Origin of the sequence: Epibacterium ulvae, assembly GCF_900102795.1 — a bacterium.
Lineage (GTDB): Bacteria > Pseudomonadota > Alphaproteobacteria > Rhodobacterales > Rhodobacteraceae > Epibacterium > Epibacterium ulvae.
On record NZ_FMWG01000007.1, the window covers coordinates 1 to 57,671 of the forward strand.

Here is a 57,671-nt window from a genome sequence, read left to right on the forward strand (position 1 = left end):
TGGCCTTAAACTCTGGATGATGTTGCTTCCGTTTCGACATCTTCGATCTCCTTCGTTGTGAAGATCAGCAGACAACAAATCGTAGCTTACGTCAGTGTCCGGTTTTCCCGGGGTAGCTCAATCTGGCAATGCCAAGGGGGTGCGGTTCAAAACAAAATCCGCACGGGAAATCCGGGCCGAAACCGTTCTGCTACACGATGGGATCATTCCGAATGTGAACCACGGAAGTGCGGCGGGGCTTGCGCTTAAAAGGGATACTGCTCAGGATAGCTGGTACCCGCAATCCAACGACGCCATTCAAGTTGCCGGCGATGCCAGAGGCATTCTCGGCGCTAAGGCGGCCCACCTTAACGGAATCGCGGCAGCACACCGTATCATGGGACAAAACGTGCCGTTGGACGTGATGGGCAAACTGGAAAAAGAACGCAAATTTCGCACCTTTATCGACCAGATTTACCCTCCCTTCGGCAATGGTGCGCCTGCCGATGAGGAAATGATCATTTGCCGCTGTGAATCCGTTCGCAAAGCTCAAATCCAAACTGCTGTCGAAAACATTGGCACGGACCCGAACCGCTTGAAAACCAGCTTACGTTGTGGCATGGGACCTTGTCAGGGGCGCATGTGCGCACTTTCTGTTGAACGTATCATCAGCGAAAATTTCAGGTGCCGATGTTTCTGATGTCGGTCTGCACCGCATCCGCAATCCGATCGTTCCTGTGACCATGGGGCATCTAGCCCAAACGAAAACTGACCCAGATAGCTAACTCTTAGGAAAGACCTCTATGCGCATTGCAATCTTAGGCACCGGCGGCATTGCCCTAGGCTATGCCGCTCTTCTTGATAAAGTGGGCCATTCGACCGTTCTTTACTCCTTATCGGGCAAAAGCGCCTCATTGCTTAATAATCAAATGATCGACGTAAGTGGCGCATTTGAACACCAGTTTCAGGCGCGATGCGTGGCAGATATTTCAGAGGCACTGAATGACGCTGAGGCCATCATTGTTGCCACCACAGCAAATCACCATGCGGCTATGTTTGACCAAGTCGTGCCACATATCTGTGTCAGCCAACACATATTGATTAGCGCAGAGCTGTCCCTAAGTGCTGATCATCTTGAGAAACAACTGGCCAAAGCCAACAAGATTATTCCGGTGACAGCGCTGTCCAGCACGATCCTAACGGGTCGGCGCATTGGCAACGAAGCGGTAAAAATTGGTCTGATGCGTAAGGTCAGCAAGGCCGCCACAACGTCGGCTGCGGCGCAGGACGCAGAAATTGCCTTTTGGCAAAGCATATTTGGCGAGATCATTCAGTCGGCGCCATCCCGCCTTTGGCTTGCCTTTTCAAATCTCAATCCAACAGTTCACGTTGGCAATGCCATGCTCAATTTCACCCGGATTGAAAAGGGCGAGGATTGGGGCAACTTTGACGGCATGACAGCAGGTGTCGGAGCTCTGACCGAAGCACTAGATCAGGAACGGTGCAAAGTTGCGGCGGCGTATGACGTGTCAGTAACTCCCTTGCTTGACCAATACCAAGCCAACTTTGACTTTAAAGTGGGGACTGGCTTAGCCGAAATGGCAAAAGAGCTCCACATCCGACGCGGTGGTCTACCCAAGGGTCCAAGGGACCCAAGCACGCGATACATCACGGAAGATATCCCGTTTGGGACTTGCTTTATCGAGACCTACGCCAAAAAAAGAGGAATCTCTACGCCACTTCATAGCGCTGCGATAGATATTGTTTCAGCGATCTACGGGCGTGACTTCCGAACTGAAAATAAATTCGGCAATGATCCTTAGCTCAGGTTTGCCTGGATCAGGATATGCTGCTGACTAAGGACATGTTGCACGCAGGAGCACTGCGGACTTGGCTACGAGAGCAAACACCAAGCGAAGACAGAACAGACGACACAGCGCGGCCAGCCTTGCTTGTGGCCTGTCAAATGCTTGATACTATAAAACCCGTCTGGAATTATTTGGATGGGTTGCCCCTTGATCATTACTGGCAAGGCCAATAGCTTCCTCAATAATTTAAGCAATATCTAGATTGTCTCCTGCAAGATCGCAGGCAAAATGCCCCCCTTTCGCAGTGTGTCTACTTCCTGCCAGGTCTCAACAGCAACACGACAATTAATCATACGTTTCGGTCCATCTGCAGCGTGCAGGATCACCTCTGTTTCCAACAAAGGTGTGAGAGCCTCATTGGCGATGCTTACCTCAAGACGATCTGCGGCAGTCACGCCCGCATCTTTGGGGACAAAGTCATCAATGATCTGAAGCGGCAGAACTCCCATCCCTATCAGATTGGTACGGTGAATACGCTCAAACCCGTTTGCGATGATCGCGCGCGCGCCCAAAAGTGCGACCCCTTTTGCGGCCCAATCACGACTGGACCCCATGCCATAGCGTTCACCTGCAAGGATCACGACAGGCTGCCTGCGCTCTGCAAGAATTTGAGAGGCCGCATAGACAGAATGAACCGATCCATCCTCCAGCACAGTCTCTGGCGGAGCCAAGCCTTGGGACAGATAGTTGGTCGCCAAACGGTTGGTAAAGAGACCACGAACCATAACCTCCCAATTGCCGCGATAGGCGGCATAGACGTTCAAGTCTTTCGGGTCGCCTTCGCGTTCAATCAACCAATGGCCCGCTTCGCTGTTTGGATCGATCCAACCCGCAGGTGAGATGTGGTCCGTGGTCATATCATCGCCCAACACCAGAAGCGGTGCGGCCTGATAATGTCCAAGACGAGAGGTTTCTTGCAAAGATGCGAATTTAGGACGACGCAGATAACGCGAACTAGCGCTCCAGGGGAATTGAGCGGCTTTTGGTGCTTTGATTTCGTCCCACTGTTTGCTACGCCACGCTTCAGAAAAAGCCTGCGGTACGTCGGTGGGCTTAAAGCCTTTGGTCAGTGCCGCGTTAATCTCTGCCTCGTCGGGCCATATATCTGTCAGATAGACATCCTTGCCATCCGTTGATTGGCCAATCGGGTCACTTAGAATGTCGCCCTGAATGGTGCCCTTCAGCGCATAGGACACGACCAAAGGAGGCGAGGCCAGATAGCCCAAATCAAGTTTTGGATGTACACGACCCGGGAAGTTGCGGTTACCAGATAAGATCGCTGGGATAGCTTTCTTTTCACGTAGAGCGTGTTCGATCACTTCAGGTAACGGTCCTGGATTGCCGATACAGGTCGTGCAACCAAAGCCCACAATGGAAAAACCAACGGAATCCAAATCTTCCATCAGTTCAGCGCGTTCCAGATATGCCCGTGCCGAGGGGGATCCCGGTGCCAGCGACGTCTTAACCCAATGCGGTGGACGCAGACCAAAAGCGCGCGCCTTGCGCGCCAACAGACCGGCAGAGACCAAAAGGCGTGGATCAGATGTGTTCGTACAACTGGTGATCGCAGCAACCCCAATGGCCCCATCAGGCGCTTCGCCTACATCGCGATCAAGACCCACAGGTAGGTCTTTCAGCTCCCGGCCAATCGCCTTTTCAATACTGGCACGCGCATCCTTTGGCGCGCAGCAATCCTGCGGGCGGCGAGGGCCAGCGATATTGGTGCCGATGCTATCCAGATCAATCACAATGCTGCGGTCAAATCGAGGACGCTCTGCCGGATCAAACCAAAGTCCCATCGCTTTGAACACAGGTTCGATACTGCCGGTCAGCGCGTCAGGGCGATCCGTGCGGCGCAAATAGCTGACTACCTCTTCGTCTGCCGGGAAAAACCCGGTTGAGGCACCATATTCTGGAGCCATGTTCGCGATGACTGAGCGCGCATCTGCTGAAAGGGTGGAGACTCCTGCCCCGAAGAATTCGACAAAATTACCGGCTACGCCAATCTCACGCAGCTTTTGCGTAATCACCAAGGCCAAATCGGTTGGTGTAACCCCAGCTTTCAAAGCCCCAGTCAGCTCCACCCCAACCACTTCGGGCACGGCCAGAGAAACAGTTCGGCCAAACATCACGCTTTCCGCTTCCAAGCCGCCGATGCCCCAGGCCAAAACTCCGATCCCGTTGATCATAGGCGTGTGGCTGTCTGTGCCAAGCAACATATCAGGATGCGCAAATCCATTCTCGCCCATCACCAACAAAGTCGCCAGCTGTTCAAGGTTGATCGTGTGCATGATCCCGGTGCCCGGAGGATTCACCGTCACCCCGTCCATGTTCACCGACGCCCATTTCATAAAGGCATAGCGTTCGCGGTTCCGGGTGATCTCATTGCGACGGTTGATGACGCTCGCATCGCTTTGCGCATAGACATCAACGGCCAAAGAATGGTCGACGGATACCTCGACAGGCAAAGTCGGTGTCAGGCTGCTTGGATCACCACCCGCTTCCGTAACCGCATCGCGCAGGCCCGCAATATCGGCCAGCGCAGGTGTACAGGTCGTGTCATGCATCAAAATCCGATTTGGCCGAAAAGACAGCTCCGCTTGCGACGGCTTTCCTGCCAGCCACCCATCCAGCGCAACGTGCAGATCCCCAAGGCTCGCGCCTGCCCGCACATGGTTTTCAGCCAATAGCCGCAACACATGTGGCAGGCGTGGCAAGCGATCTCCGAGGATTCGTAGTAAATCTACGCTTTGCACAGATTGGCTTGGAGTCTGGATGGATTTCTGAGGAAACATTAAGGCCTCCTAGTCAGGGATTTTAGAATGAGCGGCGCGGTGCACAAGGCGCCAAGAACACGAGCGATATGATGAAAGCCTATGATTGCAACCTCTTGCCCGATGGAGATGGCAATCAAAGACATCTCGGCAAGCCCACCGGGAGAATAAGCCAATGCCAGCGTGATGGGATCAGCATCAAAGAAACCAGCGCCCACAAGCGCCGAACCAAAGGCAAAACAAATTTGCACCATGACGACGCAAGCAGCCGCCAGCACCACCTGCATCAAAAGCTTGGTAGAGACCCCAGCAAAGCGACTGCCAACATTAATGCCGATAAATATCTGCACCACGTTTGACAGCTGCGTCGACACTACAAAATCGGTCACCCCGGTGACATGCAACACGCAGCAGACAAGCATCGGCACAAGCACAATACGGGCAGGAATGAACTTCAACTTCTGAGACAGCAGCCCCGCCGCAATACAGACCACAAACCAGAAGGCGTCATCCCATTCCGTGCAAGGAAGAGCCGGACCACTGCCCCGGACGATTTCGTTTTCAGCGACGAAATCGATCAAGATTGGGATAAGCAGGATCGCCAACGCAATGCGTACCGCATGTACGATCGCCACGCGCCATTGCTCTCCGCCTGTGGTTCCACTCAGCAGGATCATTTCAGCAATGCCACCGGGAACCGAACACAACGCGGATTCAGATTTCCCGAAGGAAAAGGCACGGCGCAGGAGCTGGTAGTTCACAAAACCACCAAGCAGCATCACTGCCACCATAAAGACAAAAGACGGCCACCAAACCTTTAACGATTGCAGCACACCAAGGGTCACGGATGCACCCAGCATGGTGCCAACTGAAGCCCTAACAAAGGACATGATCCCGCGCGATTGATGCACCGGAATTTTGAGGAACGTCATGGCGACGACGCTCAGCATAGAGCCGATGAGCCAGCCGAGGGGGATGCCAGTTAATGAAACGAGCCACCCTCCAGGCACAGCAATAACAATTGTCGCGACTGGCGTGATATTCACCTTTAGCCGGTTCAAACCAGATTAGCTGGGCTGTAGAGAACCCCATCTGCGTCCGCATAAACATAATGGCCAGATTCAAAGCGAACCCCACCGAATTTAATGTCGATCCCGGCTTGGCCCGAATTTGTTTTGTCTGACCTCACAGGCGATGTGCCTAGTGCAAAAACGGCAATGTCCATTTCATTGACTTCGACGCTGTCGCGGATGGCTCCATTGATGATCAAACCGGCCCAACCGCTGTCAATCGCCCAGCCAGCCATTTTGTCACCAAGGATGGCAGTGCGTGTTGAGCCTCCACCATCCACAACAAGAATACGCCCTTCGCCGGGAGACTGAAGCAACTCACGCATTTGGGTGTTTTCTTCAAAACACTTCACCGTCTCGATCATTCCGCCGATGAAAGTTTTTTTCCCAAATTTTCGGAAGGGTAGATGCACAAATTCCAGCTGTGTCGCGTGATTATCAATAAGGTCTGCGGTTTTCATGATGCTCTCAAATCGTTCCAAACGTAGTCTGCAGTTCGGCCACTTCTTCTTCGCTCAAAAGTTTGGTCTTTTGCCCACGCAGCGCCACCAACAGCTTGGCTGTTTCTTCCAGCTCTTCGGCGGCGCAAACGGCCGAGAACAGGTCTTTTCCGCTTACGACAGGGCCGTGATTGCCAAGCAAAACAGCCCCGTATTGGCCGTTCAGGTCTCGGATCAACTCACCGGACTTTGGATCGCCCGGCTTTACGTATGGCACCAGTTTCACGGCACCTACGCGCATCACCACATAGGGCGTCAGCGGCGGTATGCAGTCATCTGCATTGACGTCCGTAAGGCAGGACAATGCGGTAGCCCATGTAGAATGCAAATGCACAACGGCACCGGCCTGTGGGCGCGTTTCATAAAAGGCCTGATGCAAGAACACTTCTTTGGTGGGGCGGTCTCCGGCCACGTGATTGCCCTCAAGATCGATCTTGGCGATCCTCTCTGGCACCAGATCGCCAAGCGTCACATTAGTCGGTGTCATGAGAATACCGTCTTCAAGGCGTACCGAGACGTTACCCGCAGTGCCAACAGAAAACCCACGGTTAAACAGAGACTTACATAGCCGCGCCATATCCTCGCGCACATTGAGTTCTGCCGGTTTCATCAATTGTCCCCCATGATCGACAAAGCTCTTCTAAAGAAATCAGGCGCTCCGAAATTCCCAGATTTCAATGCAAGTAAGACAGGATCACCGTCCCCTAGTTTAAGAATGGGCACGCCTGGGTCGATCTCCGGGCCAATCTGCATCGTCGGATTACCAAGCTCGTCTGCAACCGCTTGCGCCACCGCGCCAGAGGTTTCCCCACCTGCAACAACGATTTTACGATAGCCCTGCTGAATGAGCTTGCGTGCGGTATCGGCAAAGAGTGCGTCCAGAGTCGCGGCTACTTTCTCGCGACCAAACATATTTTGAATTTCTTTGACATCCTCTGGCGTGCCGGAAGAATAGATGAGCGGCTGCTTGCCTTGATGCTCGATTATGAAGCTGACCAATGTGTCCGCAGTGATGTGACCTGAAATAACTTTGGGCACGTCAATCGCATAGGCAGGCTGGCTACTTTGATGCAAGTCCACTTGACCGCGAGTCGCGCCAGAACAGGACCCAGCCAAAATGGCGTCGGGACCACCCTGTTGTTCAAATGTGGTCTCACCGCCGCGTGCCAATCGTTTACGAATAAAGTTACGGGGCAGGCCAAGCGCGATGCCAGAACCACCGGTGATCAAAGGCGCATCTTCTAGCGCTTCGCCAATAGTTAGAAGGTCATCGTCAGATATCGCATCAACGACAGTGAACATATTGCCAGCCTTGGCATCCTCGGCCAAAGCCGCGGCAACGCTGGAAGCCCCATCTGTTACGACCGCCTGCGCCACATGTCCCACGCCCCATTTTGTTTGCAGAGCCAAAAAGCGGCGGATGTCTGGATCGGTCATCGGTGTTAGCGGGTGATTTTGCATGCCACTTTCGTTCAGTAACGTGTCAAAAACAAAGAGATGGCCTTGGTAAACGGTTCGACCAACGGTTGGAAATGCCGGGCAAACAACAACACCGCGCGCATTCATCGCCAAGGCGAGCGCCTGGCCAACAGGGCCAATGTTGCCTTCGGTTGTTGAGTCAAAAGTCGAACAGTATTTGAAGATGATCTGCCGACACCCTTGTTCCAGTAGCCATTCAAGGGCGGCAAGGCTTTCCGCCACAGCCTCATCTATAGGTGCCGTGCGACTTTTCAGAGAAATCACACCCGCTTCAACATGCTCCGCAGCTGGCCCGTATGGGATACCCGGGAACTGCGCAGTGGCCAAACCACCTTCAGGCGCAACGCCCTTCGCCAGGGTGTTTGCAATATCGCTAGCCCCTGTGAAATCATCGGCAATAACACCAATCAGCATTTAATTGCTTCCTTATTTTGACTTTCCGCTCAACGCGGCTTGTAGTTTATGGATCGCGGCTTCTGGGCTTGTGAGCACCGGCACATCGGTCACCGCACGCACGGCGCTTGCAGCGCGCGCCATCGAGAAATGTGCCAGCAAGATCGCGTCAGCCTTGCCGACCGTCTTCGCGGCCTCTGCAATCAAGCGGTCATGGGTTTCCGCGTCTCCCGCTTTCAAAGCATTCAATGCGCCTTCCGCATAAACAGAGCGGATTCTCGCGGAGGATTTCCGGGCGGCTGCTTCTTTGACAAACTCGTCCTCCATGCCTTTGCATGCCGGTGCGAAAGTATAGATCATTGCGATGTCGTCACCTTCAAAAAATGCCGCTTCGAACATGGCTTCGTTTGGCTTCAGAATCGGAATGTCTGATGTAGCGGCGGCTTCTTCGATGCCGCTGCCAAATGCGGAGCAGGTGTAAAGTATACCATCTGGGTTCATCTTTTCCGCGTAACGTGCAAGTCGCACAATGCGGGCATTTAATTCATCAAGCGTTGCGACTCCGCTGGCGCGGTCAGCGGACAGGCCTTCTTCCAAAATTGTGATGATGTCCGCATCAGGCCAAAGTTCCTTGGTCGCTGTCTCGATTGGCTCGACCGCTACACGGGTCGCGTGGATCAAAGCGATTCGTGGTTTTAACGGCATTGGAATTCTTTCAAAAAAGGCGGGTGACGCCGACTGACCAGTGCCACCCTGAAAGGTCGATCAAAGGATGCCGACCTAGGGAAATATCAAGCGGACGCGACGGCTTCAGCGACAAAGGTGCCAAAGTCGTCACAATTCACAGTCCCACCCAGGTCACGAGTGCGCTTTGCTGGATCGTCAATCACCGCATCAACTGCTGCTGCAATCGCGTGACCTGCATCTTGCAATTTCTGAATGCCGCGTTGCTCTCCGAGCCATGTCAGCATCATTGCTGCAGACAGTATCAACGAGGTCGGGTTTGCAACGTTCAGACCTTGGATGTCAGGTGCGGAACCGTGTTGTGCTTGAGCACAGCACAGGCCAGTTTCTGCGTTCGCGTTGATGGAACCCGCAAGACCCAGAGAGCCAGACAGCTCAGACGCAAGGTCAGACAGGATGTCGCCGTAGAAGTTCGTCGCAACAACAACGTCGTATGCCTCAGGCTTACGCACTAACAGCGCCGCGAAAGCGTCAACAATGAGCTCTTCGGTCTGAACTTCTGGGAAGTCTTTCGCGACTTCTCTGAAACATTCCAAGAACAGACCATCGGTCATCAAAAACGAGTTTGCTTTGTGGATCGCCGCGATTTTCTTTTTACGCTGCATGGCCAGCTTGAAGCCTTCGCGGCAAATACGCAATGAGCCTTCGCGAGTGATTTTACGAACGGATAGCGCCATATTTGGGTCGGGCATCATTTCGCCAACACCTTGGTACATGTTGCGGTCTGGATAGAAGCCCTCTGTGGCTTCACGCATGATCACCAGGTCCATGTCAGGTGCTTTGTTCGGGATAAAATCGCGTGTGCGCGCTGGCCGAACGTTTGCATAGAGGTCAAGACCGATGCGGAACCCAGCGGATACATTGCGGCCACCTTCAACCAAGGGTGGGTAATCCATATGAGATTGTGTACCCAGGATCACGCCATCAAATTCAGTGCGTGCACGGTCCAAAACTTCTTCTCGCAGGGTGATGCCGTACTTCTCGAGACTTTTGAAGCCGGACTCTTCTTCGTGGAAGGTTAAACCCAAGTCAAATTTATGGTTTGCAGCTTCAACCACCCTGAGCGTTTCAGCCATAATCTCTGGGCCAATGCCGTCACACGGCAACGTCATAATACGCATTTGTATCTCCTAAGTTTGTCACGCCAGTGACAGGTCTTTAAGTGGCCAGCCCACCCGAGCGGGCCGGTATTTTGGGGAAGAGATCAGTCGCCGACAAATTCTTCGGTGTCGCGCATGGATTCCATGCGTTTTTTCATGCGGCGACCCATCAGCATTGGCAGAACAAAGCCAGCAATCGCGATCATCCAAAGCACGATGGCCAGAGGGCTACCGACAAGGATGAACCAGTCACCATCTGAGATTGTCATCGCACGACGCAGGTTCACTTCCATCTGGTTGCCCAGCAGGATGCCAAGAATGACCGGTACAAGGGATACATCCAGCTTACGCAGAAGCCAGCCCGCGATACCAAAGCCAACCATCAACATCACATCGAAGGCAGAGCCTGTGATACTGTAGATACCCACAAAGGAAATCATCGCAACGATCGGCATCAGGATCCGTGTTGGCACCATCAAAACGCGAGTGAAGATACCAACCAGAGGGATATTCATTGCCAGCAAGATGAAGTTCGCAAGGAACAGCGCCGCAATCAGGCCCCAAACAATGTCTGGGTTTTTGGTGAACAGCAGCGGACCCGGTGTGATGTTCAGCTGTAGAAGAACAGCCAGAAGAACCGCGGTTGTCCCAGAGCCTGGAACACCCAGCGCGAGCATTGGAACCAGCGCACCACCAGATGCTGCGTTGTTACCCGCTTCTGGGGCTGCGACGCCACGCGGGTCGCCCTTTCCGAAGGAACTGCCGTCGCGGTCAACTGCTTGTTTTTCCAGCGAGTATGCAAGGAAGGAACCCAAAGAAGCCCCCGCGCCCGGCAGAACGCCAGAGAAAAAGCCAAGCCCCGTACCACGTGCCATTGACGGGATACATTTCTTGATCATGCCGAAGTCAGGCATAATACGGCCAACTTTTGCGGCCTTGGGCGCAACTCCCTGATTGCTGCGGTGATGCTCAAGGAAGATGAACACTTCGCTCAAAGCAAACAGGCCAACAATTGCGATCAGGAAGTCGATACCGTCATACAAGTGTACGTGGTCGAATGTGAAACGCTGCGAGCCAGTCTGGCTGTCGCTGCCGATCATGGCGATGCCCAGACCCAGCGCTGCCGCAAATGCAGATTTGGCTTGGTTGGTAGATGAGATGCCCCCAAGAGTTGCGAAAGCAACGGTGAAGAGTACGAAGTATTCCGCAGGACCAAACAGCAGTGCGATTTTCACAAGCTGTGGTGCCAGGAGAACCAGACCACATGTCGCAACAAATGCACCGACGAAAGATGCTACGCCTGAAAGCGAGAGGGCTTCCCCCGCCTTGCCTTGCTGTGCCATCGGGTAGCCATCAAGACAGGTCATCATCGCGGGTTCATCGCCCGGAATATTGAGAAGGATCGAAGAGATCCGACCACCGTACATCGCGCCGTAGTAAACGCTGACGAGCAGGATCAAGGACCCAGTTGGGTCAAGACCCAGTGAGAACGCGATCGGGATAAGGATCGCAACGCCGTTTGCTGGGCCAAGACCTGGAAGCGCCCCCATCAGGGTCCCCAGGAAACAGCCAACAACTGCGAGAAATAGGTTTGTCGGCGTCAGAGCAACCGCGAAACCGTCACCTAGAAGTGAGAAAATTTCCATTGTTTGTGTCCTTAGAAGCCCAACGGGCCTTCAGCCAATGCGAGGCCAAGAATTAGGTGGAAAACAACGTAGATACCGACAGATGTCCCAACGCCCGACACCAGAGACCAAAGAGGTGCTGTGCCCAAGCGCCATGTTAGATAGGCGGTTGCGAAGGTCGTGGAAAAAACAAACCCAAACTCTGGCAGCGCTAGACAATAGGCAAACATGACTACCGCTGCGAATACTATCTCTGCAAAGGCGTGTACATGAGGCCAATCTGGCTCGTCATCTGGACGGATGATGAAGTATATGGAACAAAGAGCAACTATGCTGCCTACGATGTATGGAAAGGCACGCGGCCCGACCACATCAACCATGAAGCTGTCTTCGATTGTAGATGCGGCCCAAATATAGAAGATGGCCAAAGCCAATCCAAAGCCGCCAAAAACGCGGTCACTCATTTCTTCTTCCCTTATGTGGAAATGTGGGCTGACCTGATTTTCGCAGACCAGCCCATCAAACAGTCAGCCGTGGCTTACTTGATGATACCGATCTCGCGGGACAGCTTCTCAACGTCAGCAATGCTGCCCGCTACGAAATTGTACATGTCATCACCAAAGTTATTGAACGGAGCGATCGCAGCCGCTTCCAACTCTGCCTGGAATTCTGGATTTTCCGTCAGGGTTTTGATTGCGTTGGACCAGAACTCTTTCGCTTCATCAGATGAACCTGCGGGCATATAGAGACCGCGCCAGTTTGCGCCCACGACGTCATAGCCAAGCTCTTTTGCAGTTGGGATATCAGGGTAATTCTTCAAACGCTCAGGTGCCATGATACCAACGATGCGAATATCACCGGATTCTAGGAAGCCCAGCATTTCGGAGAAGTCACCAGACAGCGCTTCGGTTGCGCCGGACAAAAGACCAGTCATCGCTTCCCCGCCACCGTCAAAGGAGACGTATTTCAGCTGGGTGACATCTTCCATACCTGCTTCTCTTGCAACCAGCATCGGTTTGATGTGGTCGAAGGAACCAACGGACGAACCACCCGCGATACCAACAGAACGCGGATCTTTCAGTATGTCATCCATCATATCTGCGAGTGTTTGGTAAGGAGAGTCCGCGCGCACGGCGATCGCGCCGTATTCCGCACCAAAAGTTGCCAGGAAGTGGACGTCATCTTGGGTTGCGTTCTCATAAATGCCCTGAGCGATACGAGCGCTGGTGGACATAGACGCTGCAACGATCAGGTTGTTGTCGTCGTCACGCTCTTTCGTGACGTGTGCGAAGGCAACACCGCCGCCACCACCAGACATGTTGGTGACCTGCATGGAATCTTCGATGATACCAAGGTCAAACAGATACTTCGCTGTCGTTCGGCAAATAAAATCCCAGCCACCACCAGGGTTGGATGGTGCGATACATTGCGGGCTTTCTGCCTTGAAGTCAGCAAAGGCGCTTGTAGCGCCCATCATCATGGTCGCGGAAACACCAGCGATTACGATCTTTCTAAACAAAATGTTTTTCCTCCCAGTTTTGCTAGACGAATCTTTGCCATGGCAAATTTGCATATTGGAACTCAAAAAGCCAATATTAAATTGCATGTTAATATCCAAAAAACCAATTTTGAACAACTGATGCATGAGATATTCTCAATGAAATCAATGATATTGGTAGCTACTTTATACCCGAAAATAAAAGTGGCCATGAATAATTTGGACATTACTACCAACATAACCAAAACAATTCTTCAGTTGAATTTTGGCTCTTGGATCGGCATAAAACCAATATAGACTTAAGCCAAATTGACGACGAAAGCTGAGGTAATAGACTTGCGAACCACTGATCTGAGCAACAAGATTGCGCTCCGCATCGCTCAAGAAATACTGAGTGGGGCGCTCAAAGCAGGATCACATATCGGGACCCAGACGATTGCGAACAACTATCAGGTTTCCCGTACGCCAGTGAGGGACGCTTTGATCGCTTTAGAGCAGGCCAAGGTTTTGGAACGAATTCCCAACCGTGGTTATTTTGTACCTGAGCAGATTGACCGCTCCTTAATCCAAGAATTCGCTGAAGATCAGGGCACAGACGCAAGTGTTTATCAGCAATTTGCCGAGGATTGGTTGACAGATGTTCTACCCGAAATCGTCACAGAACAAAGTTTGCGACAGAAATACAGCCTAACCAAATCCGGTACGCAGGAACTCCTCAGCCGTGCAACACGCGAAGGCTGGGCTGAACCCAAGGATGGTTATGGCTGGAAACTTCTGCCAGTTGCAAAGACTGCTGAAGCCTTCGACGAGATTTACCAATTCCGCATGGCGATCGAACCAGCTGCAATGCTGGAGCCCAGTTTCGAAGTTAACCGCAAAGTACTCGACGAGTTGAAGCGAACTCAGGCAGGCATGTTGGAAAAGGATATTTCGGAAACTCCAGGTGAAGTTTTGTTACTGAATGGATCGGATTTCCACGAAGAACTCATTCGGTTGTCCGGAAATCCGTTTTTTTTGATGGCGTTGCAGCGTGTAAACCGAATGCGCCGATTGATGGAATATCGAGCAGAGATCAACCGCGAACGCATTGTTGAACAATGCAGTGAACACCTCGAGATTATCAATCTTCTTGAACGCGGAGAAATTGTGGATGCATCCTACCTTATGCGCCGTCATCTGAGCGGAGCACTGAAACGGAAATCGCCCATTGCTTGGAATTGGTCTGCTCAGAATAAAGAAGAAAATCAGATTGATAGAAAAAATTAGAAGATCAAGCTTTCCTCAAGTTTCCAAATCCATTTTTGGCGAAGGCCTAGAAAGGCAACACTGCGCACATGCCTTTGCAGGATAAAGAAGGAAGACCTGGAGTTCTCTTCTGGCAAGCTGCTGACATATCGTTGTAGGCCCTGCCAATGGCAGCTTTGAACCGGATTCTCGTTGAGCGCAGCAGAAACAAGTGCGTTGCTTAGTGGGATACTTACCCATCCCACATTTCATCTGTGAATGTTTTAATGTCGAAGTCAGGATCATTTGTACCGAGTTTATCTACCCTCTCCCGAATGTGCTCTACACGGGCAAGTACGGATGTGAACTCAGTTTGTTCCACCTCCGCGCACTCTCTGTTGGCAGTATCACGACCCGCTACTGTCCCAGCTCGTTCTACGCACTCAGCCACTTCAGAGCACCACATCTGTTACACCGTCCTTACAATAACCTGCCCGGCAAAACGCTCTCGGTTCCAATTGATCTGATACGACCACCAAAGGTCGAAAATCTTCAGAAAAAAATCTTGCTTCATTTGGGCATGGGAGCGCTCGAAATGGACCACAGTCCGTGAGCATGGCAACGCACTCCAGAAAGATGTCGATGATTTTCCTGCCGCCGGATTTGCACCTCGCGCGATCTTGGACATCCTAGTCGGTCTTACGCGGCAAGTGCTGTAAAATGACACCAACCATTAGATAGAAACGCCGCAATGTTGAGCTAAAACAGGTTGCAATCGCAGTATCAACAAGCTTCAGTTCGGTGCCCATAACCAGCCGACGCGCCTGTTGGGCTCGCATTCTGCGGTAAAACCGACCAGATGACATGCCACAGCTTTCGACAAATCGGCGCTCTAGTTTGCGCGCAGAAACCTTTACAAAATCCGCGGTTTCAAGGACCGACGGCGGTTCCGCGATATTGTCTTCCATAGACTCAATGGCGCAAGCCACCAGACAAAGCAGCGCATTGGATATTTGCCCAGCCCCTCTGGGTTCTTTTTCTTACCCATGTCGAACAGTTTTGACCTGAAGCTGCGCACTCAATTCCGCGATCTGCAGTTGTGACAGGTGTTCTGTCAGCAGGTTCAGCATCAACTCAACCGCGTAAACAGCCCCAGATGAGGTCACCGAATTCGCGGACTGCTCCATGTAATGTGGTCTTAAGTATGGGAAATGCCCACGTTCAGACAGCACAGAAACATCCGATAGATCAGAGACTACCAGAAGGGGGCTGAGCAATTAGAATACCGGTCTTCACGCGCACCTGTTGTGCGCGTGAAGACCTAGGGAGATTAGGTAAAACAATCAATCATAGACTTGATTGCAACCATGCCCGGATCGTCCATACCTTTGGTTTTGTCCCCAAAAATACGTGCGCGACCAATTTTACAGGGCTGATCAAAGAACTCTATCAATGCGCCATCTGCAGCCTCAGCCGCTGCGGCCAGCGCATCTTGTGCAGACGTTTTTCCAGTGGTCGCTGCTATGACAGCCGTGAGCGAGTCCAGCATCGTTTTGTCACCAATGCTCGCGCCGCCCCGTGCAATCATCGCGTCCAGCGCGGCCTGCAAAAGGTCGGGTAAACGGTCCCATTCAATTTCCGTTTGGCCTTTGGTTTGTTTTGCAACTGCCATCAACGAAATACCCATCAGCGTGCCAAAAGACGAACCTGAAACCTTTGTCATGGCCTTAGCACAATCCATACATGCCATGCCAAAATCATCCGGCAGATCGTCAGAAACAGCAGCAATGTTTTTGAAACCATTCACCATGGTCACACCAAGATCTCCATCGCCCAAACGACCATCCAGCTCGTTCAGATGTGCACCCATTGGATCCACCTGGTCTGTGATTTTATTGATACCGATACGTAGAGTGTCTGTTGTAAGCGCCACGGTTACTTCCCCCAGAATGGATTTTTGGCTGGAGCGGCCAGCAGCTGCTCCAGTTCATCGTCAAGTTTCATAAGCGAGATCGAGGCACCCGCCATTTCCATCGACGTGGCATAATTTCCAACCAGTGGCTGGACGATTTCGATGCCTTTGTCTGAGAGAATACGGTTCACAGCCCGAAATAGGATATAAAGCTCCTCGGCAGGCGTTGCGCCTAGACCGTTGACCAGAACGGACACCCGGTCGCCTTTTAACAGGTCCAACTCGTCGGTCAGCTTGTGTAACAGCTCAGCTGCCAATTCATCAGCCGGCTTGTTCTTGCCGCGCCAAACGCCGGGCTCGCCGTGAATGCCCATACCAATTTCGATCTCATCGTCGGCAATTTCAAAAGTGACTTTGCCAGCCTGTGGCACAATGCAAGATCCCAGCGCCACACCCATCGTGCGCGTATTCTGGCGCGCGCGATCTGCGCATGCGTAAACTTCGTCCAACGATTTACCAGCCTGTGCAGCGGCACCCGCTACTTTGACCACATAGACCAAACCCGCAACGCCGCGACGCTTCTCGATCTCGTCAACACCTGCGCTGGCAACGTCATCATTGACGATGATCTGCTGGGTAGTGATGTCTTCCATGTCTGCGAATTCGCAAGCCATGGCAAAGTTCATCTTGTCGCCACCATAGTTGCCCACAACGCATAGCACGCCTTTCCCGGCGTCTGCAGATTTGATGGCTTCTAACATCGGGTTCATGTCGGGCGAAGCAAACACATCGCCAACTGCACAGGCGTCGAGCAAACCGTCGCCGACGTAACCCGCGAAAATCGGCAAGTGGCCGAACCCACCGCCCGATACAACACCAACGCGATCAACGCTGGCCGTTGGCTTGCGCAACAGTCGGCGGGTTTCACCATCGATACGGAAAACGTCTGGATGTGCTGCCTCTAGGCCTTCGAGAGTTTCGTCAACGTAGTTGACGGCATCATTCATGATTTTCTTCATCGCAGTTCCTCTTCAGGCTTTGCATCATCTAAGTCGGCTGACCCAGCTCAACAGTCTGCCTTTGCTTTTTGGTTACACCGTAATAGTTTCATATTTCAAAACTAAAGTATCATATTATGGATAATTTAGTTTTTTTTACATGTCAATCGGGCGAATCCGCCTTCTTGATGCAACGTTGGAAATGAAGTAGGTCAGGGAAATGCAAAGCTCGATTGTCACTAAGTTATTGACCCTCCTCACCATTGTAAGTGAGACGCGCAAACCGCTAACTTTTTCGGAGTTGGTGACGAAAAGTGGACTAAACAAAAGCACCATCCATCGGCTTTTGAACATTAGCACCGAAGAGCGTCTGATCACATTTGATGAACACCGGAAGGTCTATTTTGTAGGCCCCAAGATCTTTGATCTCGTACGGAACGCTTACAGTGGCTATGATATTCAGGCTGTTGCACTGGATGAGATGATGCGATTGCATGCTTTATTCGACGGCAATGTCACGATTGGGCTGCCCAATGGAATGGAAGTTCTCTATCTGAGAGTTCTGGAATCTCGCCGATCTATGGGTCCCGTTCAACGCCCCGGTATGCGTGAACCCGTGCATTGCTCAGCATCTGGCAAAGCTCTCATGGCTTTCCTTCCTGACAAGATGATTGCATCCAAACTCGACGGTTACGACTTTGAAAAGTTCACCGATAGGACCATTGCAGATACACGCTCCTTCCTGACCGCACTGGAAGAGGTGCGCGAGCTTGGATATGCGCGCAATGACCGTGAAGAATATGAACATTTCATGGGAATATCAGCTCCGATATTCAATTACATGAGTGAACCAATTGCAGTGATAAACATCTGGACTGTCGACTCCTTACACTCGCTTGATGAACTGACATCGTGGTCAGGCGAACTGCGGGCCTCTGCGGAACGTGTCACCAGCCTGATAGGTGGGACCGCGCCAGATATTGCGATCCTGCGCGGTCATTAAGTGGCTTAATCGGCATCCTGTGGAGGCAGGTTGTCGACGGCTACAATGACAAAATGCTTTTTGATGTAATTATCAACTGTCCATTCCGTTTCCAAACCAGCACTCATAACAAACGCATCACCGGCGGCTACGTCATAAGACTTCCCATCGCCAGTTTTGATCGTCGCACTGCCCTTTAGAATGTGGCAAAACTCAACAATTCCATCCATCACAGCGGTAAACTTGCCAGCTGTGCTGTCCCACACGCCCGATCGAATGGCTTGTTGATGTCCGTCATACATCATCCAGGAAAACTGTTTTGGATTGCCTTCCAAAATGTCATCATGAAGGTCTTTTTCAACGGCTTCTGGGTTCTGATCTACAAATTTGATGAAACTCATGTGTCTGTCCTTTTTGAGCATAGAAAAAGACGTGCTGGTACAGGGGAGTGAAACCAGCACGCTGCCGCCATAGTTCTTTGGTGGCGACCAGTTACGGGAGAACACAAAAAATGTTCTCTCCGCGGGGATCAAAAGCCGTCAATTAGAGTGTCCAACTTATCCCGGAATGACATGGCAGGCGCTCCAAGTGGCAAAAGCTTTTTGGTGCCCCAGTGCAGCGGGATGGGGCTGACGGGCGTGACCGGAAATGGCAGGGTATTGTTTTGCGCGCCCATCGCTTTTCTGGCCAGCGCACGTCCCATCACGGATGTCATGGCAATACCACGCCCGCTAAACCCAACCGCCGCCAACACTCCTGGTGCGGGTTCATGAAGATGCGGCATCATTTCGGTTGTTACAGCGATGCGACCGGCCCAAGCGGTTTCGATCTTTGACTGCCGCAACCGCGGGAAGACCCGATGCAAACCATTGCGAAGACGCCCCAGGCCGCCAAGTGCGGCGGCTTGATCGGTGCTGCCAACACATCCAAAAATCAGCCGACGATCCCGGTCGTAACGCGCAAAGTAAATCGCCCGGCGAGTATCTGCGATTGTAACAGCATTTGGCAAAACCTGCTGTTGCAATTCAGCTGACAGCGGTTCGGTTGCAAGCGCAATACTGACCATTGGGAAGAAGGTTTGCTGCAGTCCAGGCCACAGACCATTGGTATACGCATTTGTCGTTAAGATGACTTGCTTGGCCACCACGCGGCCCTTCGCCGTCTTCAAATGCCATTGGCCACCCACGCGGTTCATTGCTGTAACCTTGCTGCTTTCAAACAGCTGCGCCCCCAAGCGTTCAGCCGCGCGGGCATAGCCGTATGTCAGCGAAAGTGGCTGCACATGGCCACCTTTCTGATGGAACAGAGAGAACCCATATTCTGGGGATCCACATCTTTCCTGAGTCTGTTCTTTACCCAGAAATTCGATCGGCGCTCCTGCTTTATTCCAGGCTTCTCCCAAAGAAATCAGACGCTTTTTCGCAGATTTACAATGGGCGGCCTGAACCCAGCCGTTTTGTTCAGCGTCGCAGTCGACATCGTATTTCCCAATGTCGTAGAACAACGCATCGGCAGACCCCAATGTTGTTTCAATCAACCTATTCGCCTGTTGCTTGCCAAATTTCTTGACCAGCTCTTCAGGCGTTGCACGCCAAATTGGGTTACATTGGCCGCCACTGCGACCCGACGCGCCCCAACCAATTTCCATCGTGTCCAGCACGGCAACAGTGGCACCTTCTTCAGCAAGTCCAATCGCTGTGCGGCACCCCGTCAGACCACCCCCGACGATCGCAAAGTCAACTTCGATATCTTCGGACAGAACCGAAGCCTTCGGTCGTTCAGCGGCAGTTCTGCGCCAATGGACTTCGTCAGTGCTTTGGGGGTTGAAGCTGTTGATTATCATTCTGTGCTCATATGGTTTCGCAACATCTCAATGTGCTCTTTGGTTGCAATTTGGATCGCCGAAACTGACGCCGACCCGCCAGGCACCCACCCTGTGGGTGCAATTGATCTCTGGCGGGTCTAGGAGGGAGCGCGCCAGAGATAAGGGCTTAGCTCTTGCCTTTCCAAGGCACGAGGTGACGTTCAGCCCAGCGCATCATCATGTCGATGCCAAACCCGATCACGCCAATCAGGACGATGCCCATGATGACGATATCAGTGTTCTGGAACTTCGATGCCGTCATGATCATCATGCCTGCCCCTTGCTCAGCAGCGACAAGTTCAGCTGCGACAACGGTGCCCCAGCACACCCCCATCGCGACACGCGCACCGGTGAAGATTTCGGGCAACGAGTTGGGAATGATGACATGGCGCATGATTTGCCACTTTCTAGCGCCCAATGAATAGGCCGCATGCACTTTACTGATGTTGACGCCAGACACACCCGACCGCGCGGCAATAGCCATGATCCACAGGGCTGCGAGGAACAGCAGGATGATTTTACCAGCCTCACCGATGCCCGCCCAAATGATGACGAGAGGGATCAATGCAAGTGGAGGAACAGGACGCATAAATTCGACAATGGGATCGAACCAACCCCGGAACCAGTTGCTAAGCCCCATGGCATACCCAAGAGGAATGCCAACCACCGCGCCAAGGATAAAGCCAAAAACAACGCGATACAGCGAGAAGCCGAGGTGTTCCCAAATTGTGAAGTTCCGGAAACCTTCTTTGAAGATCTTGACCGTACGGTTCCACACAGTCTCGGGTGCAGGCAGGTAAAGCGACTCCATCTGAAGACCACGTGAGGGTTCAAAGTTTGGAGTGCCTTTGTCAGACAAAGTAACAGAACCGAAATCGAAATCGACAGTCTTGCCTGGGCCGGTAGGCTGACCGTTGATGGCAATAATTTTGGTGCCCTCTTTACGGCTTGTCTCATCATTTTTGTCCCAAGGGATCAGCACGGTTCGCCACTGCGCCACAACAGCTGCGTCGTTTTTGGCGAACCCATCACCCGCAGGAACTTCAGGTTTTTCGACCGTCGCCTCACGGGGGTGAACCACAACGCGCACCAACGCATCATCCGTCGCACCATCAGCCGTTTGCGCTGTGTAGGTGAACTCAGCCGTTCCTTCGAAAGCAGCGGGGGCGTGAAGGGGTTTTGGGACCAGTACAGACCCCGTAAAGATACCCCAGATCAGGAAAATCGTGGCGATAGAAATAACACCGGCAATCCGGTTAGGACGCACCGCGCTTTCATCTCCGAAGGTGACAGTTTTAAGCGAGGTATAGTCGCGGATACCTGCGCCTTGCAGTTTCGTCACCAAGTAGAAAGAGACAACAAAAACAGCGACGTAAATTAGGAATGGAGTCATTTTGAACCCTCCGAACGTCCCATGATTTCTTCTTCCATGTCCCAGATCATGCTAAGAATTTCTTCGCGCTTCACACCAAAGTCGGGGTGTTTCTTGACCTCACGCAGGTCGGCCTCAACGCCAAGATCTGCAAAGGGCAGGCGATATTCGGTGTGAATACGTCCCGGCCGTGGTGCCATTACCAGCAGGCGCTCCCCCAGCAACAGGGCTTCTTCAACTGAGTGGGTGATCAGAATGATGGTCTTGCCGGTCTCTTTCCAAAGCTTCAAAACCAGCGACTGCATCTTTTCGCGTGTCAATGCATCTAGCGCGCCAAGCGGTTCGTCCATCAGGATCACATCCGGGTGGTTTGCAAGACAGCGGGCCAGAGCCACACGCTGCTGCATGCCACCGGACAATTCGTAGATCGCTTTTTCCTTGAAATCTTGCAGACCTACGATTTCGAGAAGATGATCAACTTCATCTTTGTATTCCGCTTCACGCTGGCCCTGCATACGCGGGCCAAAACTGACGTTGTCGCGCACAGACATCCATTCAAACAGCGCTCCTTTTTGGAAAACCATTCCCCGGTCTGCGCTGGGCCCGTGAACAGCTTTACCATTCAAAATGATACCGCCGCCACTTGGTGCCAGAAAGCCTGCAACGATATTTAGAAGTGTCGTTTTACCGCATCCAGAAGGACCCAGCACACTTAGCAATTCCCCAGATTTGAGGTCCAAAGAGACATCCTGCAACGCTTGGACTGCACCACCGTTGGGTAGATCAAAGCTCATGGATAAATTTTGGATCGAAAGTCCAGTCATTCCCCACCTATCATATTTTTTTGAAAAGAAGCCATGCCGTCGCGAGGCAGGCAAAAGTGGCGCGAGGCAGAGTCCTCGCGCCGGTCGGGTTTACATGTCCTGAACGGCCTTCAAAGGACCTGTGTTGACCGCGCTGTTGTAGTTATCCAAAGAAGTGTCCATCGATCCGGCTTCCACGAACACTTCGGCAACACCCTTCATAAAGGTTTGCACGTTGCCACCCAGCCATTTCTCAGACAGCTGCTCTTCAACCGAAGGCATTTTCATGGTCGCAATAGCAGATTTTGCTGCATCCAAATCCAGGCCCGCTTCCTGTGCGATAACCTGCAGCAGTTCATCACTACCGTCAGCGTACCATTGTTTGTTTGCTTCTGCGGTAACCGCAAGGAATTTCGCAACGATGTCGCCATTTTCAGCGATGAATGACGCTGGCGCGGAGGTCACATCAAACACCAGAATGCCCAGCTCTTCTTTCTCATCACCGGTCAGTAGAACGTTGCCATAATCTTTCATGCGCGTAAGGCCGCCACCGTACCCGCATGCAAAGTCTACAGCGCCTTGGCTCAGTGCGGCAGCGCCTTCTGGAGGAGCCATGTCTACGACTTGCAGTGAATCAACTGAAATGCCGAAATGGCTCATTTGGCGCAAGAAACCATAGTGCGCGGCAGTCCCCAGTGGAACGGCAACTTTCTTACCAGCCAATTCGCCAGCGGAGTCTTTGTCAATTTCCAACTCGGAAGAAACAACACAGTTATCATTGTCAGAGTAGCTCACCGCGACGTCGACGACTTGCAGGTCTTGACCGCCCGACGCTGCAACTACGAAAGGAGGCAGGCCTTGCGAAACAGCGATCTGAACGTCGCCTGACGCCATCGCGGCGCTCATCGCGGTGCCAGTTTCGAAAGCAACCCAGTTCACTTTCATACCCAGTGCTTCATCGTAAGCACCTGACGCTTTGGCCGCCATCATTGGCATAGGCCATTCCAGAAAATACGCGACGGTCAGCTCTTCTGCCATCGCGGCTGTTCCGTATACGGCTGCAATCGCTGCGGCCAAAATTGTTGTTGATGTCTTTTTCATCATTTTGCTTTCCCTGTTACATTTGTTTCATATTATAAAACTTTTATTTTGCAATACGAGAATAACGGGAGAAATTGATCTTCGTCAATCATAAAAACAATGCACAATGATCCACTCAGCTCGGACCACCTATTGCAACAAGGTGCACCCCATAAACCGCTGGAGTGAAATACCTTTTCCCAACCACTCAGTGGAGCTCGAAGAAATGACGCGAAAAATGGAATCATCCTTAAGGTGAAGTGTTTTCAAAAATAACACCCATTAGGTGATCCTTACTGTCTTCAAATCAGCGATTCTGGAGGCAAGATTCACCCTCAATTTCCGCGACCCCGACCAACGTCATCCATAGAGGTATTTCAGATGCACGTTGCACACATCTCTTTCGTTCAATTAATTCAATCACTTAAGTTAAAAACAACATCGCACTGGCTAAGTATTGACCATACCAAATTTGTTTCTCATAATTGAACTTTAGTTTCATATTGCAAAACTTAAACCAGAATACAAACTCCCCCACCGGCCCAAAGGAGACAACTGGAACGATGAAATCTTCGGAAACCAATATTGAACAAGTGCCGGCGGGCCAGTCAAAAGCTTGGAACTTTCATCCAAAGCTGCCGATCGACATGTCACCGATCTTTGACTTACCGCCAAAACCAAAGGCGTCTCTTAAATGGCTGCTTGGCACATGGCTCAAGTTTTCACCGCCTGTGAACCACCTGATTTTTGCGCTGATCACAGTCTATTTCTTCATGCCAAGCCCCGAAGGAATGCAGCATTTCTCGGCAGATTGGATGCTCAAAATCACAGCAATCCTTTTCGGCTCAATCATCCTGCTCGGGACAGCGCTCCATCTATACCTATATGTACTTGCGGGACAAAAAATGCGGCTCAAATTTGATGTGCGCCCAATGGAACGCAGTTCAAGATTTACGTTTGGGCATCAGGTTTGGGACAACGTGTTCTGGTCTTTGGCCTCTGGAGCGGTGTCACTGACCCTCTGGACGATCCTATACTTCTACTTGGCATCCAATGGATGGACACCGGCACTTGATACCTTTGGCTCATCTCCAGTCTGGTTCATTCTCTTCTTCTTTGTTCTGCGCTTTTGGCAGTCATTTCACTTTTACTGGATCCACCGCCTTGTTCATATTCCGTGGCTGTTTAAGACCGTACATCACCTGCACCATCGCAATGTAAACGTTGGTCCCTGGTCCGGTTTGGCCATGCACCCCGTCGAAAGCTTCTTCTACTTCTCCTCGATCTTGATCCATTTCGTGCTGCCCACGCACCCATTGCATGTGTTTTTCCACATGTTCTCCCTCAGCCTTGGCGCTCTGATCTCCCATGCGGGTTTCGACAAGCTGCTGATCAGAGATAAGGAAACGCTGAACGCGGGCTCGTTCCACCATCAGCTGCATCACCGGTATTTTGAATGCAACTACGGGTCAGAAGAGATCCCGTTGGACCGTTGGTTCGGCAGTTTTCACGATGGCACTGAAGACGCCACACTAAGAATCCGCGCACGCAAAAAGCTCCTTTTTGCTCCTAAATGACCCCAAACAAAGAAGACGTGACATGAAACATATCTATACATACGGCGGCAAATTCGCCCAACGCCACCTAACGGTTGGCTGCCTGATCCGCGCCAAAGCCCAAGGCAACAAGCTGACCCAAGTCACGGCCTTTGATGCAGGCGAAGCCGCGGCAGCGGCTGAACAAGGCATCGATACGCTCACCATCGATACCGCAACGATCGAAGAGATTCGAGCCGCGACCCCACATATCTTCATCACCGCAGCGCAGTCCATGCGTCAGTACGTGACCGAAGACGAAGCACTGGGCGGTGCCATTGACACGATGGCCAAAGGCGCGGACGCCATCTACTCTCCCCGTGGCCTGTCCACAATCGAACGCATCGCCCGCGAAGGGATCAGCGTTCAGGGCCACACTGGCCTATTCCCTGCCCGCGCAACGCAGTTTGGCGGTCTGCGCACAGTCGGTAAGACTGCAGAAGAAGCGCTTAGCCTACTTGAAGATTTCCGCCGTCTAGAAGAGGCCGGTGCCTATTCTTGCGAAGTTGAATGCGTAGCAGAAGAAGCATTGGCTGAAATCAAAAAACACTCCAACCTTGTGACCGTCACAATTGGAGCTGGGTCCTCTGGCGACATTATCTTGTCTTACATGTCTGACCTATGCGGCGACAACGACCACCCGCCTCGCCACGCCAAAGCCTTTGGCGACGTGGGTTCCATTCGTAAGAAGCTGGTAGCAGAGCGCGCCAAAGCACTGGCGGGCTATCAGGCCGCTGTTAAAGACGGCTCATTCCCCGACAGAGCGACCTCTATTTCAATGTCGCCTATTGAATTGGAAAAGTTGAGAGAGGGTCTCGACAAACGCACTCCGGTTCATCAGTAGAAAGCGGACCAATGGCACTGATCAACGTTAAAGTCGAAAAAGTCATTGAAGAGGCGGAGGGCGTAAAAGCCTTCCTCCTTGCCAAATCTGGTTTTTTCAACCTCCCCCACTACACAGCCGGGTCTCATATTGATGTCCATTGTGGCAAAGGCATCATTCGCCAGTACTCACTGTGTGGCATGCCTGACGACCGCAAACACTATATGATTGCAGTCAAACGCGAAGACACCTCACGGGGCGGCTCCGAACAAATGCACGACGAGATCGTTATCGGCCAAGCTCTTGAAATCGGTAGCCCGCGCAACAACTTCCCGCTGGATGAGGCTGCATCGCATGTCACGCTGCTTGCAGGTGGAATTGGCATCACCCCGATTATTGCGATGGCGGACCGGCTACACACACTCAGCATTCCGTTCGAACTGCACTATTTTTCCAGATCGGATCAACACGCAGCCTTTCGGGACCGGATGCAATCAGGTGGCTATGCATCAAGCGTCAAGTTTCACTTTGGACTAGATGTTCCGCAGACAACTGAATGCCTCCGCTCGATCTTCAAACAGCGCCCAACTGAGGGGCAGACCTACATTTGCGGACCCGGGCCGTTTATGGATTCCGCTGAAAAGATTGCAGGTCAAAACTGGCCGACGGACTCCATCCATTTGGAACGGTTTTCAGCAAACCCAGCGTTGGCTAGCGGCACGACCAAACCCTTCACCTTAGAACTGGCACAATCCGGTTTGACCTTTGAGATTGGAGCAAATGAAACCATCCTGAACGTGTTGGAAGAGAACGACTTCGAAGCACCGTTTTCTTGTGAACAGGGTGTTTGCGGCACGTGTGTCACAGACGTGATCGCTGGTACTCCTGAGCATCGCGACAGTTTCTTGAACGAGAAAGATCGCGCATCCGGTAAACGAATGTGCATCTGCGTTTCCAGAGCGGCTGGTAGAAAAATAACACTGGATTTGTAACGCCACCCTCAGCCCACGCAATTTACCACCTGAGCAAACGCTACTCTACTAAAACTCAGGTGACGTCGGGATGACGTCTCCTGTGCTATTTGGCTCTTCCCTTTCATGATACTCTTTAAAATCCATGAGACTGCTACGGCAAGACACCTATCAAGACCTTCCACCAACGCTACATGTTGCCAAGCGTAAAATAATCATGCCCTACGGGCCACCGGACCGTAAAACGCCCGCTCTCAGCAGCGAAAAGCTAGGGTGTCCATCAGATCAGGTCTGGATTTTTACAAGTAATACACGACGTTTAGTCCAATTCCTGATGTCAGACACTTGAGAGCGTCTGCGCTACGATATCGAACACCCGCCGATTCACGGCCCATTGTTCGATGTTCACCTCAGATGTAGCGGATATCATTTGAATGCTCACTGGCCTGCCATCAATGCGCCCACGCAGACTTAAAACTGTATGGGCCCGTTCCTGCCAGCGTGCCTCAAATTGCACCACTTCAAAATCTCCCTGAGTTCCCTGCCCCACAGTAGAAGACGTCATGAACATCGCCCCCTGCGCGGAGAGTTTATCAAGCACAATTGCCTCCAAGGCAGTTGCATGTGTTTCACGATCCCCCCCCAGAACCGCAATCAATGTCCCAAGGTTGGACTTATGGTTATGTTGAATAAAATGAAGCGCTGCCCCATCTCGGGGCGCATCAATCCCCTCCACGGCGGTCCAACTTACAGGCAATAAAAACGAAGCAGAGACCCTAGCTCCCTGCAGGCTTTGTCTGGTCATCTCTTCAGCGAAGTATCGACCGGAGGGCGAAAGCAGGGAAAAGCGACTGCATGCCAAGAGACCAATTTCTTGCAGCATAGGATCTTTTGGATCAGAATCTGGCCGCGCAGACCCGTCAACCAAAAATAAGTGGTTCCCATCTTTGATTGTCAGCATGCGATGAAGACGGCCATCATGGCTGAGAGCCACGGCATCTCCCATCAAGCCATAAGCCGTTGGAAGTTCACGCAAATCTACAAGGGACCATCCTTGGCTTGACGCAAAGGCACGCAACCAATCTGCGCCATTCAAAACGCGTTCCAAATACGCACCATAAACAACGACCTTGGCATCCAAATCACTTCCGACAGCGCCTTTATGACCAGGTGTAAAGCGCGCTATCGGCACCACTGGCCTTTCAACGCTTGGAATGATGTCTTCCCCTGCAGTGTCTACGCCCCACAGTTTTGGAAGTGCAATCCGAAAGGCCCCCGCTGGAAAAATTCCGTCTTGAACCCTTGCTTCCATAAACGCTTTTTCAATCTCTGCTTTAGACGAGACCGGGTTCGTAAGAAGTTTAATATTAGGATCAATCATCTGTCGCTTTATCCATTAAAGTAAACTTGGCCGATCTCGAGTATCAAACTTTGGCCCTATACTGAGATCAAAATTACCTTCCAACCCGATTAACACGGCAGCATCTGCGCCGACACCAACATGTAGCCGGTTGTTTTCATGATCAAAATAAGCATGCCCTCCCCCTCCCGCGGAAATCGCACCAACTGATACCGTGCTTTTCGCCTTCACCGAAACACTAAGATCTGTAAAGGGAACTGGGAAATTTAGTTCTGCTTTTATACCACCCGTTGCCGCAGACGCCCCGACATATCCACCCAACGCAAGACCTGTACGTTTACCGTCTGATCCCAAGAGTGCCTCACTTTTTAGATCCGCAGCGGCCAAATCATAAGCCGCCCCAACCTCTAAAATCGGATTGTTCGCGTCTTTACCCACGAATAAGCTGCCTTCTTGCTTGGCCACCCGTGCTTCCGCATCAACACGCATGCCGACACCCTGATCAATGCTCAGATGACCTTCGACAGTTGCATTGACCAAGTTAAGCTCATGCGCACCACCAAAGACGCCCTTGTCGTCAATATGACCTTGATGCTCTTGACGCAGTACACCAGTCTCAAGTTCGCCCTCAGCAGATAGATTTCCGACTGTCGCAGTGGCCTCGGTATATAAACGACTTACTGAATTTACATTACTCTCTGCGTCAGAAACTGACCGACTTTGGCCAATTGCCCCATATTGTTGAGCATCACCTTCGGCGCGCGGCAAGGAAGCCGGGCTTGTAAGTGCCTCTTGGGTCTCATGAGATCGTGGGAAAGGTGTGGCCTGTATATTTCTGTTGAGAGCTTCTCCAAAAACTTGACTTTGTGCGACAAGATCTAGAGCAGGAGAATTTGGAGAGTGGCCCGGCACACTCGAAGGTCTCACTCTAGCTGGCTGCTCAGAGTTTTGAGGTTGGGGTCTGGTTTCAATAGAAGAAGCCCCCTGCGAGACAGGGTCGAAGCTACCAGGTACCTTCATTATCGGCACGTCCTAAAATGTATGGAATCGTCAGCCATTATACCTTTGGCCTCAAGTGATCAAAAAAAGCCGTTTCAAAATATGAGCTTACATCCCACCGCCCCTTTCACACACAGCAACCATGCGGGCTCATGACGACAAAAGTTCAAAAAGCACCTTCGATGCCTCAAATGCCCGCAGACCGTCTACGTCGCCTTCCTGTATATTTGCAGTGTGCATCTCGGGTGGACCATGTTCTAAAATAGCCACTTTTTCCGCCTCGGAGAGATGTGGAATAATATCTGCAACGTTCTGAACATCAACTAAAACGGGTTCAGAGAATCTTTGCCGGATTTGGTTGGCAGTGTCCAAGGAAGCCAACATTTGCGCCTGCGCAAGTTTTGAAGCTGACGGCTTCGTCTCTCCGCCACCAATCCCACCTTCATTCGCAATCAAAACAGGGTTGTTATAAGTCTTTTGTCGATCAGCGGTCACACCTTCTGCAGAGAACCCAACGAACTTGCGGGCTGGATCAATACGCGATTGAATCAAAGCCTCAGGAGAACCAGACAACAAGGCCTGCGTTGTGCCATTACGCGCGAAACTGATGTTGAGTGTCGAAGCTTTTTTCATCGATATATCAATCGTATGTTCGGATCCCTCTGGCGTCGGGTTTCGTGCAATCTCTTTGGCCTCTTCCATACGTGTCTTGCTTTCCAGATCACTTAAGTGAGGCAAGTCAAGCATTGCGGCTTCAGTTGGTTGAACAGACCCCATACCCCCATCTGCAAAAGTGCTGTCACCCGCCCCAACTTCGGCGTCAAAATGGATCGGCTTCATCAATCCAAGCATTGCAATTGAACTGCGAGCTGCAAAAGCCAACGGCATGTCCGGTGTCGTGGATCGAGAGAATATAACACCTTCCTGATTGTCCATATCAAAACCAGTCAGACTCAGCTCTTTGAATGTTTCTGGCATCATATGGTGCAAAATAGACTGATCTTTAAACGTCACCATTTGACCGGTCCGGGCACCAGACATAGAGCCTTCCATTAGAGTGTTTATTCGTTCTTTAATCTCGTCCAACGGTATTTTGCTACCAACAGAGGCTTGCTCCATCTTGGCTTCCTGCTCATCAGGAGTGAGTTTATCAAGCGCGCCTTGAAGACGCTGCGTCGTAAAGCTATCCAAAATCTTTACGACTTGTTCGGCACCCCCCCCCGCAGAAATCACATGCTTTGCAGCGAACCGCGCAACACTATCTACCGCTGTAAGTGCCGACTTAGACTTTGAAAAGAAATGCGCCTGTGGGTAGTTTGCAGCGGTATCGGGATCATCCAGCAGGCCTCCCTGTACGGCATCCACAATATTGTTCATTTCTTCAGCAGAAGCGTCATAAGCAATCGCGATCGCAGCCAAGGACCCTGCCGATGTGCCCGCAATCATTTTCAATCCATCCAGCTGGGACAGGGATTTCAATTCATTGATCACTTCCGGCAATATCAAACCTTTTGCACCACCCCCACTGATTGCAATCGTTTCAACATCACGCGGTGCCAGTATTACGCTTAATGTGCCATCAGGCTTCGCAAGAAACTGCGGGATCTGGCCGCTCTTAGGGCGCGCATGGGAGAGCACTGCGAGATCTTTTTTCACCGTGTCATAAACCGACTTCAAATCAATTGCCTGATCAAAGGCACGAACCACCATTTTAGCAGATCGCGGCAGCTTAACCTTGGCTGCTTGTACATTGTCTTCAGCCTCGTCGGGGTTGCTTTGCTCAAGCACTCCTTGTGCGACTTGTTGGAAATACGAACGACTGCCCTCTCCATAAACCGCGACCATATCATCGACGCGCGTTTCTAGAGCCTGCTGAAGATGTTTTTCTCCAAAGTCAAAACCTGGTAGTTTTGAATTTAGTTTCGACACGACACTGGCTGCGGCGTTGCGCCACAGACTTTTGCTACTTACCGATGCGTCATTTGGCACTGCAGGAGCAGCCCTTGTGCTTTGTCGCACGGGTGCAGTATCTAAATTATTTTGAACATTCGAAAGGCGGGGGACACCCAATCCTAAATTAATTTTATCTGTAACCATGCGTCTATGATCTAATAAAATTCACTCATCTGGAAACTACAAAATATTATGACCCACATTTTCAATGTTTCAAAAAATACGTCCCCATAGGAACGTCACCGGCTCTGTTGCACAAATCGGGTGAAGGTAGATTTTCTCCTTTTTCATAGGGATTTACCCTCCAAGCTCTGTGACGGGCATGCCAAGAGCAGTTAAGCACTGCGATGCGGACCTAGAGCGCAGCAACTTAGCGACCGAAGTCTCGAGCCATGACACCTTTCCAGTTAAGTGTCGCTAGCCGTAACAAGCTTTCGACGAATCCGGTCGCTTGTCCAAAAATACCTTCATCGTCAGGCAAAACTGGATCGCGGCGTCGCTGAACTCAGGCTGACGCCCTCGTTTGTCAGTCGGAGTCCCCTACCAAAGCATCTTAGGATCAAACCAGATCGACAGCGAACCGCGCCGCTTCAGTGCCATTTTGTACAAAAGCCAGTTCTTCACCTTAGACCTCGTGGGGGGCCAACTGCTCATTTACCGTTTCTACCCCACTGGTTTCAAACAGTGAATCCATCACCCGGTTTGTTCACCTAAGCCCATCTCAATGTCGTCAGCTAGCAATCGGTGCTCCTCGTAACATGGGGTCAAAGCACGTGGGGCTATGTTTCCGCGCGTAAAGTATTTATGGTAACCAAGTCGCCGCCACGTAGCGCAGCGGTACCCGGAATATCTACAGGGAACGACCCATGACAGGCACCAAAATCAAAAACATGGAAGAATTTGCCTCTGTCAGTGGCATTTCGCGGCCAACTCTGTCCAAGTTTTTTAACGATCCCAGTAGCGTGCGCGCTTCGACACGGAAGCGGATTGAGGCAGCGTTAGATCGATATGACTACCAGCCTAATCTCTATGCAGTAAACCAAAACAGGCGTCTAACTAAGAACATCGGTGTCGTTGTCCCCTATTTGGCAGACCCGTTCTTTGCGAAGATCGCACGAACCATTGAAGAACATATCATTGAGACAGGTTTCCGTCCGGTTCTCCTCGGATCACATGGTAGCCCGGCCATGGAAATCGCTAACCTGGAAAACCTGCGCAGCATTAAGCCCGCTGGCGTCTTACTGGCCCCCCTTGGACGAGCGTCAGATCATGCGAAAATAAAGGCATTTTGCCGAGAAGTGCCCACAGTGCTGTTTGACGCCAATATCGACGAGATTGGAGAAGCTTTTGTTGGCTCAAATAACGAGCAAAGTATTAGCTTGATTGTGGATTACTTGTGTCGAACGGGCGAACCGCCCAGTTTTTTCGAGATGAAGTCCCCAACGAACCCAAATGCGTTTAAGCGCCGGAGCGCCTATATCTCTGCCATGGAAAAACTAGGACATAATCCTAACTTGATCCAAGCAGAGGGCGAAGGCTGGGAATTTGAAGAAATCGGATTTCGCGCAGGTACGCGGGTTGTGCGCGACCGGAACCTCCCGACAAACACCATTCTATGCAGCAATGACCGGCTGGCTATAGGGCTGTTATCCGCTGCTTTCGAGGCAGGGCTGCACGTTGGAATTGGTGAGGGCCGCGAACTTAGAGTTGCAGGTCATGATGACCATCCGTTCTCGCGGTACACCTGCCCAACCCTGACAACGGTTTCGCAAGATTACGAGGCGATCGCCAAGAAAAGTGCAGCGGTCTTACTAGAGCGAATTACGTCCGAAGAGAGCGCCGATTCGCAGGGCGAAACACTGTTTGACGGACGTTTGATTATGAGATCGTCAGCGTAAAGGTTTGAGATTTCTTTCTAAATTATAATTTTTACGCGCGTAAAAATTTAATTTGACGCAAGTTGTCATCGGGCATTAACCTTATGGCAAGCATCTATTTAGGGAGGACGAGGATGTTTAAGAAAGGCGCGCTTCGTGTAGCCACCGCTATTTCGCTCTTAGGAGCGGGTGGTGTATCTGCCGAAACACTGACCATCGCGATCGTGAACAACGGTCATATGATCAACATGCAGAAAGTCGCTGAGGCCTATACCGCCGAGACTGGTGTTGAGTTGAACTGGGTTTCTCTGGAAGAAGGCGTTCTGCGTGAGCAGGTCACCTCAGATACCGCTACAGGCGGTGGACAATATGACGTTATTAACATCGGCATGCAGGAAGCCCCCATCTGGGGTGCTGCCGGTTGGATTGAACCACTGAACTTCTCGGCAAGCTACGACGTCGATGATATTCTACCAGCCATGCGCAATGGTCTCTCACACGAAGGTCAGCTCTATGCTGCGCCTTTCTATGGTGAATCCTCGATGGTCATGTACCGCAAGGACCTGACCGACGCCGCAGGCGTTTCTATTGCTGACAACGACAGCTGGGACAATGTTAAAGCAGCCGCCGCAGCAATTCACGACCCTGACAACGGTGTCTACGGTGCCTGCCTGCGTGGCAAGCCGGGCTGGGGCGACAATATGGCGTTCATTACCACAGTGGTGAACTCTTTCGGCGGTGCGTGGTTTGACGCGGAAGGCCGCCCGCAACTGGATAGCCCTGAGTGGAATGCGGCGATCAACTTCTATGTCGATCTGCTGGGCAGCTATGGACCTCCCGGTTCTGAAGGCAACTCCTTCAATGAAATCCTTGCGCTCTACAACGAGGGCAAATGCGGCATGTGGATTGACGCAACCATCGCAGCCTCCTTCCTGGAGGTGGATGGCGTAGCCTATGCACAGTCTCCGAACGCCGGTAATCCGGTGGGCGCAAACTGGCTCTGGGCTTGGGCAATGGCGATCCCAGCGGGTTCTCCAAATGCCGAGGCTGCTGGCGCTTTCATCGAGTGGGCAACCTCTAAAGACTATGTGAAGGCTGTGGGTAACCATCCTGACTTTGGTTGGGGGTCTGTACCGACCGGTCAACGTGTATCCACATATGCAATCCCTGAATTCCAGGCGGCTGCCGAGTTTGCAGCAGCCGAGCTAGCAGCAATTGACAGCGCAGCACCTGAAGCAACGGACCTGAAGCCTTACGTTGGCGTTCAGTTTGCGGCAATCCCTGAGTTCCCAGAGGTCGGCTCTGCGGTTGCGCAGGAAATGGCCGCTGCACTGTCTGGTGCAAAATCTGTCGAAGACGCGCTGGCAGCTTCGCAGAAAGCCGCAGACTCGATCATGAAAGAAGCGGGATACTACGACTAAGACAAATGAGGGTCCGACAGGTGCTTTGAACGTGCCGGACCCTCCCTAAGACGTACCACAGGGTTTGCTAGATCGCCTTGGTACCGCCTAACATCCAAGCAATTGCAACCCAAACATCAGATGTGAAACGATAAAACCGTTTTGCTGAGAGGATAGGACCATGTCTGACAGAAAGCTTCCCCGCCTTCTTCAAACACCTGCGGTACTCCTGCTTTTAGTGTGGATGCTCATCCCACTCGGAATGACGCTCTACTTTTCTTTTATTCGTTATGTGCTGAACAGTCTGCGTCGTCCGGAATGGACGACACCAAACCTTAGCAACTGGCGCGGTTTCGGAAACTATGAATTTGTTTTGAAATCCAAAGACTTCCTGTTCGCCATTCAGAACAGCTTGTTCATTGTTTGTAGCATTCTGATCCTGACTGTTATCCTCGGCGTTTTAATCGCTGTTCTGATCAACAAGACATTCCCTGGGCAAGGCATTGTACGCGTGCTTTTGATCTCACCCTTCTTTGTCATGCCCGCGGTGAATGCGGTTCTCTGGATCAATATGATCCTAGACCCAGTTCTCGGACTTCAGGGTATCGCTATAGGCAGTATCAATGAGCTCTTAGAGAGTTTACGCAATGTGCCTCTCGTGGACTGGTTCTTCTCTCTCTGGCCAAAACTAGAGCCGATCTCCTTCCGCGCCACACAGACTTCTGCCTACGCCGTCATCATTATGGTGACATGGCAATGGACCCCTTTCGCGGTTCTGATTTTCATGACCTCACTGCAATCTGAAGACCAGCAGCAGAAAGAAGCCGCTGTGCTTGATGGCGCAAGTGCTTGGTCGCAGTTCCGTTTCCTGACCTTGCCGCATCTGGCGCGACCGATTGCGATTGTGGTCATGATCCAGGCAATCTTTCACCTCTCGCTCTATGCGGAGATTGAAATCGTCAGCCGCGGTAACGGCAACAAGAACCTGCCGTACCTGATCGGTGAATTTGCCAACAACAATATCGGGGCTGCCAGTGCCACAGGCATCTTTGCAGTCATCCTCGCCAACATCGTCGCCTTTTTCCTGCTGCGCATGATTGGCAAGACGTTGATGGAATAAGGGATAGAACCAATGCCAATTGTTGCAAAAACCTCAAGATTTTCGAAATACGGTCGACCCACAGTGGCCTGGGTCGTAGGGCTCATGTTTTTCTTCCCAATTTTCTGGATGGTCCTGACCAGCTTCAAAACCGACGCCGACGCGGTGAAACCTGAACACTTGATCTGGTTCACACCCACGCTCGAGAACTACCTGAATATGACGGAGAATTACGACTATTGGCGCTTTGCCAAAAATTCGGTCATCACGGCGGTCTTCGCGACAGCGTTTACTCTGGTTGTTGGCATCCCATGTGCCTATGCGATGGCCTTCAACCCTAGCAAAGCGACCAAAGATGTCCTGATGTGGATGCTCTCCACCAAGATGCTCCCAGCCGCGGCCGTGCTTTATCCGATGACCTTCCTGACCAAGTCAGCAGGCCTTTTTGATACACACTTTCTGATCATCCTGGTGCTTAGCCTGATCAACCTGCCGATCGCAATTTGGATGCTCTTCACCTACTTCAAAGAAATCCCGAAGGACATCATAGAGGCCGGTCAAATGGATGGTGTCAGCACCATGGGGGAGATCAAAGAGATCCTAATACCCCTGGCATGGGGTGGCATCGCAGCGACTGCCCTGCTCGTCTTCATCTTCTGCTGGAACGAAGCCTATTGGACGGTGCGCTTGACCACGACCGATGCGGCAACGCTCTCCAAACTCATCGAAGGCAACCGAGCCCCTGAAGGTCTCTTCTTCGGACGCCTATCTGCCGTATCAGCCGCCGCCGTTGGACCGATCGTTGTCCTCGGATGGTTCTGCCAGAAACAACTTGTCCAAGGCCTGACCTTTGGCGCTGTGAAATAAGGAAAGACAATGGGACGTATTCAACTCAAAAACGTGACCAAGAGCTTTGGTGACGTGCAGGTCATCCCACCTCTTGATCTAACCATCGAAGACGGAGAGTTCGCGGTTTTTGTTGGCCCTTCGGGTTGCGGCAAATCCACGCTCCTTCGGATGATCGCAGGTCTAGAGGATCTAACCTCTGGCGAGATCGAAATCGACGGTGAGGTCGCCACTGAAGTGCCACCGGCTCAGCGTGGTTTAGCTATGGTATTTCAATCCTACGCGCTTTATCCGCATATGACGGTGCGCAAGAATATCGGCTTCCCTCTGCGCATGGCGAAGATAGAACAAGCTGAGATAGATCAGCGTGTTGAAACAGCTGCCAAATCTCTGAACTTGATGGATTATCTAGACCGCAAACCAGCCGATCTATCTGGCGGCCAACGCCAGCGTGTGGCGATAGGCCGTGCCATTGTCCGCGAACCTGCTGCCTTCCTGTTTGACGAACCCCTATCAAATCTCGATGCCGCGCTGCGTGTCGGGATGCGATTGGAAATCGGCGAGCTTCACGAGCGCCTAAAAACCACCATGATCTATGTGACCCACGACCAAGTCGAAGCGATGACCATGGCGAACAAGATCGTTGTCCTACGTGCTGGTGTGATTGAACAGGTCGGCTCTCCGCTTGAGCTTTATCACAGGCCTCAAAATGAATTTGTCGCGGGCTTCATCGGCTCACCGAAGATGAATTTTGTGAAGGGCCCCGAGGCAGAAAAGCATGATGCAGCAACCATTGGCATCCGTCCTGAGCACACAGACGTCAGCATGACGGATGGCGCTTGGAAGGGACGCGTTGGTGTTGCTGAACACCTGGGTTCTGACACCTTCATCCACGTACATGATACGGGTCTCGCCGATATGTTGACGGTTCGCGTAACAGGAGACATTTCGGTCAAACACGGTGACACTATTTACCTGACACCGCAGGCCGATCAGATCCACAAATTTGATGCACAAGGTTTGAGAATTTGATGGCTACTTCTGCGCTTTATACCCATGGACTTGCGCTTTCGAACGCAAACCTGCCGAGACTTCCGGCGACCGTTGCCTGCCCTAAATATGATAGGGCAATTCTGCGCCCAGGCATCGTGCATATTGGTCTTGGCAACTTCCACCGCGCGCATCAGGCGTGGTACATACACCGCTTGATGCAACAGGGGCTTGCGCAGGATTGGGCTATCATCGGAGCAAGTGTTCGCGAACAAGACCAAGTCATGCGCGATCGCCTACTGTCACAGGACCACCTGACAACGCTGATTAGGCTGTCACCCGAAGGAACATCTGCTGAAGTCATTGGTCCAATGATTGACTACCTGCCGATTGAGGATGGGAATGCAGCGCTCGTCCGGCAATTGGCAGACCCCGGTATTCGGATCGTGTCATTAACGATCACCGAAGGAGGGTATTTCATTTCGATGACCGAAGACGGTTTAGACCTTGCCCACCCTGATATTAAACACGACATACATCATCCAGAACACCCACGTACGGTCTTTGGAGCCATCGTTGCTGCACTTGCGACACGTAGAACATCAGGGGCTGGTCCATTCACTGTTCTTAGTTGCGACAATCTTCGCGGCAATGGCAACATTGCGCGCCAAGCGGTCACTACACTGGCCCAAGCCACAGATCCTGCTCTTGCAAATTGGATTGAAGAACAGTGCAGTTTCCCCAACTCGATGGTGGACTGCATTGTTCCAGCGACGGGACCAATTGAAATTGCTCTGGCACAGGGGTTTGGTGTCGATGATGCAGCACCGGTCACACACGAAAATTATCGGCAATGGGTTATCGAAGACGATTTCTGCGTCGGTCGACCCGAACTTGAAAAGGTAGGGGCGATCATTACGCCAAACGTTCACGCCTATGAGGCCATGAAAATTCGCATACTGAATGCAGGCCATCAGGTGTTGGCCAATGTCGGTGAACTGATGTCCGTAGAGACCATTGCAGAGTGCGTGGCTCACCCTGTGATTTCGCAGTTCTTCAACAAAGTCGAACACGAAGAAATTGCACCATACGTATCGCCAGTACCGGGCATGACACCGGCGCAATATATCAACGAGGTCGCCCAACGATTTTCAAACCCGGAAATTCGAGATACCACCCGTCGCGTAGCGTTTGACGGATCATCGCGCCACCCAGAATTCATCCTCCCAATCATTCGGGATGCGTTGAACGGCGGCGGTTCCATCGAGGGCTTGGCACTGGTTGAAGCGCTTTGGGCGCGAATGTGCGCTGGGGTTCGGGACGATGGGACGACCATCAAAGCCAACGACCCCGACTGGCAGCGATTATCAGAGATTGCTCAGAAAAGCGAACAAAGACCGACAATCTGGCTTGAGCAACCGCAGGTCTATGGAGATCTTGTCGAGGACCCTGTTTTCAAACCTGCGTTTTGTCGTTGGTTGCGAATGCTTTGGTCTGAAGGCAGTCTTGCGTCGCTTCAAGCTTATTTAGATCAAGCTCAAAACTCGAAATAAGAAACACTAAGATGATCCTATGGTAAGGGGACGCTCTCATAGACATGATCCCAGCGCCAACCCTTACTGGGACCGATGGGTTTATACCACATTCTGGCGAGACGGTTATGAATACGGCAGCTGCGCTGAGCCGTTTGGGTGTGCCAATCGATCTATTCACTGGCTTATATGGCCGCTCAACCGCTGTTCTTGAACCAATCGCGAACAAGCGCAATAAAAACTGGTATTCGACGAACTGGAAGCCTAGCGCACCTCGCTACTCAACCGCACCTCGGGTACATCCGAACTCGCCAAAGCGATCCGATATACCATTGAACGTATGAAGAAAATGCGCGGATATCTGGAAAACGGCGCCTCAAGCCTGATAATAATTGTGCGAAGCCTTCAATCCGTTGCGTGGCATTGGGACGAAAGAACTACCTTTTAGTCGGTTCAGGGGGAGGCAGCAAAGCCACAGCGATTGCCTACACCCTGATCGAAACTGCCAAGCTCGTTGGTGCCGATCTCCAAGCTTGGCTTACATGGGACCCCGCTCAAATCACAAACTAACAAAATCACTCGCCTCAAGGAACGCATGCAATGGTGTTACGCTGCCATGGCAGCGTAACAGAATGTCCCTCAGTCAAGCCAGAGCGCGCGGACCAGATGGCTATCTACCATTTTACGAGTTAGACTTACATATTTTACGACTTTAGACGTGCTCGCAAGCTGGGTAAGATTACCAATCCCGCTGCGATCACCAACAACGCCAAGGTCATAGGTCTCTCCCAGATAAATGCGATACCATCATAAAGCTGCATTGAACGCGCAAAATTGTCTTCCATCATTCCACCCAAGATGAAACCAATCAGCAACGGCGCCAATGGGTAGTCCGCAAACTTCAGTGCTGTTGCTGCGATACCAAAACCCACCAATATCAATAGCTCGGTTGCATTGTTTTGACCGATATAAGCCCCCATCAATGTGAAGAACAAAATAAATGGGATCAGGTAATTGCGCGGCACGGCAAGGACCTTGGCGATGTATGGGATTAACGGTAAATTCAAGATCAATAGAACCAAATTACCGATAAACATCGACATAATAACCGCCCAGAAAATTTGCGGCTCATCCAGCATGAGACGCGGTCCGGGTGTTACATTTAACGCAATAAGCGCTCCAAGTAAGATCGCCGTCGTACCTGAACCGGGGATGCCAAGCGTCAACAAAGGCACAAAGGAGCCCGTACAGGCCGCATTGTTGGCTGTTTCAGGGGCGGCAAGCCCTTTGATTGAACCGTTCCCAAATTCTTCTTGCTCATGCTTTGGCGCAATATTGCGTTCAACCGCATAGCCTAGAAAGCTCGCGATTGTGGCGCCTGCCCCCGGCAGAACGCCAATGAAAAACCCCTGCAACGATTGCCTGCCGACAACAGGCGCGATTGCTCTGGCCTCAGACCGTGTTATGCGCAGGTCTTTGATCTGACCATCATCTCCTTCGATTTTTTTAGGCTTCAGCACAAGGAAAAGCGCTTCGGGCAGAGCAAACATGGCCATTGCGAGCGTAATGAAACCGAACCCGGATTGAAGATCCATGACTCCCATCGTGAACCGTGGAAGATTGAACAGCGCGCCCTCTCCTACCGTTGCCATAATCAATCCAAGAATCGTCATGATCATCGCCTTTGCGACCTGACCAGTGCCAGCGAAAGCTGCGATTGCAGACAACCCCACAACCATCAGGGCAAAATATTCCGCAGAATGGAACAACAGCGCAACCGACGACAACGCAGGCGCAAAGATCATCAAGAGCAGAGCGCCAATTGTACCGCCTGCAAAACTTGCAATCGCAGCAATGGTCAGTGCCTTGCCCGCACGTCCCTGACGCGCCATTGGATAACCATCAAAACTTGAAGCAACGGTCCCGGCAACACCCGGAGCATTTAAAAGAATGGCCGATGTCGACCCCCCAAAAATTGCGCCATAATAAACACCTGCCAACAAAATCAAAGCCGCAGACGGATCTCCCATTGAGATTGCCACTGGGATCATGATCGCAATGATCGACATAGGACCAAGCCCTGGCAACATCCCAATGAATGTACCGATAAGACAGCCAGCGACAACCATTAGAAGGTTTTGTATTGAAAGGGCCGTAGTGAGACCAATGAGTAAGCCTTCTAACATCTTAACCTCCTATGAAACCCGGCAAAGGGCGCATGTAGATTCCCAGAACTTCTTGAACCAAATACCAAACCGTTCCTGTCGCGATGAATGCGACCGGCAACATGACGTACCACTTGCGTTCGCCAAGGATAAAAGATCCCAAAATGAGAAATGCTGAGGTAGAAAACAAAAAGCCCAATGGCCGCAAAGACAGAGCGTAGATGACCATCAAAGCGAGCAGCAACAACGCTTGCCCCAGGAAATAGTCTCCTAACCGACGGTAATCGATTTCTGCCTCTTTGGCTTCGTGTTTCTCAAAGCCTAATAAGATAACCAATGTCGCAAAGACACCGACAACAGATAGAACCTTGGGAAAGGTGCTTGGCCAGATGGGGTTACGTTTCATGAACGGCGCAAGGCTGCCGTCCATCGTGAACCAGGCTGCGTAGCCGTAAACAAAGCATATGCCCAGTAGAATTAGTGCAATCCAGCGATCCAACGCCATGAAAGCCCCCTATAAGAAAGCGACGACAGAGCAATAAATACTCTGCCGCGACTGCATTTGTGGAAGGTGATGGAGAGTTTTAGAGGAAGCCCAGCTTCTTCATCAAATCTCCGATGGCTTGCTCCTGTTCTTCCAAGAAGGTCAGGAAATCATCGCCAGAATTATGGATATTCACCCAGCCATTTCGTGCGCGCACCGCTTCCCATTCGGGCGTATCGTACATCTTAGCGATAGCATCCTGATAAGTTGCAAGTTTTTCCTCTGGAAGGCCGGGCGCGGCAAAGAAACCACGCCAATTCACGAATGTTGTGTCAATTCCCTGTTCTTTCATCGTCAGAGCGTTCGGCGCAGTGTCCACGCGGTCATCAGCGGTTACGCCAATAATTTTCACTTCACCCGCATTCGCCAAATCAACAGCCTCAGAAAAACCTGTAGACAAAGCGACGATTTCACCTGACAGGACTGCTGCCATCGCCTTACCACCTGCGTCATAGGGAATATATTTCACGCTCAACGCATCACGGCCTGCGGCCTCCATCACCATTGCAGCGACAAGGTGATCCATACCGCCGGGCACTGAGCCACCGCCAATCGCAGTCCCGGAAGGATCAGCGTCAAATGCAGCAAGTAGATCCTGCATGGAATTGATCGGGCTATCTTTCCCGACAACGATAGCCGCATAGTCACCAATCGTGCCAGAGACCAATGTCAAATCACGAAAGTTATGGGGAAAAACACCCGTGAGAGACCGGATCACGATTGGTGTTGAATTAACCATCAGCGTTTCATGATTGCTGTCGGCATTCTCAATTAAGAACCCAATGGCTTTACCGCCACCGCCACCAGACATGTTTTCATAAGAAGCGGTGCCCACAAGCCCTGCTTTGGTCAGAGCTTCGCCAGTGCCGCGCGCGGTTCCATCCCAGCCGCCCCCGGCCCCACCTGGAATTAAGAAATGTACATTGTCGAGAACTTTTGCTCCATCAGACAATCCAGGACCAGCCAAACCAAAAGCGGCAACAGCAGCGATTAGGGCACGGCGGCCCATCGTAAACTTCGACATATTTTCCTCCCATTTGACAACTGACCGCACTGCGGATCAATTGACTAATGAGTAATCACTCCAACCTGACACAAACCTGTCATAGGAAATAAGGAGGCTATCCTGCGATGAAATTTCTGCTTATCGAAGACAATCAAGACCTTGCTAATGCGATACTTTCGCGTTTGCAATTCAGCGGCCATGTCATTGATCACGCAGATAATTTAGAAGATGCGCAAGCCTACACGCTGACCAGTGAATATGATCTCATTTTGCTGGATATAATGTTGCCTGACGGGGATGGTCGAAGCTTTCTGAAGCGTCACAGAGCAAACAATCACGACACACCTGTTATCGTTTTAACGGCCCGCAGTCAGGTCTCAGACCGAATCGGATCCCTTGATCTTGGAGCCGACGATTACCTCACAAAGCCCTTCGATCACGCCGAGCTCGAAGCGCGATGCCGTGCTGTTTTGAGGCGAAAATCCGGTACCTCAAAAACTTCTATTGAGCTGGGTGGCGTTATATTCGATCCTGTCGCAGGACATCTTTCTGTCAATGGTCAAATGGTCACACTGCGCAATCGCGAACTCCGTTTGTTGGAGCTGTTTTTAAACGCGCCGAACACGATTTTTTCAAAACAAAAACTCGTGGACAGATTGTTCTCCTATGACAACGACGTGTCCGAAAATGCAATTGAAGTCTACATAGGGCGCCTGCGCAAACACCTTAAGCCTTCAGATTTGAAAATCACTACGCTCCGCAGCCTAGGGTATAGGTTAGATCATGACAGTTAAGGTCGCATTCTCCGGCTCATTGCGAAACCGTTTGGTTGTCACCTTGATCGGCGGGGCAGCATTGCTCGCACTACTATTGTTTTTCGCGGTCCGCAGCTATGCAGTCCAGATCGCTCAGAGCGGACAAGACAGCATCCTTGAGGCCTCGGTTACTTCAATCTTAGATGCTGCTGCGATCCGCAATGGGGTCATTGAACTTGACCTGCCTTATTCCGCTCTCTCGATGTTGAATACTGTGGCTGATGACCGGGTGTTTTATGCAATCCTAGAAAACGGCGAGTTTTTATCAGGTTATCAAGACCTTGTCGGGCAGACAGACCTTATGCCAAGCGGGTTTCTATTTGAAACACGCCAGATCCGCGACAGCTCTGCACGGGTTGTCAGTGCAAACCGCCTCCTTATCGGAGCTGACAGGCGCATTAAGGTTCAAGTCATTTTGGCACAGACACAAGATGCCTTGTCTGAAACACTGTCAGAAATTTCACGCAATGCTGCATTATTTGGCTTTTGCTTTTTTACACTTGTTGCAGGTCTGTCGTTTTGGGCAACAAAAAATACTATCGGCCAGCTTGATAAATTAACGCACTCTGTCACACGGCGTGGCCCCCACGATCTACGCCCTTTTACCAAACCTGTCCCTAGAGAGATGGCACCTTTGGTAACCTCCCTGAATTCGCTCATGATGCGTCTTGAGCAGTCCTTTGCCCAGTCAGAAGATTTCATCGCAGAAGCCGCTCACCGAGTTCGCACCCCTTTGGCCACAGTACGTTCTTATGCAGAAGCGACATTGCAACGTGTAGACAAAGAGGAAAATCGTGATGCCATGCGGGCCATGGTCAAAGCAATTGATGAAAGTTCACGCGCAGCTGGTCAGCTTTTGGATCACGCAATGATCACCTTCAGAGCGGGACATCTGGAGCAGCACCCTCTTGATCTGGTTGAACTCGCTCAGGATCTTGTATTGCGTCTGACACCAATAGCAGACATGAAAGATCTGAAGTTAGAACTGGATAGTCCGCAAAGCGTCCCTTTTTCAGGTGACAGCGTTTTATTGCAGAATGCATTACGCAATTTAATCGACAACGCAATGAAATACGGCCCTACAGAGAGTTCAGTCGAAATATCAATTTCTCACAAAGAGGCCGTGCAAATTAAGGTCTGCGATTTTGGACCTGGTTTTCCTGCTCATGAGATTGACACATTGACCAAGCGCTTCCAACGGGGAGAAAACGCAAAAGGAACAATCGGTTCAGGTCTAGGTCTTACCATCGCAAGAGACGTGATCGAAGCACATGGAGGCGAAATTCAGCTTTCGAACAGATCTGGAGGCGGCGCATGCGTTACACTCTCACTTTAGTTCTAATTCTTGTGTTCAATAGCGCGGCAGCTGAAGGTTGGGAAGATCAGGCCGTTTTCGGGTCCCCTGACGCAGAAAACACTTTAAGTATCATTTCCAGTACAGATACAGCTCTGTTTTCACCCATGTTGGAGGCCTTCATTGCCGAGCAACCGAACGTTACCGTCGAATACTTTGTAACCGGCACCTCGGATTTGGACCGCCGTGTACGCAAGACACCCGAAGCGTTTGATGTCGCGATTTCCAGCGCCATGGACCTGCAGCTCAAACTTGCAAATGATGGCCACGCTCTTCCTTTGCCAAACATTCTGCATCCCAGTTGGGCACAATGGCGGCAAAGCGTATTTGCCTTCACCTCGGAACCCGCAGTCATTGCCATCAATAGATCCGCTTTTGCTGGTATGGAAATTCCCGAGTCTCGGCAAGAGCTCATTGAAGCCATGCGTGCCCGCCCAGAGGTTTTTCGCAACCGGGTTGGGACCTACGATGTCAGACAATCAGGCGTCGGATATCTCTTCGCAACACAAGACGCACGCGCGTCCGAAACTTTTTGGCGCTTAATGGAAGTGATGGGCAGCTTAAACGCACGACTCTATTGTTGTTCTGGCGACATGATTGACGATCTGACAGATGGCACCATCGCAGTCGCCTACAATGTACTTGGCAGCTACGCACAGGCCCGCGCTGACAGCGGTAAAGCCTACACCACCATATTGCCCTCTGATTTTCCGACAACTATGATGCGCACCGCTTTGGTATCAAAGGCGTCAACAAACCCCAAAAGAGCAGAAGAATTCTTGCAGTTTATTGTGACTTATCAATCCAATGGCCATCACACCCAGAAAGCTCTCCCGCCACTTGCGGAACGTCAAAACGGCACGGAACGCGCAAATATCGCACTAGAACCCGCATTAATGACGTTTTTAGATACCCTAAAAAGAAACAAGTTTCTCAAAGAGTGGCAGGATGCGCTAATTCAAAACTAAATGCCCTCGTCTTCAGCAAAGCATGATCATGATGGCAATTTACATAGCCAAATCTCGTTGCCCCCAAGCGGCTTCCGTGTGTGACGCCAGCCAGTTTGGTAGATCACATACTAAATTCATAGGCATATTTCTGTTTTGTTTGATCGGACTATCGAAAGTTTTGATCAAATGGAGAAAAACTGACAGCCTGCCCCACAGATACTCGAAACAGGGGGATAAGATTAGATTTAGATACTCATGGCGTATGATCTTAGCACTCGCAATCGCATCCACAGCGGTTTTATCTGCGGGCGTGTGTTTAGGAAACGCAGGGACAGGAATGGCAAACAAGCCAAGACTGCTGAGCGAGAACTGCTCCAGCTACGTCTTAAGCGGATTGGCGGAATGGTTGCGAGACAACGGTACGAAGTACGTGCCCTGTGCGCCGGATCACCCCGGGCACAAGGAAAGATTGAGCGTTGGCATCAAACCTTGAGGATCCGCATCTTGCTGGAAAACTCCTTCTTGCCGGGTGACCTTGAAGCCCAGATTGAAGCCTTCGTCGATCACGACAATCATCAGCATGGTCAACGTTCCTGACACGCGTGCAGTTTTCAATCCTTAAAGTAAAGGGCTTCTGAGAGTTTCACGACAGACCTGGTTGCGGCAACATCATTGACCGTTTCACCGTGCCATATGCAAAACTGGTATCAATTGATGCGATGCCAGGGATGCAATGTAAGCTTTCTCTAACAAACCGTTCGTAATCCGCAAGGTCCCGGGTCAGCACCCGAAGAATGTAATCGTCACTTCCGGTGACGACATAGCAGTCCAGTATTCGGTCAATATCACGGATTTTGGCCTCAAAGGCCTGCACCGCTGGGCCCGTATGTTCAGATAGGCGGATTTGAACGAAAACCGTAATGGGCAGGCCAAACGCCTTTTCGTCAACAATGGCAGCATACCCCTTGATCACGCCAGATGCCTCAAGCGCGCGGGTGCGCCGCAAGCAGGGAGATGGCGACAGGTTTACGGCCTCGGCCAAATCCTGATTTGTGAGTCGGCCATTTTCCTGTAGCAACTTAATGATTTTAAGGTCTATTTTGTCCATATTTTCACTATCCGTGGCATTTATAGCTAATTTATTAGCTTAAAAGGCAATTATTAGCAACCAAACACCTTAAGAAACCCGCTACTCCTGCGTCATCTTAAACTGGACCAGATGTCATGGATTTAGCGACCTATTCCACACCCACTTCATCCCCATCGTTTTTCAATAACCGAGATGCGATCGTCGGTTTTTTCGCGATGGGGGTTACCCTTTGCATTTGGGCAGGGTTTGCCTTGTCGACACGCGCAACAGAAAGCGCTCATCTTGAAGTCGTGGATGTTGCGTTCATTCGCGCCAGCGTGCCTGCGCTCATCCTTTGCCCCTTTCTATGGCTACGCCGGGAAAAACTGCTATCTCTTCCGAAACGATATGCGGCGACCATCGCGCTTGGGGGGGGAGCGCCCTTTTTCGCTCTGGCTGCAATTGGCGGCGGATTTACCTCGGCAACCCATGTGGGCGCGTTGATTGCGGGCACTGTACCCGTGACTGTGGCACTGTTGATGTGGGCAGGGCTTGGCCAACGCCCCACGACGCGCGAAGCCAGCGCCCTATTGACAATCACTTTCGGTGCTCTGCTGCTGATTGTTGCATCGGGAGCCAGCGTCAGCAATCTGGCATTGGGCGTGGGCAGTCTATTGATAGCCAGCCTTGCCTGGGCAGCATATACGATAGGCCTGCGCAGCTCTGGGCTCGATCCGCTGACGGCCGGAGCCCTCGTGTCGGTGCCATCAGCAGTAGTTTTGTTACCCATAATCGCGACGGGCGCGGTGCCAACCACGCTCTTCACAAGCCCCGCAAGCGAGTTGATGAGTTTTATACTCGTGCAAGGAATCGGCGTAGGCCTTGTGGCAAGCCTGACCTACGCCTCAGCAATACGGCTGATTGGCGCAAACAAATGCGCTGCGATTGGAGCCGGTGCGCCGGCACTTACGTCGGTTCTGGCTTGGCCGATCCTTGGTGAAGCGCTCAGCATTCCCATTTTTGTAGCCGTCGGCATCATCTGCGCTGGTATTTGGCGCGCCAACAAATCTTAGGAGCGTCTTACAATGTTGCACCTCTTACCCACCCTGCTCCCCGATCCGATCTGGGGACTTACTGCGGAATTTCAGGCCGACCCACGCCCAGAAAAGCTAGATCTTATTGTCGGTGTCTATCGCGATGAGAACGGCCAGACCCCTACATTGGACGTCGTTAAAGCGGCCGAGTGCCAACTGGCAGAAACGGCGGCTACCAAAGCCTATCGCCCTTTGGCTGGCAACGCGTCTTTCAACGCATCAATGACGCGGCTGCTACTTGGCGATACGTCGACCGAACTTGAAAGAGCCGCGACAATTCAAACCGTTGGTGGCACAGGCGCGCTTCGGCTTCTGGGCGACTTCATCAAGCTTGCGCAACCCGCTGCAACGATTTGGACAACCGATCCCGGATACATCAATCATCGCCCGATTTTTGAAACCTCCGGATTGCGCGTCCGCGATTACCCTTGGCGCCAGAGCGCAGAAGGTATCGATGTCGATCTGATCTTCCATTGCCTTGCGGACGCCCGGCCCGGTGACGTCTTGTTGATCCACGGCTGCTGTCACAATCCATCGGGCATCGACCCAAGTGCCGAGGACTGGACCGAGATCGCCGCGTTTTGCGCCAAGCGCGAACTGGTTCCGTTGGTGGATATTGCATATCAGGGCTTTGGTGATGGGTTGAGCGAAGATACGGCTGGCCTACACCGTCTCGTCGAGACTCTGCCTCTGGTGCTCTGTTCGGCGAGTTGTTCGAAAAACATGGGGCTTTACTGTGATCGCCTTGGGGTGGCGATGGTCGTGGCACCTGAGGAGCGCGCGATTGCGAAAACGATGCGCAATCTGGAAAATCTAGGACGTACAAATTACTCCATGCCGCCAGAACATTCAGCGGCGGTGGCAAATCTAGTCTTCAATGCGAAAGCACAGTGGGTCGCCGAACTGGACGCAATTCGTAATCGTGTATCTTACTTACGTAAGGAACTTTGCGACACGCTGGAACGCCAAGGCGCACCTGCTTCGTTTCAAGCATTACGACGACATAAGGGGATGTTTTCCTTGCTCCCCCTGAGCCCCACGCAGATGCAACGACTGCGCTCGGAATATGGTATCTACGGCAGTGACACCGGCCGCGTGAATATTGCCGGATTGCGCGCTGCCGATCTGTCAATGGCTGCCACAGCAATTGCGGACGTAGCAGCACGACCTTGAGGACTTGAAGTAATTGTCAAGCGGACGTTTGCTGCTGGCAGCGAAAAGTCCGCTTCGTCCCTGGCCCCGCCGTTCGAAGGTGATCAGCAGTTGCACGTGCGGCGAGAGGCTAACCTGAGACCATTCTCGGGCTCTGTATGGGGCTTGTCTTTTTGTGTCTGCGCATCCATATATTTCACATGACTCGTTCCGGCCGACCACGTTCATTTGATGAAGACACCGCCTTAAAGGCGGCTATGCGTGCATTTTGGGTGGGTGGCTATGCCGGAACAACGTACAACGACCTAGAAAAAGAAACCGGTCTAAGGCGGCAAAGTCTGACCTACGCATTCGGCGATAAGCCGGACCTCTTTCGCCGTGCCTTGTCGCATTATATTGACGAACGGGTCGCCCGTGCAGCGGAACTGCTTTCCAAAGAGACTTCCTTCCTTGAGAACTTGCGATACCTCCTAGACGCTTGGGAAGCGGACGCAACTTCAGGTTCTGGACGTGGTTGTTTCCTAGTGCGCTCCACCGCAGAGTTAGGGCCGGACGCTTACATGGCGCAAGAACTACAACGTGGCGACAATATCTTACTAAATGCATTGACAGATGCCTTCCGTCGGGCGGAAGAGCATGAAGGCCTTGTATTGAAGGCGTCCCCAGAAGCCTTGGCGCGTCTCGTTATTTCTGTTGGAAATGGTGCTATGGTGCAGGCTGTTGCTAGACAAGACACCCAAGTGTCGCGCACAGCCCACGATGCGCTATTCTCTCTTATAAGTTAAGGATTTTCATTTTGGCAGTGATTGCATTTATTCGTCTGGCCCAATTTATGAATGCATATACATAATTCATCACTCGCATTGCGAGATGAATACTCTCCCCCTCACTTCAACACGGAAAAGACATAGGAGAAAAACATGTCGACCTTTCCACTACACTCGATCGAAACAGCACCGGATGCAGCAAAACCACTGCTTCAAAAGGCGGTGAAAGACTATGGCATGCTTCCGGGTTTGTATCAGGTCATGGCCTCTTCGCCCGAGCTACTTGAAAGCTACTTCAAGCTACATGAACTTTTCGAGCGTTCTGCTTTGTCTGTGGCTGAGCGGAACGTTGTCTGGTTGGCCATTAACGTCGAACACTCCTGCCACTATTGCGTGCCCGCGCACACGGCGATCGCCATAATGCAGGGCGTCGATGACACGACAATCTCTGCCTTACGCGAAGAGCGCCCGTTGGCTGATCCACGCCTAGAAGCGTTGCGCAAATTCACGCTGATTCTGGTCCGTGAGCGTGGCAACGCTCCCCAGAAAGATGTCGATGATTTCCTTGCTGCCGGGTTTGAACATCGCGCGATCTTGGACATTCTGGTCGGTCTGGCGCAGAAAGTGCTGTCAAACTACACAAACCACCTAGCAGAAACGCCGATCGACAAACCGTTCTTACCCCACGCCTGGGAAAAGGCTGAGGTCACGACAGCATAAACATAAAACTTGAAGGCAACTGGTCTTATGGTTTCTCATTGAGACCAGTTGCACCGCTCCGGTCCACAAGTTGTTTTTCAGGGCGTGAGGGCGATCCTAACTGGGGTAGGTTACGCACTTCAAGCTGCGCAGCGTGCTGGCAGGCTTTTGTCAAACGCCTCAGCATAGATCGCTTTATCGACAGCAAAATCAGAAATTTCAGTCAAGAAAACAATGTATTGTCCGATATGTTCAAAGCCCAATCCGGCTTCGAAACGGATAGTTTCTGTATTGCTCAAAGATTAGCATATGATGCTCTTACCCCGGCTCGCGTAATTCGTCGGTTGCGGAGTTCAGGTCCAACTGCCCGGCAACAAGCTAAAGGTTATTGACCACGGCCGTATGAGAATAGGTAGTGATGGCAGCAGGAGCCTCACCATGCGTTTCCAACGTAGGTCCTGTTCCCTTTAAGCTTTGGCGAAGGTTTTCAGATGCTCCAGGTGAGCCGATCGAGTTGCTTGGCGCGCAGTTGAACAATTTGGCTTATCTTTACATATGATTGCAAAAAACATGGGCAATTTTCCTTGGATTGATCGAGAATACAAGGAGCGGCGAGCCACCTCAGGCTGGCCCGCCAACAGCCTTACTCGACGGCTCTTTACTTGCGTGTCCACGCGAAAGGCTTGACCGGCTCATCCAGCGGGGTTTCTGCGACGTGGTTAATGTAGTTTGACATTACCTTCTGCGCGAGACCAAGAATGACATCCAAAACAGCTTGATGACCGTAACCTGCCTCAAAGAAGGCTGCCATCTCAGCGTCAGTGACATTGCCGCGACCTCGCAACATGGCAAGTGTGAACGTACGAAGTGCTTCCAGTTTGGAAGACGGAAGAGGTGTTTCGTCCCGAAGGGCATTGATGATGTCATCAGACACCTTCATGCGTTTAGCAATGCCAGTGTGCGCCGGAACGCAGTAATGACATTCATGTTCGACGTTGATGGTTTGCCAGACGACGGTCATTTCATCTGCGTCAAACGCTGTTTCGGTAAAGAGTTTGTGGAGGACCTGATAGCCTTCCAGCACCTGAGGGCTTTCGGACATCACTTTGTGCAGGCCAGGCAAGCGACCGAACGCTTTTTGAGAGTTTTCCAACAGAGGCTTGGAAGCTTCCGGCGCGGTTTCGAGGTCGTGAGAAGGGAAAGTTGTCATTGGTTTTCCTTTTTTGCAGTGATTTGCTCATTTAGCCCTTTCTTGAGCAATCGTTCAAGATTATATTTAAGCAATCACTCAAATATAAGTCACCCGATGCCTAGAACCGCCCAATTTGATCGAAATGACATTGTCGCCCGCGCCCTGAGCCTGTTTTGGGAACGCGGCTGGGCCGGCACATCCATGAAGGATATTGAGCGTGTGCTTGGAATTCGACCTGGCAGTTTCTATGCTGCCTTTGGTTCCAAAGAAGCGCTCTACATTGAGACTCTTGATCTATATGCAGAACGCGGTGCCGCTCGTCTTCGAGGCCTGGCAAATGATTTGGGACCACTTGGAGCTCTGAAGGCGCATGTTTTGAGTTTTGCGAAACGTGAAACAACCGATCATGCCAAAGCCTGCATGCTGGTCAAAACGCTGCTTGAAGTCCAAGGGCTACAGGAAACTCTCGCAGACAAGGCGCACGCGCTTTTGGATCAGATGGAAAAGCAGTTTGAAGCCCTGTTTAATGCGGCACAGGACGGCAATGAAATTGCAGCCCATCATGACCCGATCCGTCTCGCACGGCGGTATCAATCAGATCTGATCGGATTGCGCGCGTCCCGGGAACGCAGAAGCGTTGATATTGAATCCCTAGCCAAAGAGATAGCAGCAGAGTTGGACGCCTTAACCTAGCTAGATGGCATCGCCCCCTCTGTAGCAAAGGATCGATACGAAATATTCAGGTGAGAAGACAGACAGGAACAAGGGCCGGATCATCGACCCAAAATAGCCATTTTCCTCAACCAAATATGGTCAAGCATATTCGTATTGATTGTCCGTGTGTTGTCCCTTGGCTTTCATATGGGATCGCTTCGGGAATGTCCGCGCCATTCTCTTTCTCCTTGCGTCCGGCTTGGCTGACTTGATCATGTCGAGCATGGCTGATCTGGCTTGGCTGAAACGCAATCAACCGCTACAAACTTGCTTTTCGACTACTCTCAGCCTCACTTATGGCACCAAGGTTTTGAGTGCTTTCAGCAGTTTTCCTTCCTCAAGGTTAAAGGGCAGATTTCTAATAGGTGAGCCTTCACGCATTACCAGCTGCGCCAACATATAAAGATCAGGATCTGCGATCCCTATGTCAGAAAAGTGCTTTGGAAGGCCCACGTCGTCAAAGAAAGGCAAGAGGCTCTCAAGCATGCCATGATCTTCTTCAAGCGCGAGCTGGAACAAAACGCCCAATGCGACACGTTCTCCGTGCTGACTTGAATGGTCAAGTGTGCTGCGTGAGATCGCTGCATCAAGGGCATGGGCACCAGCCACGCCAGTGTTTTCAACCCCAACACCACTCAGAAACACATTTGCTTCCACAACACGCTCAACCGCTTCGGTGACATTACCCTCGGAGGCCGCCAAAACCGCATCTTTGCCAAATTCAAGAATTGTATCATGACATGAACGCGCCAGCGTGATTGCGACATCCGAGATTTTCCCGCCTCGAAAATTTGACCGACCGATAGCGTGGCACGCACGCGCCTCAATCCAAGTTGAAAGAGCATCGCCCATACCAGCGACCAAAAACCGCACCGGTGCTTTTGCAATGACTTCAGTGTCAACGAGCACTGTTGCGGGGCTGCAGTTGAATTTCATGACCCCGATATGAGTGTGATCTTCGCTGTATTCGACGGCTATGGATGTCACAGGCCCGTCTGTCGAAGCCAGTGTCGGCACAGAGATAAACGGGCAACCGAGCTCAGCAGCGACAGCCTTACCTGTGTCCAGGGCTTTACCTCCTCCGAGGGCGATAACAAGTTTGGCCTGCGCCTTTCGCGCGCTCTGGGCCAATCTGTCAATTTCAGAGCGACAGCATTCACCACCGAAGGTTTCCCATTGATGAGCAATCCCAGATGATTTGAGACTGTCAGAGACTCGCCCCTCGAAGCTTTTCCGAACAAAATCGTCTGCAAAGACAAGGGCGCTGTCTGCCAAATCAAAAGCGGCCTGACCAATGCGGTCAATCGCGCCAACACCTTGAATATATTTGGCGGGGAGTCCTAGAATGCGATCCATTTTCAACCTCCCATCACAGAGGTCAAACCTCCGTCGACAGTCAAAACATGCCCATTCACAAAACTTGACGCATCTGATGACAGGAAGATTGCTGCGCCCACAAGTTCTTCTAACTGCCCCCAACGCGCAGCAGGGGTGCGCGCCATGAGCCAGGCTTCGTGATCGGGATCATCTTTGATCGCTTGTGTGAGTTCCGTTAGGAAATAGCCCGGAGCAATACCATTGATTTGGATATTATCCCCTGCCAGTTCATCGCACATCGACGCTGTCATCATGGCAGCCGCCGCTTTTGAGCCAGAATAAGCTACAGCCCCTTTCCGCCCAAGTTTTGAAAGCGCGGAACAGATGTTGATGATCTTCCCCGCTTTGCGCTTTTGCATGTGAACAGAGACGGCCCGGCTGGTTAAAAAGAGCCCTTCAGCGTTTGATCCCATGACAGTGCGGAACGCATCTGCTGAAATATCAGCCATGCGCCCACGCACATTGGTGCCCGCGTTGTTGATGAGAACATCAATTGGACCCTCAGCTTCGATGGATGCAACCGCTGTTTCCAGAGCATTCGCATCGGAGACATCAAATGCCGCGATTTCAACAGCAATTCCTGCTTCTGCAAGCTTTGCCTTGGCTGACTCCAGTTTGTCTTGGTTACGGCCATTTAGGATCACATGCGCCCCCGCCGCGCCAAGCCCATGGGCCAGCGCAAAGCCAATCCCGCTCCCAGCCCCCGTTATCAAAACCCTTCGGCCGGTTACATCAAATAATTTCACGGGGTCGGTAAAAGAAAGTCCCACAAACATATTCCATTATTTAGAGAGAAGCTTGATTGCTCGTTATTTTTTGCCAGAAAACGCCCCCTGCACGATCCGATCAATCGTTATGGCGCAAAAGAGGATCGCAAATCCACCCAGTAGACCTGGACCTTTGGCGGCATATTGCAGAGCTTCGAGGATGGATTTTCCGAGACCACCACCGCCGATGAGCGAGATTATCACCACCATGGACAAACACATCAGGATGGTTTGGTTCACCCCAGCCATGATCGACGGGAGAGCCAGAGGGATTTCAACGTCTTTCAACAACTGGCGCTTATTTGCGCCGAAGGCTTCCGCCGCCTCTTTGATGTTCTCCGGCACACCGCGTATTCCGAGAGCGGTAAGACGGATGACTGGCGGCATGCCGAAGATAATTGTTGCAAGGATGCCCGGCGGGTTACCAGTGCCGAAGAATGCAATGATTGGGATCAGGTAAACAAAGGCAGGTAGCGTCTGCATCAAATCCAAGATCGGTTCTGAAAAGGCGTAGGCGCGTGGTGACTTACCAAACCAGATGCCCAAAGGAATGCCAAAGAGAACGCAGATCACCACTGCTGCGCCAACCAGTGCGACGGTTTCCATGCTGACTTCCCAAAAGCCCAGCAGAGCAAGGTAGGTCATCGCGGCGACCACAAAGATTGCCACACGTGGCCCCGCTGCACGCCATGCCGCCACGACGATGACCAACATAACAACGGGCCAAGGGGTGCCCACTAATCCAGTTGTCAGGACATCAAGAACCCAGCGCACGGCTGCCACGATTGAATCAAAAGCTCCAGACCAAGTCGAGGCAGCAGTATCGATCTGAGCCTCTAGAAACGTTGCAATACTTGAGTAAAGAGAACGGTCCGCCGGAAATTCATCCATCGCGCCTTGCGGGAACAAGCCAAGACTATCGATCAACGTGGGCAACGTGAAATGGATAACCGTCAGCGGCACTACCAAGACAAGCAGCGTTACACCAAGAACCGCGTTTCGAGGTTTGATCCCACTTTCGGTTTTCGCCGGTCGAACCCGCCAATCTTCATATTGATGTTCATAGATGTTGTTCGCAAAGAAACCTTGCCAGAGCCTGATCAAAATCAAGAAGATCAAACCTGTCAACAGGATCGTCGTGCTTTCGGCAGCAGCCGCAGCAGCCAAACCTTGGCTGCGTTCTGCCGCATTTGTCATGTTTTCCGCGAGTTTTTCAAAACGTGCGGCGTCTCCACCATTGGTAGCGGCTTCAATAGCGCGCTGACGAAATCCTTCGGCGCGTGCCAACTGGCTTTCTGCCTGCCGCAACATGTCACCACCAAGCTCACCCCAGGCACCGCGGCCTATCTGAACCCATGCCAAGATTTCCAGTAACAGACCGGACCAAAAGAGTCCCCAGATGCCTCGTGTTGCAGACCAGATCGGCCCCAGTAGAGCAGCCGCCGTGTTGAAAGTACGTGGGAACCAGCCAGTTGCCTCGTGAACCTTGGCAAAACTGCGGATGTAGTATTCAGGGTTACTTCCGACAAATTCAGAAATCGAGGCATTGAGTTCCTCATGATCGGTTTGAATGTCGCTCGCCGCAACAACCTTTGTTTCGGGTTTCACTGCGTCCAACATTATTCTGCGCTCCCCTGAATGCCTTTAAGCAGGCGCGATTTACTAATGACGCCGACATCCTGTCCGTCGTTCTGAATGACGATTGGCAAATTAGTGTCGACAGAAAGGCTAATGAGATGGTCCAGATCATCGTCGGTTCTGGCTCTTTTGGCGCCATCAGTGCTGCCATCAAACTCTGCAAGCGACGTCATGATATTATGCGCCTGCACCAGTTTCAGTTTGGAGATACCTTGAGCAAACTCACGCACGTAATCGTCAACCGGGTTGGCAACAATCTCATGCGGAGTACCGATCTGGACAACCACGCCGTCTTTCATGATCGCAATACGATCCCCGATGCGAATAGCCTCATCAAGATCGTGCGTAATAAACAGTGTTGTCTTTTTCAGCTGCGCAACAAGCGCTTTAAATTGATCTTGAAGCTGCAGTCGAATAAGCGGATCCAGTGCCGAAAATGGCTCGTCCATCAACAGCACCTCTGGATCAGCTGCCAATGCGCGCGCAATCCCCACGCGCTGCTGCATACCGCCAGAAAGCTCGCGTGGAAGACGATCCTTGTAACCAGTCAAATTCACAAGCCCCAGAGCATGGTCAGAAATCGCCCAGCGGCGTGACTTAGGAATTTGCCGGATTTCCAGAGGGTATGCCACGTTGTCCCGCACTGATTTATGCGGGAGCAGCGCCATGTGCTGGAACACCATTCCAATCTGTTCGGCGCGCATCCGACGCAGCTCTGACGCGGTCATCGCATTGACGTTTTGCCCCAAGACTTCGATCTCTCCGGCAGTCGGTTCGATCAAACGATTGATATGGCGCACAAGGGTGGATTTGCCTGATCCGGACAGGCCCATAATGCAAAAAATCTCCCCACGATTGACGGAGAAAGTGGCGTCTTGAACGCCCACGACGCATTGAAACTCTTCTAACACCTCAGGCTTTGTTAGGCCGCGCGCATGGATTGCCTTCATGGCTTCGTCACTGCGCTGTCCGAAGACCTTCCAGACATTACGTAATTCCACGACGGTTTCGCTCATCGCGTTTCTCCCAAGGTGTCGTCTTTATGAAAAACTGAATGAAAACTCAGAGCCGCCCGATCGGACGGCCCTGAAGTGGAATCAGTTGGCGAGCCAATCCAAAACGCGCTCTTCGTTCGCCGCGACCCAAGATTTTGCAAAGTCAGCAGGCTCGATGCCTTTGATCGCAATCTCATAGGTCATTGCGGAAACCGTATCAGGATCTAGGTCAACGCCCTTTAGCAAGCCCGCAACAGCAGGATAGCTCTCTTCAAGCGAAGCGGAGAAATAAGGATACAGATAAGCCGATGGCCAGTGTACATCCGCCGATGATACTTCCAGCCAGTTAGGATCGTCTGTTGGCTGAGTGACATTCCAGCGCTCAGGATCATGTGGCGGCTCTTCCAGTGGCGTTACGTCATAGAGGGTCCACATGTAATGAGGGGTGTAGCAGACCCCGATCCAACCTTTGCCGGATTCAACCGCCGCATCCAGATTGGCGTAGGCCAGCGTGTCGTCCAGTTCCTGCAGTTCAAGTGTTTCGGCGTAACCGTAAGACTGCGCGCGAATGCGTTCAATATTGGTAGAAGCCCAGCCTGTTGCACCAATCCAGATCTCACCTTTGCCGTCACCATCATTGTCAAACAGCGCAGCCACTGAAGG

General features: G+C 51.7%; 53 protein-coding genes and 2 pseudogenes (1 of these 55 running past the window's edge). 22 read left to right on the top strand and 33 right to left on the bottom strand.

Annotated features, from left to right (window positions below; translation table 11 throughout):
• The first annotated feature begins 139 nt into the window (after positions 1–139).
• Both BLP79_RS11770 and BLP79_RS11775 read left to right on the top strand, forming a co-directional pair.
• Complete coding sequence (locus tag BLP79_RS11770) at positions 140–679, top strand: (2Fe-2S)-binding protein (protein ID WP_139163198.1); 540 nt, start codon at positions 140–142, stop codon at positions 677–679.
• Positions 680–782: 103 nt separating this feature from the next.
• Positions 783–1,802: an NAD/NADP octopine/nopaline dehydrogenase family protein gene (locus BLP79_RS11775; RefSeq protein ID WP_090219220.1), complete on the top strand. Its 1,020-nt coding sequence runs from the start codon at positions 783–785 to the stop codon at positions 1,800–1,802.
• Positions 1,803–2,044: 242 nt separating this feature from the next.
• On the opposite strand, the gene acnA is transcribed toward BLP79_RS11775, so the two are convergent.
• The 10 genes from acnA to BLP79_RS11830 all read right to left on the bottom strand — a co-directional run bounded on the left by acnA (position 2,045) and on the right by BLP79_RS11830 (position 13,051).
• Complete coding sequence (acnA, locus tag BLP79_RS11785) at positions 2,045–4,642, bottom strand: aconitate hydratase AcnA (protein WP_090219223.1); 2,598 nt, start codon at positions 4,640–4,642, stop codon at positions 2,045–2,047.
• Positions 4,642–5,667 carry an AbrB family transcriptional regulator gene (locus BLP79_RS11790; RefSeq protein ID WP_139163199.1) on the bottom strand — a complete coding sequence of 342 codons (1,026 nt, stop codon included), beginning with the start codon at positions 5,665–5,667 and terminating at the stop codon, positions 4,642–4,644. Before BLP79_RS11790 ends, acnA begins: the two co-directional genes overlap by 1 nt.
• An 11-nt stretch (positions 5,668–5,678) precedes the next feature.
• The gene (gene rraA, locus BLP79_RS11795; protein ID WP_090219227.1) at positions 5,679–6,152 is read right to left on the bottom strand and encodes a ribonuclease E activity regulator RraA; all 474 of its coding nucleotides are present in this window, start codon (positions 6,150–6,152) and stop codon (positions 5,679–5,681) included.
• Positions 6,153–6,159: 7 nt separating this feature from the next.
• On the bottom strand, positions 6,160–6,801 hold the full coding sequence (otnC, locus tag BLP79_RS11800; protein ID WP_090219228.1) for a 3-oxo-tetronate 4-phosphate decarboxylase: 642 nt from the start codon (positions 6,799–6,801) through the stop codon (positions 6,160–6,162).
• Positions 6,801–8,084: a 3-oxo-tetronate kinase gene (otnK, locus tag BLP79_RS11805; protein ID WP_090219230.1), complete on the bottom strand. Its 1,284-nt coding sequence runs from the start codon at positions 8,082–8,084 to the stop codon at positions 6,801–6,803. Before otnK ends, otnC begins: the two co-directional genes overlap by 1 nt.
• Before the next feature lie 12 nt (positions 8,085–8,096).
• Positions 8,097–8,768: an aspartate/glutamate racemase family protein gene (locus tag BLP79_RS11810; protein WP_090219231.1), complete on the bottom strand. Its 672-nt coding sequence runs from the start codon at positions 8,766–8,768 to the stop codon at positions 8,097–8,099.
• A gap of 86 nt (positions 8,769–8,854) precedes the next feature.
• Positions 8,855–9,928: an isocitrate/isopropylmalate dehydrogenase family protein gene (locus BLP79_RS11815; protein WP_090219233.1), complete on the bottom strand. Its 1,074-nt coding sequence runs from the start codon at positions 9,926–9,928 to the stop codon at positions 8,855–8,857.
• Between the two features lie 83 nt (positions 9,929–10,011).
• Positions 10,012–11,553, bottom strand: coding sequence for a tripartite tricarboxylate transporter permease (locus tag BLP79_RS11820; RefSeq protein WP_090219235.1), 1,542 nt, complete (start codon positions 11,551–11,553; stop codon positions 10,012–10,014).
• A gap of 11 nt (positions 11,554–11,564) precedes the next feature.
• Entirely contained in the window at positions 11,565–11,996 is a 432-nt protein-coding gene (locus BLP79_RS11825) for a tripartite tricarboxylate transporter TctB family protein (RefSeq protein WP_090219236.1), read from the bottom strand.
• Between the two features lie 74 nt (positions 11,997–12,070).
• Positions 12,071–13,051: a Bug family tripartite tricarboxylate transporter substrate binding protein gene (locus tag BLP79_RS11830; RefSeq protein ID WP_232716481.1), complete on the bottom strand. Its 981-nt coding sequence runs from the start codon at positions 13,049–13,051 to the stop codon at positions 12,071–12,073.
• Between the two features lie 315 nt (positions 13,052–13,366).
• Between BLP79_RS11830 and BLP79_RS11835 the strand changes: the two genes are divergently transcribed.
• Entirely contained in the window at positions 13,367–14,296 is a 930-nt protein-coding gene (locus BLP79_RS11835) for a GntR family transcriptional regulator (protein ID WP_090219238.1), read from the top strand.
• Positions 14,297–14,943: 647 nt separating this feature from the next.
• Here the strand turns inward: BLP79_RS11835 and BLP79_RS11850 are convergent.
• From BLP79_RS11850 to BLP79_RS11860, 4 genes are all read right to left on the bottom strand, one after another.
• The gene (locus tag BLP79_RS11850) at positions 14,944–15,222 is read right to left on the bottom strand and encodes a helix-turn-helix domain-containing protein (RefSeq protein WP_139163200.1); all 279 of its coding nucleotides are present in this window, start codon (positions 15,220–15,222) and stop codon (positions 14,944–14,946) included.
• 72 nt (positions 15,223–15,294) lie between these two features.
• Entirely contained in the window at positions 15,295–15,486 is a 192-nt protein-coding gene (locus tag BLP79_RS19515; protein ID WP_139163201.1) for a hypothetical protein, read from the bottom strand.
• 98 nt (positions 15,487–15,584) lie between these two features.
• A complete protein-coding gene (locus BLP79_RS11855) occupies positions 15,585–16,187 on the bottom strand; it encodes a dihydroxyacetone kinase subunit L (protein ID WP_090219245.1) in 603 nt (200 codons plus the stop codon).
• 2 nt (positions 16,188–16,189) lie between these two features.
• Positions 16,190–17,185: a dihydroxyacetone kinase subunit DhaK gene (locus tag BLP79_RS11860; RefSeq protein WP_090219246.1), complete on the bottom strand. Its 996-nt coding sequence runs from the start codon at positions 17,183–17,185 to the stop codon at positions 16,190–16,192.
• 199 nt (positions 17,186–17,384) lie between these two features.
• On the opposite strand from BLP79_RS11860, the gene BLP79_RS11865 reads away from it, so the two are divergent.
• Entirely contained in the window at positions 17,385–18,167 is a 783-nt protein-coding gene (locus BLP79_RS11865) for an IclR family transcriptional regulator (RefSeq protein WP_090219247.1), read from the top strand.
• Between the two features lie 5 nt (positions 18,168–18,172).
• Here BLP79_RS11865 and BLP79_RS11870 read toward each other — a convergent pair whose 3' ends face one another.
• From BLP79_RS11870 to BLP79_RS11890, 5 genes are all read right to left on the bottom strand, one after another.
• The gene (locus BLP79_RS11870; RefSeq protein WP_157843991.1) at positions 18,173–18,547 is read right to left on the bottom strand and encodes a cupin domain-containing protein; all 375 of its coding nucleotides are present in this window, start codon (positions 18,545–18,547) and stop codon (positions 18,173–18,175) included.
• Between the two features lie 128 nt (positions 18,548–18,675).
• Positions 18,676–19,989 (bottom strand): NAD(P)/FAD-dependent oxidoreductase, encoded by a 1,314-nt coding sequence (locus BLP79_RS11875; protein ID WP_090219250.1) that lies wholly within the window; start codon positions 19,987–19,989, stop codon positions 18,676–18,678.
• Between the two features lie 148 nt (positions 19,990–20,137).
• Positions 20,138–21,403 carry an ABC transporter permease gene (locus BLP79_RS11880; protein ID WP_090219252.1) on the bottom strand — a complete coding sequence of 422 codons (1,266 nt, stop codon included), beginning with the start codon at positions 21,401–21,403 and terminating at the stop codon, positions 20,138–20,140.
• A complete protein-coding gene (locus BLP79_RS11885) occupies positions 21,400–22,206 on the bottom strand; it encodes a taurine ABC transporter ATP-binding protein (RefSeq protein WP_090219254.1) in 807 nt (268 codons plus the stop codon). The genes BLP79_RS11880 and BLP79_RS11885 overlap by 4 nt, the downstream gene beginning before the upstream one ends.
• Before the next feature lie 90 nt (positions 22,207–22,296).
• Positions 22,297–23,289 (bottom strand): taurine ABC transporter substrate-binding protein, encoded by a 993-nt coding sequence (locus BLP79_RS11890; protein ID WP_090219256.1) that lies wholly within the window; start codon positions 23,287–23,289, stop codon positions 22,297–22,299.
• 539 nt (positions 23,290–23,828) lie between these two features.
• On the opposite strand from BLP79_RS11890, the gene BLP79_RS11895 reads away from it, so the two are divergent.
• The 3 genes from BLP79_RS11895 to BLP79_RS11905 are packed head-to-tail and all read left to right on the top strand — an operon-like array spanning position 23,829 to position 26,675.
• The gene (locus BLP79_RS11895) at positions 23,829–24,842 is read left to right on the top strand and encodes a sterol desaturase family protein (protein WP_090219257.1); all 1,014 of its coding nucleotides are present in this window, start codon (positions 23,829–23,831) and stop codon (positions 24,840–24,842) included.
• Positions 24,843–24,864: 22 nt separating this feature from the next.
• Positions 24,865–25,704: a 3-methyl-2-oxobutanoate hydroxymethyltransferase gene (locus tag BLP79_RS11900; protein WP_090219259.1), complete on the top strand. Its 840-nt coding sequence runs from the start codon at positions 24,865–24,867 to the stop codon at positions 25,702–25,704.
• Between the two features lie 11 nt (positions 25,705–25,715).
• Positions 25,716–26,675, top strand: a complete 960-nt coding sequence (locus BLP79_RS11905) for a PDR/VanB family oxidoreductase (protein WP_090219261.1) — start codon at positions 25,716–25,718, stop codon at positions 26,673–26,675.
• A gap of 316 nt (positions 26,676–26,991) precedes the next feature.
• On the opposite strand, the gene BLP79_RS11910 is transcribed toward BLP79_RS11905, so the two are convergent.
• The 4 genes and pseudogenes from BLP79_RS11910 to BLP79_RS11925 all read right to left on the bottom strand — a co-directional run.
• The gene (locus BLP79_RS11910; RefSeq protein ID WP_090219262.1) at positions 26,992–28,035 is read right to left on the bottom strand and encodes a hypothetical protein; all 1,044 of its coding nucleotides are present in this window, start codon (positions 28,033–28,035) and stop codon (positions 26,992–26,994) included.
• 15 nt (positions 28,036–28,050) lie between these two features.
• Entirely contained in the window at positions 28,051–28,941 is an 891-nt protein-coding gene (locus tag BLP79_RS11915; protein WP_139163203.1) for a hypothetical protein, read from the bottom strand.
• A gap of 222 nt (positions 28,942–29,163) precedes the next feature.
• Complete coding sequence (locus BLP79_RS11920; protein ID WP_157843990.1) at positions 29,164–30,942, bottom strand: patatin-like phospholipase family protein; 1,779 nt, start codon at positions 30,940–30,942, stop codon at positions 29,164–29,166.
• Positions 30,943–31,369: 427 nt separating this feature from the next.
• Positions 31,370–31,620 (bottom strand): annotated as a pseudogene (locus BLP79_RS11925) (transposase); the annotation flags it as partial.
• A 212-nt stretch (positions 31,621–31,832) separates the two neighbouring features.
• Between BLP79_RS11925 and BLP79_RS11930 the strand changes: the two are divergent.
• The 6 genes from BLP79_RS11930 to BLP79_RS11955 all read left to right on the top strand — a co-directional run bounded on the left by BLP79_RS11930 (position 31,833) and on the right by BLP79_RS11955 (position 38,731).
• Complete coding sequence (locus BLP79_RS11930; RefSeq protein ID WP_090219267.1) at positions 31,833–32,864, top strand: LacI family DNA-binding transcriptional regulator; 1,032 nt, start codon at positions 31,833–31,835, stop codon at positions 32,862–32,864.
• A gap of 113 nt (positions 32,865–32,977) precedes the next feature.
• Positions 32,978–34,264, top strand: coding sequence for an ABC transporter substrate-binding protein (locus BLP79_RS11935; RefSeq protein WP_090219269.1), 1,287 nt, complete (start codon positions 32,978–32,980; stop codon positions 34,262–34,264).
• Between the two features lie 160 nt (positions 34,265–34,424).
• A complete protein-coding gene (locus BLP79_RS11940; protein WP_090219271.1) occupies positions 34,425–35,363 on the top strand; it encodes a carbohydrate ABC transporter permease in 939 nt (312 codons plus the stop codon).
• Positions 35,364–35,375: 12 nt separating this feature from the next.
• Positions 35,376–36,209 (top strand): carbohydrate ABC transporter permease, encoded by an 834-nt coding sequence (locus BLP79_RS11945; RefSeq protein ID WP_090219273.1) that lies wholly within the window; start codon positions 35,376–35,378, stop codon positions 36,207–36,209.
• Between the two features lie 9 nt (positions 36,210–36,218).
• Positions 36,219–37,220 carry an ABC transporter ATP-binding protein gene (locus tag BLP79_RS11950; protein ID WP_090219274.1) on the top strand — a complete coding sequence of 334 codons (1,002 nt, stop codon included), beginning with the start codon at positions 36,219–36,221 and terminating at the stop codon, positions 37,218–37,220.
• Positions 37,220–38,731 (top strand): mannitol dehydrogenase family protein, encoded by a 1,512-nt coding sequence (locus tag BLP79_RS11955; protein WP_090219276.1) that lies wholly within the window; start codon positions 37,220–37,222, stop codon positions 38,729–38,731. Before BLP79_RS11950 ends, BLP79_RS11955 begins: the two co-directional genes overlap by 1 nt.
• Before the next feature lie 683 nt (positions 38,732–39,414).
• Here BLP79_RS11955 and BLP79_RS11960 read toward each other — a convergent pair.
• From BLP79_RS11960 to BLP79_RS11970, 3 genes are all read right to left on the bottom strand, one after another.
• On the bottom strand, positions 39,415–40,896 hold the full coding sequence (locus BLP79_RS11960; protein WP_090219278.1) for a tripartite tricarboxylate transporter permease: 1,482 nt from the start codon (positions 40,894–40,896) through the stop codon (positions 39,415–39,417).
• 1 nt (position 40,897) lies between these two features.
• Positions 40,898–41,380, bottom strand: a complete 483-nt coding sequence (locus BLP79_RS11965) for a tripartite tricarboxylate transporter TctB family protein (RefSeq protein ID WP_090219279.1) — start codon at positions 41,378–41,380, stop codon at positions 40,898–40,900.
• 79 nt (positions 41,381–41,459) lie between these two features.
• Positions 41,460–42,443: a Bug family tripartite tricarboxylate transporter substrate binding protein gene (locus tag BLP79_RS11970; protein WP_090219281.1), complete on the bottom strand. Its 984-nt coding sequence runs from the start codon at positions 42,441–42,443 to the stop codon at positions 41,460–41,462.
• Between the two features lie 107 nt (positions 42,444–42,550).
• Between BLP79_RS11970 and BLP79_RS11975 the strand changes: the two genes are divergently transcribed.
• The 4 genes and pseudogenes from BLP79_RS11975 to BLP79_RS19980 form a co-directional block, all read left to right on the top strand.
• Positions 42,551–43,219: a response regulator transcription factor gene (locus BLP79_RS11975; RefSeq protein WP_090219283.1), complete on the top strand. Its 669-nt coding sequence runs from the start codon at positions 42,551–42,553 to the stop codon at positions 43,217–43,219.
• Positions 43,209–44,576 (top strand): sensor histidine kinase, encoded by a 1,368-nt coding sequence (locus tag BLP79_RS11980; protein WP_090219284.1) that lies wholly within the window; start codon positions 43,209–43,211, stop codon positions 44,574–44,576. The genes BLP79_RS11975 and BLP79_RS11980 overlap by 11 nt, the downstream gene beginning before the upstream one ends.
• Positions 44,555–45,562, top strand: a complete 1,008-nt coding sequence (locus BLP79_RS11985) for an ABC transporter substrate-binding protein (protein ID WP_090219286.1) — start codon at positions 44,555–44,557, stop codon at positions 45,560–45,562. The genes BLP79_RS11980 and BLP79_RS11985 overlap by 22 nt, the downstream gene beginning before the upstream one ends.
• A 325-nt stretch (positions 45,563–45,887) precedes the next feature.
• A pseudogene (locus BLP79_RS19980) lies at positions 45,888–46,138 on the top strand (integrase core domain-containing protein); the annotation flags it as partial.
• A 49-nt stretch (positions 46,139–46,187) separates the two neighbouring features.
• On the opposite strand, the gene BLP79_RS11990 reads toward BLP79_RS19980, so the two are convergent.
• Positions 46,188–46,652 carry an Lrp/AsnC family transcriptional regulator gene (locus tag BLP79_RS11990; protein ID WP_090219287.1) on the bottom strand — a complete coding sequence of 155 codons (465 nt, stop codon included), beginning with the start codon at positions 46,650–46,652 and terminating at the stop codon, positions 46,188–46,190.
• 116 nt (positions 46,653–46,768) lie between these two features.
• Between BLP79_RS11990 and BLP79_RS11995 the strand changes: the two genes are divergently transcribed.
• From BLP79_RS11995 to BLP79_RS12010, 4 genes are all read left to right on the top strand, one after another.
• Positions 46,769–47,686: a DMT family transporter gene (locus tag BLP79_RS11995; protein WP_232716479.1), complete on the top strand. Its 918-nt coding sequence runs from the start codon at positions 46,769–46,771 to the stop codon at positions 47,684–47,686.
• 12 nt (positions 47,687–47,698) lie between these two features.
• Positions 47,699–48,880: an amino acid aminotransferase gene (locus BLP79_RS12000; RefSeq protein ID WP_090219289.1), complete on the top strand. Its 1,182-nt coding sequence runs from the start codon at positions 47,699–47,701 to the stop codon at positions 48,878–48,880.
• A 179-nt stretch (positions 48,881–49,059) separates the two neighbouring features.
• Positions 49,060–49,644 carry a TetR/AcrR family transcriptional regulator gene (locus BLP79_RS12005; protein WP_090219534.1) on the top strand — a complete coding sequence of 195 codons (585 nt, stop codon included), beginning with the start codon at positions 49,060–49,062 and terminating at the stop codon, positions 49,642–49,644.
• Positions 49,645–49,779: 135 nt separating this feature from the next.
• On the top strand, positions 49,780–50,346 hold the full coding sequence (locus BLP79_RS12010; RefSeq protein ID WP_090219290.1) for a carboxymuconolactone decarboxylase family protein: 567 nt from the start codon (positions 49,780–49,782) through the stop codon (positions 50,344–50,346).
• Positions 50,347–50,983: 637 nt separating this feature from the next.
• Here the strand turns inward: BLP79_RS12010 and BLP79_RS12015 are convergent.
• Positions 50,984–51,535, bottom strand: a complete 552-nt coding sequence (locus tag BLP79_RS12015) for a carboxymuconolactone decarboxylase family protein (protein ID WP_090219293.1) — start codon at positions 51,533–51,535, stop codon at positions 50,984–50,986.
• 96 nt (positions 51,536–51,631) lie between these two features.
• On the opposite strand from BLP79_RS12015, the gene BLP79_RS12020 reads away from it, so the two are divergent.
• Positions 51,632–52,210: a TetR/AcrR family transcriptional regulator gene (locus tag BLP79_RS12020; RefSeq protein WP_090219294.1), complete on the top strand. Its 579-nt coding sequence runs from the start codon at positions 51,632–51,634 to the stop codon at positions 52,208–52,210.
• Between the two features lie 315 nt (positions 52,211–52,525).
• Here BLP79_RS12020 and BLP79_RS12025 read toward each other — a convergent pair whose 3' ends face one another.
• The 5 genes from BLP79_RS12025 to BLP79_RS12045 all read right to left on the bottom strand — a co-directional run.
• Positions 52,526–53,587, bottom strand: a complete 1,062-nt coding sequence (locus tag BLP79_RS12025) for a glycerol dehydrogenase (protein WP_090219296.1) — start codon at positions 53,585–53,587, stop codon at positions 52,526–52,528.
• A 2-nt stretch (positions 53,588–53,589) separates the two neighbouring features.
• Positions 53,590–54,378 (bottom strand): SDR family NAD(P)-dependent oxidoreductase, encoded by a 789-nt coding sequence (locus BLP79_RS12030; protein WP_232716476.1) that lies wholly within the window; start codon positions 54,376–54,378, stop codon positions 53,590–53,592.
• A gap of 39 nt (positions 54,379–54,417) precedes the next feature.
• Positions 54,418–55,995, bottom strand: coding sequence for an ABC transporter permease (locus BLP79_RS12035; protein ID WP_090219298.1), 1,578 nt, complete (start codon positions 55,993–55,995; stop codon positions 54,418–54,420).
• Positions 55,995–57,029, bottom strand: coding sequence for a quaternary amine ABC transporter ATP-binding protein (locus tag BLP79_RS12040; protein ID WP_090219300.1), 1,035 nt, complete (start codon positions 57,027–57,029; stop codon positions 55,995–55,997). Before BLP79_RS12040 ends, BLP79_RS12035 begins: the two co-directional genes overlap by 1 nt.
• 81 nt (positions 57,030–57,110) lie before the next feature.
• Positions 57,111–57,671: the 3' portion of an ABC transporter substrate-binding protein gene (locus tag BLP79_RS12045; protein WP_232716474.1), read on the bottom strand. 396 nt of this gene lie beyond the right edge of the window; the window shows 561 of its 957 coding nt (coding positions 397–957); its start codon lies off the right edge, out of view — the gene reads right to left on this strand; its stop codon occupies positions 57,111–57,113.

Excerpts from the sequence above, each read along its gene's own strand:
- BLP79_RS11775 (WP_090219220.1), top strand. The coding sequence starts at position 783 with ATGCGCATTGCAATCTTAGGCACCGGCGGCATTGCCCTAGGCTATGCC.
- acnA (WP_090219223.1), bottom strand. The coding sequence starts at position 4,642 with ATGTTTCCTCAGAAATCCATCCAGACTCCAAGCCAATCTGTGCAAAGC.
- rraA (WP_090219227.1), bottom strand. The coding sequence starts at position 6,152 with ATGAAAACCGCAGACCTTATTGATAATCACGCGACACAGCTGGAATTT.
- otnC (WP_090219228.1), bottom strand. The coding sequence starts at position 6,801 with ATGAAACCGGCAGAACTCAATGTGCGCGAGGATATGGCGCGGCTATGT.
- otnK (WP_090219230.1), bottom strand. The coding sequence starts at position 8,084 with ATGCTGATTGGTGTTATTGCCGATGATTTCACAGGGGCTAGCGATATT.
- BLP79_RS11810 (WP_090219231.1), bottom strand. The coding sequence starts at position 8,768 with ATGCCGTTAAAACCACGAATCGCTTTGATCCACGCGACCCGTGTAGCG.
- BLP79_RS11815 (WP_090219233.1), bottom strand. The coding sequence starts at position 9,928 with ATGCGTATTATGACGTTGCCGTGTGACGGCATTGGCCCAGAGATTATG.
- BLP79_RS11820 (WP_090219235.1), bottom strand. The coding sequence starts at position 11,553 with ATGGAAATTTTCTCACTTCTAGGTGACGGTTTCGCGGTTGCTCTGACG.
- BLP79_RS11825 (WP_090219236.1), bottom strand. The coding sequence starts at position 11,996 with ATGAGTGACCGCGTTTTTGGCGGCTTTGGATTGGCTTTGGCCATCTTC.
- BLP79_RS11850 (WP_139163200.1), bottom strand. The coding sequence starts at position 15,222 with ATGGAAGACAATATCGCGGAACCGCCGTCGGTCCTTGAAACCGCGGAT.
- BLP79_RS11860 (WP_090219246.1), bottom strand. The coding sequence starts at position 17,185 with ATGAAGAAAATCATGAATGATGCCGTCAACTACGTTGACGAAACTCTC.
- BLP79_RS11865 (WP_090219247.1), top strand. The coding sequence starts at position 17,385 with ATGCAAAGCTCGATTGTCACTAAGTTATTGACCCTCCTCACCATTGTA.
- BLP79_RS11870 (WP_157843991.1), bottom strand. The coding sequence starts at position 18,547 with ATGAGTTTCATCAAATTTGTAGATCAGAACCCAGAAGCCGTTGAAAAA.
- BLP79_RS11875 (WP_090219250.1), bottom strand. The coding sequence starts at position 19,989 with ATGATAATCAACAGCTTCAACCCCCAAAGCACTGACGAAGTCCATTGG.
- BLP79_RS11880 (WP_090219252.1), bottom strand. The coding sequence starts at position 21,403 with ATGACTCCATTCCTAATTTACGTCGCTGTTTTTGTTGTCTCTTTCTAC.
- BLP79_RS11885 (WP_090219254.1), bottom strand. The coding sequence starts at position 22,206 with ATGACTGGACTTTCGATCCAAAATTTATCCATGAGCTTTGATCTACCC.
- BLP79_RS11890 (WP_090219256.1), bottom strand. The coding sequence starts at position 23,289 with ATGATGAAAAAGACATCAACAACAATTTTGGCCGCAGCGATTGCAGCC.
- BLP79_RS11895 (WP_090219257.1), top strand. The coding sequence starts at position 23,829 with ATGAAATCTTCGGAAACCAATATTGAACAAGTGCCGGCGGGCCAGTCA.
- BLP79_RS11900 (WP_090219259.1), top strand. The coding sequence starts at position 24,865 with ATGAAACATATCTATACATACGGCGGCAAATTCGCCCAACGCCACCTA.
- BLP79_RS11905 (WP_090219261.1), top strand. The coding sequence starts at position 25,716 with ATGGCACTGATCAACGTTAAAGTCGAAAAAGTCATTGAAGAGGCGGAG.
- BLP79_RS11910 (WP_090219262.1), bottom strand. The coding sequence starts at position 28,035 with ATGATTGATCCTAATATTAAACTTCTTACGAACCCGGTCTCGTCTAAA.
- BLP79_RS11930 (WP_090219267.1), top strand. The coding sequence starts at position 31,833 with ATGACAGGCACCAAAATCAAAAACATGGAAGAATTTGCCTCTGTCAGT.
- BLP79_RS11935 (WP_090219269.1), top strand. The coding sequence starts at position 32,978 with ATGTTTAAGAAAGGCGCGCTTCGTGTAGCCACCGCTATTTCGCTCTTA.
- BLP79_RS11940 (WP_090219271.1), top strand. The coding sequence starts at position 34,425 with ATGTCTGACAGAAAGCTTCCCCGCCTTCTTCAAACACCTGCGGTACTC.
- BLP79_RS11945 (WP_090219273.1), top strand. The coding sequence starts at position 35,376 with ATGCCAATTGTTGCAAAAACCTCAAGATTTTCGAAATACGGTCGACCC.
- BLP79_RS11950 (WP_090219274.1), top strand. The coding sequence starts at position 36,219 with ATGGGACGTATTCAACTCAAAAACGTGACCAAGAGCTTTGGTGACGTG.
- BLP79_RS11955 (WP_090219276.1), top strand. The coding sequence starts at position 37,220 with ATGGCTACTTCTGCGCTTTATACCCATGGACTTGCGCTTTCGAACGCA.
- BLP79_RS11960 (WP_090219278.1), bottom strand. The coding sequence starts at position 40,896 with ATGTTAGAAGGCTTACTCATTGGTCTCACTACGGCCCTTTCAATACAA.
- BLP79_RS11965 (WP_090219279.1), bottom strand. The coding sequence starts at position 41,380 with ATGGCGTTGGATCGCTGGATTGCACTAATTCTACTGGGCATATGCTTT.
- BLP79_RS11970 (WP_090219281.1), bottom strand. The coding sequence starts at position 42,443 with ATGTCGAAGTTTACGATGGGCCGCCGTGCCCTAATCGCTGCTGTTGCC.
- BLP79_RS11975 (WP_090219283.1), top strand. The coding sequence starts at position 42,551 with ATGAAATTTCTGCTTATCGAAGACAATCAAGACCTTGCTAATGCGATA.
- BLP79_RS11980 (WP_090219284.1), top strand. The coding sequence starts at position 43,209 with ATGACAGTTAAGGTCGCATTCTCCGGCTCATTGCGAAACCGTTTGGTT.
- BLP79_RS11985 (WP_090219286.1), top strand. The coding sequence starts at position 44,555 with ATGCGTTACACTCTCACTTTAGTTCTAATTCTTGTGTTCAATAGCGCG.
- BLP79_RS11990 (WP_090219287.1), bottom strand. The coding sequence starts at position 46,652 with ATGGACAAAATAGACCTTAAAATCATTAAGTTGCTACAGGAAAATGGC.
- BLP79_RS11995 (WP_232716479.1), top strand. The coding sequence starts at position 46,769 with ATGGATTTAGCGACCTATTCCACACCCACTTCATCCCCATCGTTTTTC.
- BLP79_RS12000 (WP_090219289.1), top strand. The coding sequence starts at position 47,699 with ATGTTGCACCTCTTACCCACCCTGCTCCCCGATCCGATCTGGGGACTT.
- BLP79_RS12005 (WP_090219534.1), top strand. The coding sequence starts at position 49,060 with ATGACTCGTTCCGGCCGACCACGTTCATTTGATGAAGACACCGCCTTA.
- BLP79_RS12010 (WP_090219290.1), top strand. The coding sequence starts at position 49,780 with ATGTCGACCTTTCCACTACACTCGATCGAAACAGCACCGGATGCAGCA.
- BLP79_RS12015 (WP_090219293.1), bottom strand. The coding sequence starts at position 51,535 with ATGACAACTTTCCCTTCTCACGACCTCGAAACCGCGCCGGAAGCTTCC.
- BLP79_RS12020 (WP_090219294.1), top strand. The coding sequence starts at position 51,632 with ATGCCTAGAACCGCCCAATTTGATCGAAATGACATTGTCGCCCGCGCC.
- BLP79_RS12025 (WP_090219296.1), bottom strand. The coding sequence starts at position 53,587 with ATGGATCGCATTCTAGGACTCCCCGCCAAATATATTCAAGGTGTTGGC.
- BLP79_RS12035 (WP_090219298.1), bottom strand. The coding sequence starts at position 55,995 with ATGTTGGACGCAGTGAAACCCGAAACAAAGGTTGTTGCGGCGAGCGAC.
- BLP79_RS12040 (WP_090219300.1), bottom strand. The coding sequence starts at position 57,029 with ATGAGCGAAACCGTCGTGGAATTACGTAATGTCTGGAAGGTCTTCGGA.